Annotated in this window: 51 protein-coding genes and 1 riboswitch; of the genes, 25 read left to right on the forward strand and 26 right to left on the reverse strand. The window is 67.6% G+C overall.

Annotated elements, in window-relative coordinates:
- Positions 1-105: 105 nt before the first annotated feature.
- From gcvP to ACFXHE_RS23840, 7 genes are all read right to left on the reverse strand, one after another.
- Positions 106-2946: an aminomethyl-transferring glycine dehydrogenase gene (gene gcvP, locus ACFXHE_RS23810; protein ID WP_379386315.1), complete on the reverse strand. Its 2841-nt coding sequence runs from the start codon at positions 2944-2946 to the stop codon at positions 106-108.
- Between the two features lie 163 nt (positions 2947-3109).
- Positions 3110-3205, reverse strand: a riboswitch (glycine riboswitch).
- Positions 3206-3344: 139 nt separating this feature from the next.
- Positions 3345-3911: a MerR family transcriptional regulator gene (locus tag ACFXHE_RS23815; protein ID WP_354850586.1), complete on the reverse strand. Its 567-nt coding sequence runs from the start codon at positions 3909-3911 to the stop codon at positions 3345-3347.
- Between the two features lie 207 nt (positions 3912-4118).
- Positions 4119-4592, reverse strand: coding sequence for a bifunctional nuclease family protein (locus ACFXHE_RS23820; protein ID WP_040807814.1), 474 nt, complete (start codon positions 4590-4592; stop codon positions 4119-4121).
- A 67-nt stretch (positions 4593-4659) separates the two neighbouring features.
- Positions 4660-5445, reverse strand: a complete 786-nt coding sequence (locus ACFXHE_RS23825) for a MerR family transcriptional regulator (protein ID WP_379386317.1) — start codon at positions 5443-5445, stop codon at positions 4660-4662.
- Between the two features lie 44 nt (positions 5446-5489).
- On the reverse strand, positions 5490-5957 hold the full coding sequence (gene garA, locus ACFXHE_RS23830; protein WP_354850581.1) for a glycogen accumulation regulator GarA: 468 nt from the start codon (positions 5955-5957) through the stop codon (positions 5490-5492).
- A gap of 185 nt (positions 5958-6142) precedes the next feature.
- Positions 6143-6541: a glycine cleavage system protein GcvH gene (gene gcvH, locus ACFXHE_RS23835; RefSeq protein ID WP_364625017.1), complete on the reverse strand. Its 399-nt coding sequence runs from the start codon at positions 6539-6541 to the stop codon at positions 6143-6145.
- A gap of 62 nt (positions 6542-6603) precedes the next feature.
- Positions 6604-7221, reverse strand: a complete 618-nt coding sequence (locus ACFXHE_RS23840; RefSeq protein WP_379386321.1) for a CDP-alcohol phosphatidyltransferase family protein — start codon at positions 7219-7221, stop codon at positions 6604-6606.
- 216 nt (positions 7222-7437) lie between these two features.
- Here ACFXHE_RS23840 and ACFXHE_RS23845 point away from each other — a divergent pair, with 216 nt between their 5' ends.
- Together ACFXHE_RS23845 and ACFXHE_RS23850 are read left to right on the forward strand one after the other, a co-directional pair.
- Entirely contained in the window at positions 7438-9132 is a 1695-nt protein-coding gene (locus ACFXHE_RS23845; RefSeq protein ID WP_379386323.1) for a GMC oxidoreductase, read from the forward strand.
- An 83-nt stretch (positions 9133-9215) separates the two neighbouring features.
- A complete protein-coding gene (locus ACFXHE_RS23850) occupies positions 9216-10103 on the forward strand; it encodes a nuclease-related domain-containing protein (protein WP_379386325.1) in 888 nt (295 codons plus the stop codon).
- Here the strand turns inward: ACFXHE_RS23850 and ACFXHE_RS23855 are convergent.
- A complete protein-coding gene (locus ACFXHE_RS23855) occupies positions 10078-10746 on the reverse strand; it encodes a phosphatase PAP2 family protein (protein WP_379386327.1) in 669 nt (222 codons plus the stop codon). The genes ACFXHE_RS23850 and ACFXHE_RS23855 overlap by 26 nt on opposite strands.
- Positions 10747-10981: 235 nt before the next feature.
- A complete protein-coding gene (locus tag ACFXHE_RS23860) occupies positions 10982-12889 on the reverse strand; it encodes an acyl-CoA dehydrogenase (protein ID WP_379386329.1) in 1908 nt (635 codons plus the stop codon).
- A 131-nt stretch (positions 12890-13020) separates the two neighbouring features.
- On the opposite strand from ACFXHE_RS23860, the gene ACFXHE_RS23865 reads away from it, so the two are divergent.
- The 3 genes from ACFXHE_RS23865 to ACFXHE_RS23875 all read left to right on the forward strand — a co-directional run bounded on the left by ACFXHE_RS23865 (position 13021) and on the right by ACFXHE_RS23875 (position 17277).
- Positions 13021-14412, forward strand: coding sequence for a threonine/serine exporter ThrE family protein (locus tag ACFXHE_RS23865; RefSeq protein ID WP_379386422.1), 1392 nt, complete (start codon positions 13021-13023; stop codon positions 14410-14412).
- A 140-nt stretch (positions 14413-14552) separates the two neighbouring features.
- A complete protein-coding gene (locus ACFXHE_RS23870) occupies positions 14553-16784 on the forward strand; it encodes an MMPL family transporter (RefSeq protein ID WP_379386331.1) in 2232 nt (743 codons plus the stop codon).
- Between the two features lie 22 nt (positions 16785-16806).
- Positions 16807-17277 carry a GNAT family N-acetyltransferase gene (locus tag ACFXHE_RS23875; RefSeq protein WP_379386333.1) on the forward strand — a complete coding sequence of 157 codons (471 nt, stop codon included), beginning with the start codon at positions 16807-16809 and terminating at the stop codon, positions 17275-17277.
- Here ACFXHE_RS23875 and ACFXHE_RS23880 read toward each other — a convergent pair whose 3' ends face one another.
- From ACFXHE_RS23880 to ACFXHE_RS23890, 3 genes are all read right to left on the reverse strand, one after another.
- Positions 17278-18006, reverse strand: coding sequence for a TetR/AcrR family transcriptional regulator (locus tag ACFXHE_RS23880; RefSeq protein WP_379386335.1), 729 nt, complete (start codon positions 18004-18006; stop codon positions 17278-17280).
- A gap of 71 nt (positions 18007-18077) precedes the next feature.
- Positions 18078-19304, reverse strand: a complete 1227-nt coding sequence (locus ACFXHE_RS23885; RefSeq protein WP_354850552.1) for a cytochrome P450 — start codon at positions 19302-19304, stop codon at positions 18078-18080.
- Between the two features lie 161 nt (positions 19305-19465).
- Positions 19466-20857: a sugar transferase gene (locus ACFXHE_RS23890; RefSeq protein ID WP_379386337.1), complete on the reverse strand. Its 1392-nt coding sequence runs from the start codon at positions 20855-20857 to the stop codon at positions 19466-19468.
- A 637-nt stretch (positions 20858-21494) separates the two neighbouring features.
- On the opposite strand from ACFXHE_RS23890, the gene ACFXHE_RS23895 reads away from it, so the two are divergent.
- The 4 genes from ACFXHE_RS23895 to ACFXHE_RS23910 are packed head-to-tail and all read left to right on the forward strand — an operon-like array spanning position 21495 to position 25217.
- Positions 21495-22760, forward strand: a complete 1266-nt coding sequence (locus ACFXHE_RS23895; protein ID WP_379386339.1) for a methyltransferase domain-containing protein — start codon at positions 21495-21497, stop codon at positions 22758-22760.
- Positions 22757-23539, forward strand: a complete 783-nt coding sequence (locus ACFXHE_RS23900; protein ID WP_379386341.1) for a sugar phosphate nucleotidyltransferase — start codon at positions 22757-22759, stop codon at positions 23537-23539. Before ACFXHE_RS23895 ends, ACFXHE_RS23900 begins: the two co-directional genes overlap by 4 nt.
- Positions 23536-24186, forward strand: coding sequence for a PIG-L deacetylase family protein (locus tag ACFXHE_RS23905; RefSeq protein WP_379386343.1), 651 nt, complete (start codon positions 23536-23538; stop codon positions 24184-24186). Before ACFXHE_RS23900 ends, ACFXHE_RS23905 begins: the two co-directional genes overlap by 4 nt.
- Positions 24187-24188: 2 nt before the next feature.
- Positions 24189-25217, forward strand: a complete 1029-nt coding sequence (locus tag ACFXHE_RS23910) for an NAD-dependent epimerase/dehydratase family protein (RefSeq protein WP_379386345.1) — start codon at positions 24189-24191, stop codon at positions 25215-25217.
- On the opposite strand, the gene rfbC is transcribed toward ACFXHE_RS23910, so the two are convergent.
- The gene (gene rfbC, locus ACFXHE_RS23915; protein ID WP_379386347.1) at positions 25201-25770 is read right to left on the reverse strand and encodes a dTDP-4-dehydrorhamnose 3,5-epimerase; all 570 of its coding nucleotides are present in this window, start codon (positions 25768-25770) and stop codon (positions 25201-25203) included. The two genes, ACFXHE_RS23910 and rfbC, sit on opposite strands and share 17 nt — an antisense overlap.
- A 14-nt stretch (positions 25771-25784) precedes the next feature.
- On the opposite strand from rfbC, the gene ACFXHE_RS23920 reads away from it, so the two are divergent.
- Both ACFXHE_RS23920 and ACFXHE_RS23925 read left to right on the forward strand, forming a co-directional pair.
- Complete coding sequence (locus ACFXHE_RS23920) at positions 25785-26903, forward strand: methyltransferase domain-containing protein (RefSeq protein WP_379386349.1); 1119 nt, start codon at positions 25785-25787, stop codon at positions 26901-26903.
- 238 nt (positions 26904-27141) lie between these two features.
- The gene (locus tag ACFXHE_RS23925; RefSeq protein ID WP_379386350.1) at positions 27142-27765 is read left to right on the forward strand and encodes an MspA family porin; all 624 of its coding nucleotides are present in this window, start codon (positions 27142-27144) and stop codon (positions 27763-27765) included.
- Positions 27766-27771: 6 nt separating this feature from the next.
- Here the strand turns inward: ACFXHE_RS23925 and ACFXHE_RS23930 are convergent, their stop codons facing one another.
- The 9 genes from ACFXHE_RS23930 to ACFXHE_RS23970 form a co-directional block, all read right to left on the reverse strand.
- The gene (locus ACFXHE_RS23930) at positions 27772-28611 is read right to left on the reverse strand and encodes a glycosyltransferase family 2 protein (RefSeq protein WP_379386352.1); all 840 of its coding nucleotides are present in this window, start codon (positions 28609-28611) and stop codon (positions 27772-27774) included.
- Positions 28608-29960: a polysaccharide pyruvyl transferase family protein gene (locus ACFXHE_RS23935; RefSeq protein WP_379386354.1), complete on the reverse strand. Its 1353-nt coding sequence runs from the start codon at positions 29958-29960 to the stop codon at positions 28608-28610. The genes ACFXHE_RS23930 and ACFXHE_RS23935 overlap by 4 nt, the downstream gene beginning before the upstream one ends.
- 185 nt (positions 29961-30145) lie before the next feature.
- Entirely contained in the window at positions 30146-31843 is a 1698-nt protein-coding gene (locus tag ACFXHE_RS23940; protein WP_379386356.1) for a serine/threonine-protein kinase, read from the reverse strand.
- A gap of 71 nt (positions 31844-31914) precedes the next feature.
- Entirely contained in the window at positions 31915-32457 is a 543-nt protein-coding gene (locus ACFXHE_RS23945) for a dihydrofolate reductase family protein (protein WP_379386358.1), read from the reverse strand.
- Positions 32458-32506: 49 nt separating this feature from the next.
- Positions 32507-32941 carry a DoxX family protein gene (locus tag ACFXHE_RS23950; protein ID WP_379386360.1) on the reverse strand — a complete coding sequence of 145 codons (435 nt, stop codon included), beginning with the start codon at positions 32939-32941 and terminating at the stop codon, positions 32507-32509.
- 88 nt (positions 32942-33029) lie between these two features.
- Positions 33030-33725, reverse strand: coding sequence for a DUF2993 domain-containing protein (locus tag ACFXHE_RS23955; RefSeq protein ID WP_379386362.1), 696 nt, complete (start codon positions 33723-33725; stop codon positions 33030-33032).
- A gap of 96 nt (positions 33726-33821) precedes the next feature.
- Positions 33822-34742: an alpha/beta hydrolase gene (locus ACFXHE_RS23960; protein ID WP_379386363.1), complete on the reverse strand. Its 921-nt coding sequence runs from the start codon at positions 34740-34742 to the stop codon at positions 33822-33824.
- Between the two features lie 168 nt (positions 34743-34910).
- Positions 34911-36362, reverse strand: coding sequence for an amidase (locus tag ACFXHE_RS23965; protein ID WP_379386365.1), 1452 nt, complete (start codon positions 36360-36362; stop codon positions 34911-34913).
- 325 nt (positions 36363-36687) lie between these two features.
- Positions 36688-37149 carry a nuclear transport factor 2 family protein gene (locus ACFXHE_RS23970; RefSeq protein WP_379386367.1) on the reverse strand — a complete coding sequence of 154 codons (462 nt, stop codon included), beginning with the start codon at positions 37147-37149 and terminating at the stop codon, positions 36688-36690.
- A 342-nt stretch (positions 37150-37491) separates the two neighbouring features.
- On the opposite strand from ACFXHE_RS23970, the gene ACFXHE_RS23975 reads away from it, so the two are divergent.
- Positions 37492-37764, forward strand: coding sequence for an HIT family protein (locus tag ACFXHE_RS23975; RefSeq protein ID WP_379386424.1), 273 nt, complete (start codon positions 37492-37494; stop codon positions 37762-37764).
- A 501-nt stretch (positions 37765-38265) separates the two neighbouring features.
- Here the strand turns inward: ACFXHE_RS23975 and ACFXHE_RS23980 are convergent.
- Positions 38266-39597: a glycosyltransferase 87 family protein gene (locus tag ACFXHE_RS23980; RefSeq protein WP_379386369.1), complete on the reverse strand. Its 1332-nt coding sequence runs from the start codon at positions 39595-39597 to the stop codon at positions 38266-38268.
- Between the two features lie 323 nt (positions 39598-39920).
- Positions 39921-40325 (reverse strand): hypothetical protein, encoded by a 405-nt coding sequence (locus ACFXHE_RS23985; protein WP_379386370.1) that lies wholly within the window; start codon positions 40323-40325, stop codon positions 39921-39923.
- 347 nt (positions 40326-40672) lie between these two features.
- On the opposite strand from ACFXHE_RS23985, the gene ACFXHE_RS23990 reads away from it, so the two are divergent.
- From ACFXHE_RS23990 to ACFXHE_RS24035, 10 genes are all read left to right on the forward strand, one after another.
- Complete coding sequence (locus ACFXHE_RS23990; protein ID WP_379386372.1) at positions 40673-41713, forward strand: glycosyltransferase family 4 protein; 1041 nt, start codon at positions 40673-40675, stop codon at positions 41711-41713.
- On the forward strand, positions 41713-42900 hold the full coding sequence (locus tag ACFXHE_RS23995; RefSeq protein WP_379386374.1) for a glycosyltransferase family 4 protein: 1188 nt from the start codon (positions 41713-41715) through the stop codon (positions 42898-42900). Before ACFXHE_RS23990 ends, ACFXHE_RS23995 begins: the two co-directional genes overlap by 1 nt.
- 226 nt (positions 42901-43126) lie before the next feature.
- Entirely contained in the window at positions 43127-44641 is a 1515-nt protein-coding gene (locus ACFXHE_RS24000) for a lipopolysaccharide biosynthesis protein (protein WP_379386426.1), read from the forward strand.
- A complete protein-coding gene (locus tag ACFXHE_RS24005; RefSeq protein WP_379386376.1) occupies positions 44638-45642 on the forward strand; it encodes a glycosyltransferase in 1005 nt (334 codons plus the stop codon). The genes ACFXHE_RS24000 and ACFXHE_RS24005 overlap by 4 nt, the downstream gene beginning before the upstream one ends.
- Positions 45643-45799: 157 nt before the next feature.
- Positions 45800-47176, forward strand: coding sequence for a hypothetical protein (locus tag ACFXHE_RS24010; RefSeq protein ID WP_379386378.1), 1377 nt, complete (start codon positions 45800-45802; stop codon positions 47174-47176).
- Positions 47167-48468 carry a Wzz/FepE/Etk N-terminal domain-containing protein gene (locus ACFXHE_RS24015; RefSeq protein ID WP_379386380.1) on the forward strand — a complete coding sequence of 434 codons (1302 nt, stop codon included), beginning with the start codon at positions 47167-47169 and terminating at the stop codon, positions 48466-48468. The genes ACFXHE_RS24010 and ACFXHE_RS24015 overlap by 10 nt, the downstream gene beginning before the upstream one ends.
- On the forward strand, positions 48468-49853 hold the full coding sequence (locus ACFXHE_RS24020; RefSeq protein ID WP_379386428.1) for a glycosyl hydrolase family 28-related protein: 1386 nt from the start codon (positions 48468-48470) through the stop codon (positions 49851-49853). The genes ACFXHE_RS24015 and ACFXHE_RS24020 overlap by 1 nt, the downstream gene beginning before the upstream one ends.
- Entirely contained in the window at positions 49850-51148 is a 1299-nt protein-coding gene (locus tag ACFXHE_RS24025) for a GNAT family N-acetyltransferase (protein WP_379386382.1), read from the forward strand. Before ACFXHE_RS24020 ends, ACFXHE_RS24025 begins: the two co-directional genes overlap by 4 nt.
- Entirely contained in the window at positions 51141-52460 is a 1320-nt protein-coding gene (locus tag ACFXHE_RS24030) for a glutamate-1-semialdehyde 2,1-aminomutase (protein ID WP_379386384.1), read from the forward strand. Before ACFXHE_RS24025 ends, ACFXHE_RS24030 begins: the two co-directional genes overlap by 8 nt.
- Before the next feature lie 48 nt (positions 52461-52508).
- Positions 52509-53660, forward strand: a complete 1152-nt coding sequence (locus ACFXHE_RS24035) for a glycosyltransferase (RefSeq protein WP_379386385.1) — start codon at positions 52509-52511, stop codon at positions 53658-53660.
- A gap of 12 nt (positions 53661-53672) precedes the next feature.
- Here ACFXHE_RS24035 and ACFXHE_RS24040 read toward each other — a convergent pair whose 3' ends face one another.
- On the reverse strand, positions 53673-54368 hold the full coding sequence (locus ACFXHE_RS24040; RefSeq protein WP_379386386.1) for a transposase: 696 nt from the start codon (positions 54366-54368) through the stop codon (positions 53673-53675).
- A gap of 133 nt (positions 54369-54501) precedes the next feature.
- Here ACFXHE_RS24040 and ACFXHE_RS24045 point away from each other — a divergent pair, with 133 nt between their 5' ends.
- The 3 genes from ACFXHE_RS24045 to ACFXHE_RS24055 all read left to right on the forward strand — a co-directional run bounded on the left by ACFXHE_RS24045 (position 54502) and on the right by ACFXHE_RS24055 (position 56532).
- A complete protein-coding gene (locus tag ACFXHE_RS24045) occupies positions 54502-54774 on the forward strand; it encodes a transposase (protein WP_379386387.1) in 273 nt (90 codons plus the stop codon).
- A gap of 145 nt (positions 54775-54919) precedes the next feature.
- Positions 54920-55660, forward strand: coding sequence for an SDR family NAD(P)-dependent oxidoreductase (locus ACFXHE_RS24050; protein WP_379386389.1), 741 nt, complete (start codon positions 54920-54922; stop codon positions 55658-55660).
- Positions 55661-55671: 11 nt separating this feature from the next.
- Positions 55672-56532 carry an amidohydrolase family protein gene (locus ACFXHE_RS24055; protein ID WP_379386391.1) on the forward strand — a complete coding sequence of 287 codons (861 nt, stop codon included), beginning with the start codon at positions 55672-55674 and terminating at the stop codon, positions 56530-56532.
- Between the two features lie 9 nt (positions 56533-56541).
- Here the strand turns inward: ACFXHE_RS24055 and ACFXHE_RS24060 are convergent, their stop codons facing one another.
- Positions 56542-57546, reverse strand: coding sequence for a sigma-70 family RNA polymerase sigma factor (locus ACFXHE_RS24060; protein WP_379386393.1), 1005 nt, complete (start codon positions 57544-57546; stop codon positions 56542-56544).
- Between the last annotated feature and the right edge of the window lie 125 nt (positions 57547-57671).

The raw sequence follows: 57671 nt of genomic DNA on the forward strand, positions 1-57671 counted from the left end.
TTTTTTTATCCTTCTCTCCTGTTTTGGGCTTGCCCAACACGTGTCACCCCCCCCCGCGGTCCCCCCCCCTCGGGCCCGCTTCACTGTTCGACGGTCAGTCGCCGATCACTCGGCGTACGCGTCCAGCGGCGGGCAGGAGCACACCAGATTGCGGTCGCCGTAGGCGCCGTCGATGCGGCGCACCGAGGGCCACACCTTGGCGCGGGTGTGCTTCACGCCCATCGGGTAGACGGCGAGTTCGCGACTGTAGGGGTGATCCCATGCACCCACCAGGCATTCCGCGGTGTGCGGCGCGCCGCGCAGCGGGTTGTCCTCGACCGGCCAGACCCCGGCCTCGACCTGGTCGATCTCGCCCTTGATGGCGATCATGGCGGCGATGAAAGCGTCCAGCTCTTCGAGGTTCTCGCTCTCGGTGGGCTCCACCATGAGGGTGCCCGCGACCGGGAAGCTCATGGTCGGGGCGTGGAAGCCGTAGTCCGCCAGGCGCTTGGCCACATCGTCGACGGTGACGCCGGTGCGCTTGGTGATCTCGCGCAGATCCAGGATGCACTCGTGGGCGACCATGCCGTTGTCGCCGGTGTAGAGCACCGGGAAGTGCGGATCCAGCTTGCGCGCAATGTAATTGGCCGAGGCGATGGCGGTCAGGGTGGCGCGGCGCAGGCCGTCGGCGCCCATCATGCGGATGTAGGCCCAGGTGATCGGCAGGATCGAGGCCGAGCCGTACATGGCCGCCGACACCGCGTGTGAACCCTTTTCGAGGGGATTGCCCGGCAGGTACTGCGCCAGGTGCTCGCGCACCGCGACCGGCCCCACGCCCGGGCCGCCGCCGCCGTGCGGGATGCAGAAGGTCTTGTGCAGGTTCAGGTGGCTGACATCGCCGCCGAACTTGCCCGGACGGGCCAGTCCGACAAGGGCATTGAGGTTCGCGCCGTCCACGTACACCTGGCCGCCGGCCTCGTGCACCAGCCCGCACAGCTCGGCCACCTCGTGCTCGTACACGCCGTGGGTGGACGGGTAGGTGATCATGATGCAGGCCAGCCGCTCGGCGTGGTCGGCGATCTTGGCGCGCAGATCGTCGAGGTCGATGTCGCCGTTGGGGCGGGTCTTCACGACCTCCACCCGCATGCCCACCATGGCGGCGGAGGCGGCATTGGTGCCGTGCGCGCTGGAGGGGATCAGGCAGGTGTCCCGGTGCGAGTCACCGCGATCCAGGTGGTAGCGGCGAATGGCCAGCAGGCCCGCGTATTCGCCCTGGCTACCGGCATTGGGCTGCAAGGAAACCCGGTCGTAGCCGGTGACCGCGCACAGCCAGCCCTCCAGGTCCTCGATCAGCTTGATCAGGCCCGGGGCGTCCTCGATGGGGGCGTAGGGGTGCACCCGGTTGAAGCCCGGCCAGGTGATGGACTCCATCTCCGCGGCCGCGTTCAGCTTCATGGTGCAGGAGCCGAGCGGAATCATGCTGCGGTCCAGGGCGATGTCCTTGTCCGACAGCGCGCGCAGGTAGCGCAGCATGGCGGTCTCGGTGCGGTACCTGGTGAACGCGGGCGCGGTCAGGTACTCCGAGGTCCGGACCTCGATGTGCGGGCGCTGCTTGCCGTGGAAGAGCGCGCCCTCCGGGCCGACCGGGATCTCCGCGCCGAAGCAGTCCAGCACGTCGACCACATTGGCATCTGTGGTGACCTCGTCGCAGGCGATCGCCACATGATCGGCATCGACCAGCCGCAGGTTGATCCCGCGCCCCTTCGCCTTGGTCACAATGGATTCCGCGCCCGCGGGCACCTTCACCAGCACGGTGTCGAAGAAGGTCTGGTGCACCACCGCGTCGCCGAGTCCGGCGGCCAGCCACTGGGCGTGCCCGTGCACCCGGCGCGCGAGCGAGCGCAGCCCGTCCGCGCCGTGATACGAGGCGTACATGGCGGCCAGGATGGCCAGCAGCACCTGCGCGGTGCAGATGTTCGAGGTCGCCTTCTCGCGGCGAATGTGCTGCTCACGGGTCTGCAGGGCGAGCCGGTAGGCCAGGTTGCCGTCCGCGTCCACGGACACGCCGACCAGGCGGCCCGGCAGCTGCCGCGCGTGCGCGCTGTGCACCGCGAGGTAGCCGGCATGCGGCCCGCCGAAGCCCAGCGGCACGCCGAAGCGCTGCGTGGTGCCGAAACAGGCGTCCGCGCCCTGCTCCCCCGGCGGCGTAATCAGCGTCAGCGCAAGCAGATCCGCGCCGACCGCCACCAGCGCGCCCCGCGCGTGCGCGGCCTCGATGACCGGCGCCCAGTCGACGATGCGGCCGGACGCGCCCGGCTGCTGCACGATCACGCCGAAGAAGTCGCCCCCGGGCAGCTGCCCGTCCGCCAGATCGGCCTCGACGATCTCGATGCCCAGCGGCTCGGCCCGGGTGTAGAGCAGCGTCCGGGTCTGCGGGAACAGATCGATGTCGATGAGCAGCCGCTCGGACTTGCTCTTGCGGTTGGCCCGCTGCAGCAGCGTCATGGCCTCGGCCGCCGCGGTGGCCTCGTCCAGCATGGAGGCGTTGGCGACCTCCATGGCGGTCAGGTCGGCGACCATGGTCTGGAAGTTCAGCAGCGCCTCGAGGCGGCCCTGGCTGATCTCCGGCTGGTACGGCGTGTACGCCGTGTACCAGGCCGGGTTCTCGACGAGATTGCGCAGCAGCACCGGCGGGGTGAGGGTGTCGTAGTAGCCCAGCCCGATCATGGAGGTGGCCACGGTGTTCGAATTCGCCAGCGCCGCAAGCTCGGCGAGCGCCTCGTGCTCGGAGAGCGCGGCGGGCAGCGCGTTCAGCCCATTGCCCTCGGGCGCGTCCAGGATGCCGGCGGGCACGGCCCGGGTGGCGAGTTCGTCCAGCGACTCGACGCCCACGGTCTCCAGGATGCGGCCGGTCTCGCCGCTGTCGGGGCCGATGTGGCGGTCGGCGAAGGATCGAGTCCAGATCACGGCTGCTCTCCAAAGGGGTGGGCGGGGGTCGGCCCGGCGGCCGACGTGTCGTCTGCCCTCCCCCTCTGTCCTCGATGCCTGAGAGATTCGGACCCCGGCCTTGCGGCCGTTGACCTTTCACCATGGGCGGGTGACGCGAGGTCACCACTTTCCAGAGGCGTCGAAACTCCGCACGGTCCCTGGTGCCTGAGAGATTGACGGGGAGGTGCTGCTCCTTCGGCGTCCGAGACTATCCCCGGAACTCTCCCGCACGGCTGCGACGCACTGTCAGTCTAAGCGGCGCCAGGTTACAAGAATGTTGCCTGGGCAGGTTTCAGACTGTGGCGCAGTTCGAACGGCCCGCCCCGGATACCCGAAACGCGCGCCGCAAGATGCGACGCGCGTCCGGAAAAGGGTGCCTAGCCGGTCTTGCTCATGCGGGCCTTGCGGCGGAAGGACAGCTCGTCCTCGGGACGGTCCGAGGTGGTCGCGGTCTCGGCGCGCTCGGCCGGGAAGTTGGCGATCGCTCCGGTGAGTTCGCGCATGGCGCCGCTGACGGCGATGCCGAACACGCCCTGGCCACCCTGCAGTAAATCGACCACCTCTTCGGCGGAGGAGCACTCGTAGACGGTGGTGCCGTCCGAGAAGAGGGTGATCCCGGCGAGGTCTTCGACGCCCCGGCTGCGCAGGTGATCCACGGCGATGCGGATGTTCTGCAGCGAGATGCCGGCGTCGAGGAGCCGCTTGACGATCTTCAGGACCAGGATGTCCTTGAACGAGTACAGGCGCTGGCTGCCGGATCCGGTGGCACTGCGGATGGACGGGACGACCAGTCCGGTGCGGGCCCAGTAATCGAGCTGGCGGTAGGTGATGCCGGCCACCTGGCAAGCGCTGGGCACGCGGTAGCCGACGAGTTCGTCGGGCACCGTGTCATCGGGGAACAGCCCTGGCTGCACCACATCCTGAGGTTGCGGTTGATCTCCCACTGACTACTCCCTTACTGCTTACCTATCAGGGCTCGGGCTCTGTCAATCGACTCTGGAGCGTTGGCCTAACAATCGAGGCTACTCCCCTGATTGTCGCGGCAGAATCGGCACCGGCAAAGCTTGATCAGCCGCGTGTTTTTAACCCTAAACCTGAGGTAGAGACCCTGTTTTGTCCCGTTCGGAGATCATTACCAGGTCAGGAACTGGTCAGCTGTCCGTGGCCTTGAAATCATCGGGAGATACCGATTCGAGAAACTCCTTGAACTTCTCGACCTCGTCCTCGCGCTCGTCCGGCATGACCAGTCCGGCCTCTTCCAGCACCGGCTCCTCGGCATAGATCGGGCAGCCCACCCGCAGCGCGATGGCCACCGAATCCGAGGGCCGCGCGGAGATGCGCAGATCGTTCTCGAAGACCAGGTCGGCGTAGAAGGTGCCCTCCTGCAGATCCACGATCCGCACCTCTTTGAGGGTGTGCCCGAGCTCCTTGATCAGAATCTTGATCAGATCGTGGGTCAGCGGGCGGATGGGCGTGACGCCCTCCTGCTCCAGCACGATCGCGGTGGCCTCGGCCTGGCCGATCCAAATCGGTAGATAGCGGTCGCCGGAGACCTCTCGGAGCAACAGCACGGGCTGATTCTGTGGTTGTTCGACACGGATGCCGATCACACGCATTTCGCTCATCGCACTGCCTCCCAAGATCCTCACCGGCCGCCCAACCCGGCTGTAATACCGAGTCTAGGCGAAGAATTCAGCCCCCGAGGGAAGCGCGCACAGAGGTCTTCACCAGGCAGGTGTGCAAAGTCAGCGACAATGCCGCCAACTCGCGGACCGTCTCCTCGGCCCGGGCGCGGGCATCCGCGTCGCGGCTCTTGGCGATCGGCGCCGCGATCTGCGCGACCATGGCGGCCTCGCGATCGGCGGCCAGTTTGAAGGCGCGCAGATGCCTTGCCTCCAAACCGAATTCGCTCAGAGCCTTGGCGGTGCGGGCCAGCGTGACGGCGTCGCCGTCGAAATAGCCTGCGGCACCGGGGGTAATGAGGTTGGCGCGAATCAGCTCGGTCAGGAACTTCTCGTCGATGCCCGCCTGCTCGAGCAGATCCGCCCGGGTGATCCGGATTTCGTGGTCGAACCGGAGCTCCTCGGGCGATACCTCACCGGGCACGGCGTTCAGCCGCCGCAGGCGGCCGCCTCCATTGGGCGACAGACCATCTCTCGCGTCCGGCCCAGGTCTGGAATCGGGCACGGCCCCTCCCACGGCGTTCGCCCGGGCCCGGGCCTCCCGGACCCCGAGCGTCGCCGCCCCACTGTCGATCGCTTCGAGCTGTTCCTTGATCACCTTCAACGGCAGGTACTGATCCCGCTGCGCGGTCAGCACGAAGCGCAGGCGCTCGACGTCCGCCACATGAAAGCGGCGGTACCCCGAGGGCGTGCGCTCCGGGCTGATCAGGCCCTCCGACTCCAGGAATCGGATCTTGGAGATGGTGATGTCCGGAAAATCCGGACGCAGGAGATCCAGCACGGAGCCGATCGACATGCCTCCGCGCGTCCACTGCGCTGCGCCAGTCATTCCGCTCGGTCCTATAGACCCGAGTCGCTCGTCGCCGGTCGCGGTCCTGTCAGGAAGACGAGACGGAACTTGCCGATCTGGACCTCGTCACCGTTCTGCAGCTCCGAGGAATCCACCGGCTCCCGGTTGACGTAGGTGCCGTTGAGGCTGCCCACATCGACGACCTGGAAGGTGTCGTCGTCCTGACGGAATTCCGCGTGACGCCGGCTGACGGTGACATCGTCCAGGAAGATGTCACTGTCGGGATGGCGTCCCGCCGAGGTGGTCGGCTGGTCGAGCAGGAAGCGCGAGCCGGCGTTCGGACCACGCTTGACCACCAGCAGGGCCGCGCCCGCGGGCAGGCCCTCCACTCCCTGCACCGGCTGCTCGCCGGTCTGCTCGGTGCGCGACGTGTCGACCTCGTTCAGGAAGTCGGCACGGAACACCGAAGTGGTCTCTGCTGCCGTTTCCTGGTAACCCGGGTCCTTGTTCTCGCTCACCCTTGCTCTCCTCCTCGAACCGAATAATCCATGCAAGCAGTTGATGCCCTCAGCGATGCGGCACTCCGGCCGCTCCCCGCTTCGGGTAGGTCCGGATAATCCGGACACCGGCTGCGCGCACTTCTGTTGGCATTGACCGTACCCTGCCAGGGCGTACCCGTGCAGGTAGAACTGTGAAGGCTCCTTCAGCCTCCGATAACTCCTTGATAACCTGCGGCATCAAGGAGCTTTCCGAGCGCCGCTTCGAGCGCCTCGGCGGACTCCGCCTCGACCTCGAAGAGCCACCCGTCGCCGTAGGCGTCGGAGTTGACCGTCTCGGGTTCGGCATCCAGAAGATCGTTCACCGCAACGACTTTCCCGGCCAGCGGGGCGTAGATGTCGGACACACTCTTGGTGGATTCGATCTCGGCGATGCTGTCACCGCTCGCCACGTCGGAGTCCACCGCCGGCAGCTGCACGAACACGACGTCACCCAGCTGCGACTGCGCGTAATCGGTGATACCCACCCGCACCCGGGTCGGACCCACTTTGCTCACCCACTCGTGCTCTTCGGAGTAGCGCAAATCCTCGGGTACTGCGGTCACTGGCAGTGTCCTTTCAACGGGCGTTCCTCTCGGGATCGTCGTCGATCCGTCCGCCGCACACCCTATCGGGAGTGATCATGGTGTGGCACGGGCGGTATCGCTCGGGCCACGGCGACGGCTTTGCGGAGATAGAGGATTCCGGTCCAGACGTAGACCGCCGTGCCCCAGATCAAGAATGCCCCACCGAACGCGCGGCCGAAACCTGCCGCCGCCCAGTCCATCTGCCCCGCCAGCAGCCAGGGCAGCGCGGACATCAGCGCGAAGGTGGCGGCCTTGCCCAGGTAGATGACCTCGGGCGGGGGGAGGTTGCGGCGCCGGTAGATGCCGAGGGTGAGGGTCAGGATCGCGTCGCGGCCGACCAGGATCAGCACCACCCACCAGGGCAGGATGCCGCGAATCAGGAAGCCGCCCAGGGTCGCCAGCAGGTAGAGGCGATCCACCAGCGGGTCGAGGATTGCGCCCAGTTTGGACGACTGATCCAGCAGCCGGGCCAGCTTGCCGTCCAGGAAATCGGTGATGCCGCTGACGACCAGCAGCGTGAAGGCCCAGCCGTCGGCTTTCTCGGCGAGCAGCAGCCACAGGAAAACCGGGACGCCGATCAACCGGATCACGCTGAGCACGTTGGGCACGGTGAGGATGCGGTCGCTGTAGACCGGTTCGGCGTTCCGTTCGGTTGTCACAACCCGGTCATACCCCAATCGCCGCGCCATCTCCATCCGGGCACGCCGCCGCGCCGCCGCCGGAGCCAACCGATATGTTCGCTGTCATACTCACCCGGTGAGAGAATGATATCAGTATTTTCTCATCGTATTGGAGGGTGCGAATTCGCGGGGCGTGCTGCGGTTCGGGCCCGAGTGGTGAAGGCTGATCGGTACAGCCCAGGGAGAGGAAAGACCATGCCCGACTTCGACTATGACGTCGTCGTTATCGGCTCCGGGTTCGGGGGGAGTGTGAGCGCGCTGCGCCTGAGCGAGAAGGGCTACCGGGTGGCCGTGCTGGAATCCGGCCGCCGCTGGAACGCCGAGGACATCCCCAAGACGAACTGGAATGTGCGCAAGTCGATCTGGGCCCCGCGGCTGGGGCTGACCGGCACCCAGCGCATCAGCATTCTGGGCAGGTGCGCGGTGTTCTCGGCGGCGGGCGTGGGCGGCGGGTCGCTGATCTACGGCAACACCCTCTACGAGCCACTGCCGGCCTTCTACACCGACCGGCAGTGGGCCCACATCACCGACTGGCGCTCGGAGCTCGCGCCGTACTACGACCAGGCGCAGCGCATGCTGGGCGTGGCCCCGAATCCGCGCATGACCCCGGCCGACGACGTGATCCGTTCGGTGGCACAGGATCTGGGCGTGGCCGACACCTTCCACGCCACCAATGTGGGCGTGTTCTTCAACGAGGCCGCGCCGGGCGAGGATGTGGACGACCCGTACTTCGGCGGGGCGGGACCGAGGCGGGCCGGCTGCATCCACTGCGCGCGCTGCTTCACCGGGTGCCCGCACAACGCCAAGAACACCACGCCCAAGAACTACCTGTACCTGGCCGAGCAGGCCGGCGCGCACGTGTTCGAGCTGACCACGGCCACCAAGGTGCGGCCCATGACCGGCGGCGGCTACGCCATCGAGACACAGCGCTCGGATCGCTGGATCCGCAAGGGGCGCAAGGTGTTCACCGCCGAGCAGGTGGTGTTCGCGGCGGCCGCGCTGGGCACTCAGAAGCTGCTGCACAAGATGCGGGACGAGGGTGTGCTGCCGAACCTGTCGCCGCGGCTGGGCGAGCTGACCCGGTCCAACTCCGAGGCCATTTTGAACGTGGCGAGCAAGGCCCGCGACGACTTCGCCGAGGGCATCGCCATCACCTCCTCGATCCATCCCGAGCCCGACACCCATGTCGAGGTGTGTCACTACGGCAAGGGCCAGAACGGCCTATTCCCGCTGTCGGTGCCGCTGGTGGACGGCGGTGCGTTCCGGTTCCTGCGCTTCCTGCTGGCCATGCTGCTGCACCCGGTGGTTTTCGCGCGCAGTCTCAATGCCCGGCGCGCGTCGGAGAAGTCGGTCATCCTGCTGGTCATGCAGTCGCTGGACAATTCGCTGACCTCGTTCCGGCGCTGGGGGCAGCTGAAGACCAAACAGGGTATGGGCAAGCCGAATCCGACCTGGATCCCGCTCGCGCACGATGTCGGCCGCCGCTTCGGGGCGAAGGTCGACGGCGACGTGCAGATGCTGGCCATGGACGTGTTCAACATCCCGGCCACCGCCCACTACATCGGCGGCTGCGTCATCGGCGAGGGCCCGGAAAGCGGTGTGGTGGACCCGTATCAGCGCGTGTACGGCCATCCGGGCCTGCATGTCGCCGACGGCTCGGCGGTGACGGCGAACCTGGGCGTGAACCCGTCGCTGACCATCACCGCCCAGGCCGAGCGCGCAATGGCGTTCTGGCCCAACCGAAACGAGGCCGATCCGCGGCCCGAGCTGGGCGCCGCGTATCGTCGGATTCGCCCCGTCGCGCCCAAGCACGCGGTAGTGCCGGACTTCGCGCCCGGCGCGTTGCGACTGCCCCTGTTCCCGAACGATCACGAGCTCTCCGCGAACTGAGCGCGGCGGCGTGCCCGGCGGTAATTTGGGGTGTTGTGCCCGTACCATTCCCGGTATCGATTCGACGAGGAAGGTGAGAGCCGATGCTCGTCCGAGTGCAGAACGCCGCCGGCAGCCACGCCGAGAAGGTGCTCATCGATTGGCTGCGAACCTGGAAGGGCAGCACCGATCCCAAGGGCGTCGCCACCGTCAATTGCAGTCTGTTCCACGGCGATAAGCTGCATCCGTTCGACGCGGTGGTGTGGACGCCGACCAGCTGTGTGGTGATCGAGGCCGAGGCGCTGTCGGAGCGCATGGACGGTGAGCTCGAGATTCCGGTCAACGGCCCCTGGCGGGTCGGCGACCGGATCATCACCTTCGAGGGCGGCGACAAGCGCAGTCCGCTGGACAAGTCCCGCGATCACACCTTCGCGCTGCAGAACTGGCTGGCCGAGCGGGGACTCGGGCAGCGCGTCATCCACGGCATCGTGCTGGTGGTGCCGGCGCCCGGCTCGAATCTACGGGTCACCCAGCTGTGGAACGATCCCAGTTTCCAGGTGCTGCTGGGCGACGAGCGGCGGCTGCGCGACCACTTCACCAGCCTGCTCTCGCGCGGGCGGCCGCAGTGGTCGGCCAATGACGTGGCCTGGGCGTTCCGCGGTCTGGGCATCCTGCCGTATCTGCCCGCACCGCAGGATCTGCTGAACGAGGGCTTCCTGGGCCCGGTGGATCCGACGCTGTGGCACGGCGGTCCGCAGCAGGCCCAGGCCGAGGCCTTCGCCGAGGAGCAGGCGCGGCTGGAGCGCGAGCACGCGTCGGCACGCGGTCTGAACATCCCGGAGCCGTGGTTCAGCCCGCGCAAGCTCTACCCGCGCCGCAGCGACCGGATCGAGGTGACCCGCGGGCTCATGCGGGTGATGCTGACGCTCGGTTTCGTGGTGGCCGCGCTGTGGGTGGTGTGGTTCATCATCGCGGTTGCGGCGTCGTACTAGACGGCGCGATACCCGGTGTAGCCGTGAAGTAGCGGAACGGTAGGTAAAGGGCGGTCACGAGCGCGACCGCGGCCGCCGTCCCGCCCAGCACGTCGGTCGGATGGTGGTATCCGAAGCCGACCATGCCGATCATGACGGCCGGCAGCACCACCGCCATCACGATCACCGTGCCGGTCCGCACGCGGGCGGATTCAGCGACGAGGGCGAAGGCGGTGACGACCGCGACCAGCTGGACGGTGTGCCCGCTGGGGTAGGCGAGATAGTGGTCGAGCCTGCGGTCCCAGAACGGTTTGAGCGCAAAGGTATTGACGGCCACCACCAGCTCGGGGGCCACCAGGGCGAATCCGGCCTGCCACCATTGGCGGCGGTAGGCGAACCACGCCGCGGAGGCGCACAGCAGCGGCAGGGCCACATAACTGTTACTGGGGAACACCAGGACTCGGTACACCCACGTGTGCGCGTCCAGCCCCGAGTGGATATCGCGCTCCAGCACCAGATCCGCGCTCGTCGGCCCGCCGCCCGCCGGAAACGACAGCGGCACAAGCACAGTGACGATGACCCCCGCCAGCACGATGGCGGGCAGGGCGGCACGGCGTATCCGGTGATCCGGCGGGGTGGGGGCGGGCGCGGTCGATCGAGTCACGGCTGCACGATACCGACGGCCCGCCCGCGCCTCAGGATCGGCGCTCGAGCAGCATGCGCCGCAGCAGCCCGTCGCGCAGCCCGATCGCATGCCACAACAGCGCGGCCAGGTGGGCGGTGAACAGGGCCATCAGCCAGTGCTGCGCCCGCGTGGTCAGGTCGAAATGGCCCGCCCCGTGTGCAATCTCTCAACGATGCACGGAGGCAATAGGATTCGGCTGCGACGGCGACCGGGGTCAGCCGAGCATGGCGGCGCGCAGCATGCCCTCCGGGACGCCGAGTCCGTCGATCAGGGTGAGCGCCTGCGGCCGCAGCCGATCGACGAGTTCGTTGACGCCGCGGCGCACCGCCTTGGCCCGCTCCACGGACATGAACCGGTGCATGATGTACCAGGCCTGGTTCTGCTCGATGGTCCAGTAGACGTACAGGTCGCAGACGGAATCGGCGAGGGCGCGCGCGTCCGGGTCCTCGATCTCCGCGATGCCGTCGATGAAGGCCTCCAGCACCAACCGCTCGATGTGCGCGCTGCCGGCGGCGAGGATGTGGTCCTGGGCATTGTTGAACGCTTCGAAGGGCCCGGTCTCCTTGGCACGGGCCTGGAGCCGGTGCGCGGCGGTGCGGACCATGTAGTCCTCGCGATCGGCGAACAGTTGCAACTGGACCGACCGCCGGGACAGGTCGGCCTCGTCGACGGATTCGTCGCCGCGGTCGCGCAGACGCTGGATCATCTGCCGCACACCGGATCGCTCGCGCACCACATCGCGCGCCATGGTGGCCGCGAAGCGCACCCAGCCGAGGGCGTCGAGGTCGCGCACCTCATCGGCGTAGGCGGTCAGTAAGTCCTTGGCTACCAGCTGGGTCAGGACCACGTTGTCCCCTTCGAAGGTCGTGAACACATCGGTGTCGGCCTTGAGGGTGACCAGCCGGTTCTCGGTGAGATAGCCTGCGCCGCCGCAGGCTTCGCGGCATTCCTGGATCGCCTGGGTGGCGTGGCGGGTCTGGGCGACCTTGAGTCCGGCGGCGCGGTTCTCCAGGGCGCGCTGCGCGCGCGGGTCGGTGGTCTGGCCGGTCTGCACCAGGTGCATGCGGTGCACGAGATCGTTCTGTGCGAAAGCCAGTGCGTAGGAACGCGCTACGAGCGGCAGCAGACGGCGCTGATGGCTGCGGTAGTCCAGCAGCACCGTCTCCTCGCCGGTGTCGGGGTCGGCGAACTGGCGGCGCTGCTCGGCGTAGCGGACGGCGATGCTGAGCGCGACCCGCGTGGCCGCCGAGGCCGCGCCGCCGACACTGATCCGGCCGCGCACGAGAGTGCCGAGGGTGGTGAAGAAGCGGCGGCTGGGGTTCTCGATCTCGGAGCTGTAGGTGCCGTCCGGTGCGACGTCGGCGTAGCGGTTGAGCAGGTTCTCCCGCGGAATCCGCACCTGGTCGAACAGGATTCGGCCGTTGTCGACGCCCGGCAGGCCGCCCTTGAGACCACAGTCGGAGGTGGTCACCCCGGGCAGGTCGCTGCCCGCCTCGTCACGGATGGGCACCAGGAAGCAGTGCACGCCCTTGCTCTCGCCGCCGGTGATCAGCTGCGCGAAAACCGCTGCCATGCGGGCGTGTTCGGCCGCGCCGCCGATGTAGTCCTTGCGGGCCGAGGGGGTCGGGCTGTGGACCACGAACTCCCGGGCCGCCGGATCGTAGGTGGCGGTGGTCTCCAGGTTGGCGACATCGCTGCCGTGCCCGGTCTCGGTCATGGCGAAGCAGCCGAGCAAGCGCAGCGGAATCAGTTCGTCGATGTACTCGCGGTGGCGCTCGGTGCCCAGGTTTTCGACCGCGCCGCCGAAAAGACCCCACTGCACACCGCTTTTCACCCACAGCGACAGGTCGGTGTAGGCCAGCATCTCCAGCGCGGTGACCACCGCGCCCGGGTCACCCGGGCTGCCGTCCGGGTGCCGGAAGCCGCCCTCGACCCAGCCGAAGGAGGCGACCAGCTGCATCTGGTCCAGCACGCGCGCCCGCGCCGCCTTGATATCGAGGGCGGGGTCGCCGTACAGGCGATCGTCGTCGAGGACGCCCCGCGCTCGTTCGCGCACGTCACGCCAGGGGCCGTCGAGTGCCGCGCGTAGCTCTTCCGAAATCGAAACGCCGCTCGTCGCCATACTCGAAAACACTACTGCCATCGAACTGCTCAACCTGGTGATCTCCCGCACCCGTGTACGTTCTGTATGTGAGCACCGATGTGGCTATCGAGGCGGAGGCGCCTTCCGGGCTGCGTGCCCGGTGGCGTCGGATGCTGACCGGCGCGGTGGACCGCTTGGTCGCGGACCGCCGCGCGACCGTCGACGCGGTGGTCGAGGCGCCCGCTCCGGTCCAGCCGATCGACGTCACCGACGACGCGACGGTCACCGAGGTGATGGATCTGGCCGAGCGGGTGGGCGAGGTGGTGCTGGCGTCCGGGACCGCGGTCATGGACACCACGACGCAGATCGAATTCATCGCCTCCACCTACGGGTTGTCCAAGTGCGATATCGATGTCACCTACAACTCGATTCGTATCTCCGCCGACCGGGGACCGCGGCTGCCGCCGTACAGCACCATGCGCGTCGTGCATTACCGGTCACTCGACTTCACCCGCCTCGCGGCGGCCGATCGGCTGACCCGCCGCATCCGCCGGGAACTGGTGCCGCCGCAGGAGGCGCTGGCGGCGCTGGACGAGATCACTTCCGCGCCGCACCCCTACCCGCGGTGGCTCGCGACGGTCGGCTGGGCGGTCATGGCCGCGGCGGTGGCGCTGCTGCTCAATGGCGGCCTGCTGATCGCCCTGCTGAGCTTCGCCGCCACCACCATGATCGATCGCACCAACCGGATCCTGAATCGGCGTGGTCTGCCGTTCTTCTTCCAGCACATGGTGGGCGGCATCATCGCCGCTGTGCCCGCGGTCCTGGTCTCCACCTTCGCCGAGAGCCTGCATCTGGACCCCGCGCTCATCATCGCCGCCGGAATCACGGTGCTGCTGGCCGGTTTACAGCTGGTCGGCGCGGTCGAGGACGCCATCACCGGCGCGCCGATCACGGCGTCGGCGCGCATGCTGGAAGTGATCATGATGACCGGCGGCATCATCGCCGGTATCGCGTTCACGCTGCGGGTGGCGGAGGTGTTCGGGGCGACGGTTCCGATCGCCGATATGACCTCGACCCGCGATCTGACCAATCTGCCCCTGAAGCTGTTCGCGGGCGCGCTCACCTCGGCGGCCTTCGCCCTCGCCTGTTATGCGGAGCGGCGCGCCGTCGCGGCGGCGGCGGTCAGCGGTGCGGCGGCCACGATCGTCTATCTGCTGGTCCAGCGCTTCGGATTCGGCCCGATCGTGTCGTCGGGTGTGGCGGCCACGGTGGTGGGTCTGGCCGGTGGTCTGGTGGCGCGGCGCGCCCTGACTCCCCCGTTGGTGGTGGCGGTCGCGGGCATCACTCCCCTGCTTCCCGGTCTGCGCGTCTATCGCGGTCTCTACGCGCTGCTCAATGACGAATTGATCGTCGGGCTCAACCAATTGTTCGGTGCGTTCGCCGTCGGCCTGGCCCTGGCGGCCGGTGTGACCCTGGGCGAGTGGATGGCCCGCGATCTGCGCCGGCCCCGGATCGTGAAGCGTATGGGCTCGCTGCGCCGGCCACGGCTCAGCTCCGGGTGATCACAGCCCGGCGATCCGACATGGCCTTTTCACCACGATCCATACTTGTTTTCTATCGCTAAATCACGTTCCGGAATTCACTTATTGTATTCTGATACAACGATTTTCACTCCTCGTGATCTTGACTGCTACCGTGCAGTATGACCACGAGAGGCCCGCGTGACCGCGATGTCTTCGCGCTATGGGGAAAACTCGTAGCCAACCACCGTTTTCTCGTTCTGGGCATCGTGGCGGCCGCCCTGCTCGGTCTCGGCGGCTACGCCTGGGGCTTCGAGAGCCGGCTCAGCGCGGGCGGTCTGGACGATCCGAACTCGGAGTCCGCGCAGGCGGCGGTGCTGGCCGCCAATGCGTTCGGGCCGAACCACGCCGCCGATGTGATCGTGCTCTATCAGGCGCCCGACGGGAAGACCGTCGACGATCCGGACGTGAGTCAGTCGATCGTGGACAGCCTCAACGGGCTCACCCAGCGTTTTCCGAACGACATCGCCGGCGTGTACGCCACGTATTGGCCCGAGGTTTCCGCCATCCGGGGTTCCTCCGCGGCCTTCGCCACCAAGGACCGGACCCGCGCGGTCGCCTCCGTCGCGCTGAAGGACAATGCCGCCACGACCGTGAAGGACGCGTTCTCGATTCCGGGTATCAAGGTGTACGTCGGTGGCCTGCAGCCGGTCTCGACCGCCCTGACCGACACCATTTCGGCCGATACCCATCGCATGGAACTGCTGGCCATTCCGGCGGTCGCGGTGTTGTTGTTCTTCATCTTCGGCGGCGTGGTCGCCGCGGCGCTGCCGCTCCTGATGGGCGTGCTGACGATTCTGGGTGCGAACGGCATCGTCCGGGCGATCACCAATGTGACCGAGGTGAATTCCTTCGTGGCGCCGGTCGTTTCGATGATCGGCCTGGGCCTGGCCATCGACTACGCATTGTTCATCGTGAGCCGGTTCCGCGAGGAGGTGGCCGCCGGATACGACACGCCCGCCGCAGTGCGGCGCGCGGTGATGACCGCGGGCCGCACGGTGTTGTTCTCGGCCACCATGATCGTCGCCAGCCTGGGCGGCATGCTGTTGTTCCCGCAGGGTTTCCTCAAGTCCATCGCGTACGGCGCGATCGCCACCGTCACCCTGGCGGCGCTGACGGCCGTCACGATTCTGCCCGCCATGCTGGCGATCCTCGGGCCCTGGGTGAATGCCCTGGGCATCAAGCGATTCCGCCGTACCGATTCGGCGCAAGAGGTGGAGGAGGGCTTCTGGGGCCGGTCCACCAGCTGGGTGATGCGGCATCCCCGCGAGATCACCGCGGTCCTGATCCTCGGATTGCTGGTGCTGATCGTGCCGGTCCGCAATATCGCCTTCGGCGGCTTCAGTGAGAAATATCTGCCGCCGGACAATACGACTCGTGTCGCCCAGCAGCAGATCGACACCTATTTCCCGCTCCGCAAGCCCGACCCGATCGAGTTGCTCATCACCGCCAGTGACAGCACCGAGGTGGGCCCCTTCATCGAACAGGCGAGCCGCGCTCCCGGGCTGGTCACCACCGGGCTCTCGACCGGTTTCGAGATTCCGACCCGCTCCCAGACGCAGCCGAATGTCTATCGCACCCAGGCCTATCTGATCGATTCCACCAAGTACGACAAGACCATCGACTATCTGCGGGCACTGCCGGTCCCCGACGATATGACCGTGCTGGTCGGCGGCGTGCCGACGGTGCAGCACGACGCGATCGCCGCGCTGCTGAAACGGCTGCCGCTGATGATCCTGCTGGTCCTGGCGTTCACCACGCTCCTGATGTTCCTCACCTTCGGATCCCTGGTGCTCCCGCTGAAAGCCGCCTTCATGAGCGCGCTCGGCCTGGGGTCCACACTCGGCATCCTGACCTGGATCTTCACCGAGGGCCACGGCGCGACCCTGCTGAACTTCACCCCCCAGCCGATTCAGGCGAACATCCTGTTCCTGATCATCGCCATCATCTACGGCCTCTCCACCGACTACGAGGTTTTCCTGGTGTCCCGCATGGTCGAAGCCCGCGCGCGCGGCGCGACCACCGAGGAGGCCATCCGCTCCGGCACCGCCCAGACCGGCCGCATCATCACCGCTGCCGCCCTGATCCTGCTGGTGGTCACCGGCGCCTTCGCCTTCTCCGACCTGGTCCTCATGCAGTACATCGCCTACGGCATGATCGCCGCCCTGATCATCGACGCCACTGTCCTGCGTATGCTCCTGGTTCCCGCTGCCATGAAGCTCCTGGGTGACCGTGTCTGGTGGGCGCCGGCCTGGATGAAGCGCATCCAGCAACGCATCGGCCTGAGCGAACCCGTGCTGCGCGACGAACCCGCGCACCTACGCCGCACCGAATTGGCCGACGCCCGAAGCTGATTCATCTCAGGACCCGATACCGATGATCGAGATCCAGGCACTCCGCCCCGACGATTGGCCTCTGTGGCGCGAACTCCGGCTGCGGGCCCTCACCGAATCGGCGGCGGCCTTCGGTTCGACCCTCGCGGAGTGGAGCGGACCCGGCGACACCGAACAGCGCTGGCGCGCCCGCCTGACCGACGTCCCCCTCAACTTCATCGTGCGCCTGGACGGCATGCCCGCGGGGATGGCGGGCGCCTACATCCGAAACGACGAAGCGGCAGAACTGATCTCGCTGTGGGTCGCCGAGTCGGCTCGCGGCCGCGGCGTGGGTGATGCGGCCGTGCGCGCGGTAGTGGACTGGGCGGGCCGGCGCGACGTCGTGCTCTCGGTCAAGTCCGGCAACGACAGTGCGATCGCGCTGTATCTCCGCCACGGATTCGTCGACGCCGGACCATCACCCGATGACGACTGCGAACGCTTCATGCGCCGCGTCCAGCAGAAAGTGGGCTGATCAGTCGGCGACGAGTCCGATGCCTCGGCCGATGTCGGCGAGGGTGGAGTCGAAGAGGACGTCGGGGTGGGAGATCTGGATGGGGTAGTTGCCGAAGACCTCGAGGGTGACGTGGCCGTAGAGGCGGGCCCAGAACTGGATCATGACGTAGCTGACGCCGAGGTCCAGTTTTTCGGCGGGGAACTTCTGGCCGGAATCGGCGAGGACGCTGAGGAGTTCAGTTTGGAACTTGATGAGGTCGTCGCGGAGTTCCGGGGGGATGAGTTCCAGCGGTGGGGTCACGACGGCGTAGTCGGTGAGGAGGCGGCCGGCGGCGCCGAGGAAGATGCGGCCGACGGGTTCGCCGAATTGCTGCATGGCGCTGGTGATTCCGGCGGTCACCGGGGAGGCGAAGACCAGGGTGAATTCGCGGGAGTGGGTGAGCGCCCAGCGTCGGAAGCCGCGGCAGATGGCGAAGAAGCGGACGCCCGCGTCGTCGGGGAGGCCCTCGACGGCGGCTTCCAGATCCTTTGCCAGATCGGCACATACGTCGGTACGGACGGCGGCGACGAGGTCGTCGCGGGATTCGTAGTACCGGTAGAGCGCGGGAGCGGTGATGCCCAGCTCCCGCGCGATGGCCCGCAGCGTGATCGCGTCGGGCCCTTGGTCGACCAGCAGTGACCGCGCGACGCGCCGGATGTCGGCGTCGCTGACCGCCGGCATCCGGCCACGTCGGCGAGGTTCACTCATGCTGACTCCACAGGTCGAAAGAACGGGGCCCCTACCGGGTTACGCACACTACCTCCTCGGGGCCCGGACGCTCATTCGTACGCGACTTCCCAGCTCTTGATGCCGTTGAGCCAGCCCGAGCGCAGGCGCACCGGCTCGGAGATCTGGTGCAGGTTCGGCATCACGTCGGCGATCGCGTTGAAGATCAGATCCAGCTGCAGGCGAGCCAGATTCGCGCCCACGCAGTAGTGGGTGCCGGTGCCGCCGAAGCCGACGTGCGGGTTGGGGTTGCGCAGCACGTTGAACTTGTACGGGTCTTCGAAGTAGTTCTCGTCGAAGTTGGCCGCGCTGTAGAACATGCCGACGCGCTGGCCCTTCTGGATCAGCTGGCCGCTGAGCTCGACGTCCTCGATGGCGGTGCGCTGGAAGGCGATGACCGGGGTGGCCCAGCGCACGATCTCGTCCGGAGCGGTACGCGGACGCTGTTCCTTGTAGAGCTCCCACTGGTCCGGATTGTCCACGAACGCTTTCATACCGTGCGTGGTGGCGTTGCGGGTGGTCTCGTTGCCGGCGACCGACAGCAGGATCACGAACCAGGCGAACTCGTCCGACGCCAGCGACTCGCCGTCGATGTCGGCCTGCAGCAGGGTGGAGGCGATGTCGTCCATCGGGCAGGCGCGGCGCTGCTCGGCCAGGTTCCAGGAGTAGCCCATGACCTCGGCGGTGGCGACCTTGTGGTCACCGTTGAACTCCGGATCGTCGTAGCCGATCATCTGGTTGGACCAGTCGAAGATCTTGCCGCGGTCTTCCTGCGGGATGCCGATGAGCTCGGCGATGGCCTGCAGCGGCAGCTCGCACGCGACCTGCTCGACGAAGTTGCCGGAGCCGTTCTTCTTGGCCTCGTGCACGATTCGCTCGGCGCGCTCGCGCAGCGCGTTGCGCAGCGACTCGATGGCGCGCGGGGTGAAGCCCTTGGAGATGATCCGGCGCAGCTTGGTGTGGCGCGGCGGGTCCATGTTCAGCAGCAGGTAGCGCTGCACCTCGATCTCTTCGCGGGCGATGTCGCCGTAGAAGCGGATGACCGCGGTGTTCTCCTCGTTGGAGAAGGTCTCCGGGCTCTTGGAGATCTCCTTGATGTCATCCATCTGGGAGATGGCCCAGTAGCCGCCATCGTCGAAGCCGGTGAGGCCATTGGCCTGCGGCACCCAGAAGGGCTTGGCCTGCTTGCGGAGTGCGGCGAACTCTTCGACCGGCAGACGCTGCGCGAGCAGGTCGGGGTCGGTGAAGTCGAAACCGGTGGGGATGGACGGCGCGGACACGGAACCTCCTTTGGAACACGTTCGCCACCGAGTGAACCACACCACAGCAGGGTTTGTGAACACCTTTTACTAAAACCCGTTCACTAGATTCCGCCGCCTCCGGAAACCAGACGCGCCCGCTGCGAGGAACGCAGCGGGCGCGACGGTTTCGGAATTGACGGTCAGTATGCGCCCTCGCCCCTGGTCACCGCGCCGATGGTCTTGGCGATCAGGAGCAGATCCAGGACCATGGACCAGTTCTCCACGTAGGACAGATCGAGACGCATGGCGTCTTCGGGGGTCAGATCCGAGCGGCCGCTGACCTGCCAGAGACCGGTGACGCCGGGTTTCACCAGCAGGCGGCGGCGCATGACGCCGTCGTAGGAATCGACCTCGCGCTGGACCTGCGGACGCGGGCCGACGATGCTCATCTCGCCGCGCAGCACGTTGAAGAACTGCGGGAGCTCGTCGAGCGAGTATTTGCGGATGACCTTGCCGACCGCGGTCACCCGAGGATCGTCGCGAACCTTGAAGAACAGCGGGTTGCCGCCGTTGCTCTCGATGAGCACGTTGATGTGCGCCTCGGCGTCGGCGTACATGCTGCGGAACTTGATCATCCGGAAGGGCCGCCCGTCCCGGCCGATCCGCTCGGAGAGATAGAAGACCGGACCGCGACTGGTGACCTTCACCGCGACCGCGATGACGGCCAGTGCCGGAGCGATGGCCAGCACGGCGGCGCAGGCGAAGCAGAAGTCGAACACGCCCTTGCGAATCGACTTCGCGCGGTCGTACTGCGGCTTCTCCACGTGCAGCATGGGCATGGAGGCGACCACCCGGTGGGTGAGCCGGGTGCCGGCGATGTCCACCAGGCCCGGTGTCACGATCAGTTCGGCGCCCAATTCGTCCAGCTCCCAGGCCATCCGGCGGAAGTCGGCCGGGCCGAGGTTGTCGGTGGCGGTGACCGCGACGGTGTCGGCACCCGTCCGCCGGACCGCCTCGATCACGGCGTGATCGCTTGCGACAACCGGGATCTCCCGTCCGCCCACCTCCAGCGCGGCGTCCGCGAGCGCTCCCTCGTCCCGGGTGCACACCCCGATCACCTGGTATCCGGAGTCACGGTCGCGGGAGAAGGCCGCGAGCATGGCCCGCGCCGCCTCCGGGCTGCCGACCACCAACATGGCGGTGCGGTAGTGGCCGCGGGCGCGGCGCCCGGCCACCCAGCGCCGCCAGATCCGCCGCTCCACCATGAGCCCGATCATGCCGAGCGGCAGGGCGATGGCGAGATAGCCGCGAGCGATGTCGACCCGAAGCAGCAGCGACACAATGGCTATCCCGCCGAACAGCTTCAGGGAAGCGGCCACCACACGCCGGTATTCCTCTGTGCCACTGCCGATTACGCGCGGTGACCGGGTGGCGCTGAGAGTCAGCGTGATCGACCACGCCAGTGCCAGCACGACCGACACCATGGTGTAGCGAACTTCCAGCGGTAGCTGGGAGGCCAGCGGCGGCTCGGCCCCCGCGCCGCCGAAGCGAATCCATTGGGCAAATCCGATGGATAGTACTAAAACGATCAAGTCACTAATAAACAGCCGACGCGCGTAATCCGCTTGCCAGCGTTCACGATCCGAGCGCGGCTCGGGACGTGGAGGCCGAGGCGCGCGCACAGCGCGACCGGCAGAAATTTCGTAACTCATGAAACGAACGCACCTCCCCCACGGGAGAACTCGGTTCCGATCCCCGCTGATCAGTTCCACGACCGGCCGACGCCGGTTTCCCAGGGCTTTCAGGACCATGACAACCGATGTGGCCGCCGAGTCTTTCGGTGGCCAGATGCCGAATGTTACACAACCACGGTAGCGCGCAGGATGTAACCCATAGGGCCCCAACGTTTCCGAAAAGTAACGGGATTCGTGACGACCGGTTTCCCGCCCCCCTCCCCCTAATTTCCCCTATTCGCAAAATCGCAGGTTGAACTACGCAAGATCCACCGTGTGAGCTGGTCGAAACCCTTGCACTGCAAGGCTCGAGCGTTTGCCGACCGGACGCCTGGTTCTGCGGGTCGCAGAAATCCAGTTGCTTTGGCACCGTCGGCCACTCGCCGGGCGCCCGAACATCACGCAATCCTGTTGTAACGTAAGGCCGGACCGAGCCGACCACAGATCATCCGGCGCTGCGCGGGCAGCCCGAACTCGGTGAAAGGTGGGGAACTTCGTGCAATGCCGTCTTTGCCATTCCGATCGACTGCGCAGCGTTCTTGATCTGGGCGCCACACCACCGTGTGAAAAATTCCTCACCGCCGACGAACTGGACCTGTGCGAACCGACATATCCGCTGCACCTGAGGCTGTGCGAAAACTGCCTGCTGCTGCAGATTCCGGCGCTCATCACTCCGGAGGAAACATTCACGGAATATGCCTACTATTCGTCATTTTCGGACAGCTGGGTTCGGCATGCAAAATTATTCGTCGATCAGGCAATCACACAGCTAAATCTGACCGATAACAGTTTCATAATTGAGGTGGCGAGTAACGACGGTTATCTCCTGCAGCACGCCGTGGCCGCCGGTATCCCGTGCCTGGGAATCGAGCCGTCGGTGAATGTCGGTGCGGCAGCACGCGACAAGGGCGTACCCACCGAGACCGCCTTCCTCGACGAGGAGCTGGCCGCCCGGGTGCGCGCCGAACGCGGACCGGCAAATCTGGTGGTGGCCAACAATGTCTACGCTCATATCCCCGACCTGCTGGGTTTCACCAGGTCACTGCGTGCGCTCATGGCCGACGACGGCTGGCTGTCCATCGAGGTGCACCACGCGCTCAACCTGGTGGCGCTGGCCCAGTTCGACACCATCTATCACGAGCACTTCCAGTACTACACGCTGCTGTCGGCCCAGCGGGCCCTGGCCACCGCCGGCCTGGCCGTGGTCGACTGCGAACTGATTGGCACACATGGCGGTTCGCTGCGCGTGTGGGCCCGTCCCGAGGGCGTCGGCACCCCCACCGCACGGGTTGCCGAGGTGTTGCGACTGGAGGCCGATGCCGACCTGCACGAGGTCGCCGGCTACCTCGAACTGCGACCCGACACCGAGCGGGTGCGCCAGGATCTCCTGCGATTCCTGCTCGACGCCAAGGCATCCGGCAAGCGCGTGGTGGGCTACGGCGCTCCCGGCAAGGGCAACACCCTGCTCAACTACTGCGGCATCCGCACCGACCTGCTCGAGTACACCGTCGACCGCAACCCCTACAAACACGGACGGTTCACACCCGGCACCCGCATCCCGATACACGAACCGGAGCGGATCGACGCCGACCGCCCCGATGTGGTGCTGGTGCTGCCCTGGAACCTGGAACGGGAGATCACCGCGCAGCTGCGCCACATCACCGATTGGGGTGGCGAGATCGTCTACCCGCTCCCCCACATTCATCATGCGACGCTCGACGACGCCGCCGCATCCACTCATGCAGAAAGGCAAGCGAAGTGAAGGTCGTACTGTTCTGCGGCGGTTACGGCATGCGGATGCGCAACGGCACCGAGGACGTGATCCCCAAACCGATGCAGATGGTGGGCCCGCGCCCGCTGATCTGGCATGTCATGCGCTACTACGCGCACTTCGGGCACAAGGACTTCGTACTGTGCCTGGGCTACGGCGCCGCGCACATCAAGAACTTCTTCCTCACCTACCAGGAGTCGGTGTCCAACGACTTCGTCATCCGCGGCGGCAAAGTGGAGCTGCTGCAGTCCGATATCAGCGACTGGACCATCACCTTCGTCGACACCGGAGTGGAGTCGCCCATCGGTGAGCGGCTGCGCCGGGTGCGTGATCATCTCTCGGGCGAGCGGTACTTCCTGGCCAACTACGCCGACGTGCTCACCGACGCCCCACTGGACGAGATGATCACCCAGTTCCAGCATTCCGGGGCCGCGGCCTCCATGATGATCGTGCCGCCGCAGTCCTCCTTCCACTGCGTGGACGTGAACTCGGCCGGGGAGGTCAAGAACATCACCCCGGTTTCGCAGCTGCCGATCTGGGAGAACGGCGGCTATTTCGTGCTGACGCAGGAGATCTTCGAGCATCTGCCGCCCGGCGGGGATCTGGTGGAGGACGCCTGCGGCGCACTGGCCGCGCAGGGCCGGATGTTCGGCTATCAGCATCACGGGTTCTGGAAGCCCGCCGACACCTTCAAGGAGCGCGCCGAGCTGGACACCGGCTATCTGCAGGGTGACCGCCCGTGGATGGTGTGGGAGCAGCGCAGCGCATGATCCGACTCGACACCGGCGCGATCACCGAGATCGCGCTGCTGGCGGCGCATTGCGACGATCTCGCCATCGGGCTGGGCGGGACGCTGCTGACACTGGCCGAGGCCGTGCCGGGCCTGCGGGTGCGGGCGCTGGTGCTCACCGGTGCCGGCACCGAGCGCGCCGAGGAGGAGCGGGCCGCGCTCGAATCCTTCTGTCCCGGCGCGGATCTGGAGCTGCGAATCCTGGACGTGCCGGACGGTTACGCACCCGCGCACTGGGCGCGGGTCAAGGACGCGGTGGGCGCGCTGCGCCGCGACAGCGCGGCCCAGGTGGTGTTCGCGCCGCAGCGGGGGGACGCCCATCAGGACCACCGGCTGCTGGCCGAGCTGGCGCCCACCGAGTTCCGCGACCACCTGATCCTGGGCTACGAGATCCTCAAGTGGGAGAACGACACCCCGCAGCCGGCGGTGTTCCATCCGCTGCCCGCGGGCTGCGCGGAGCGCAAAGCCACGCTGTTGATGAAACACTATCCCTCACAGCGCAATCGGGACTGGTTCGATGAGCAGTCCTTCCTGGCCCTGTCCCGGCTGCGCGGGGTGCAGTGCCGCACCCAGCACGCCGAGGCGTTTCTGCTCGAGAAGGCCACCATCACTTTCGGAGGTGCATAGTCATGCGCGTGCTCGTCACCGGGCATCAGGGGTATCTGGGTACCGTCATGGTGCCGTTGCTACAGCAGGCCGGCCATGAGGTGACAGGGCTGGACAGCGGGCTTTTCGCGGAGTGTGTCCTGGGCGAGGCACCGCCCGCGCCGCCCGCCCTCGCGGTGGATCTGCGCGATGTGACCGCCGATCAGCTCGCCGGTTTCGACGCCGTGGTGCATCTGGCGGCGCTGTCGAACGATCCGCTGGGCGCGCTGGCGCCCCGGATCACCTACGACATCAACCATCACGCGTCGGTCCGGCTGGCGCGGCTGGCCAAGGACGCCGGGGTGCGCCGATTCCTCTACGCGTCCACGTGTTCGGTGTACGGGGCGGCCGGGGACGGCCTGGTGACCGAGGACGCGCCGCTGCGCCCGCTCACCCCCTACGCCGAGTCCAAGGTCCGGGTCGAGGACGATGTGGCCGCCATCGCCGACTCCGGCTTCTCCCCCGTATTCCTGCGCAATGCCACGGCATTCGGGTTCTCGCCGCGGCTGCGCGCCGATATCGTGCTCAACAATCTGGTCGGGTACGCGGTGCTGACCGGTGAGGTGAAGGTGCTCTCGGACGGCACGCCGTGGCGGCCGCTGGTGCACGCGCAGGACATCGCGCGTGCCTTCGCCGCCTGCCTGGCGGCGCCCGACGAGGCCGTGCACTGCCGCGCCTACAACGTCGGCACCGAGGCCAATAATCTGACGGTCGCGCAGATCGCGCAGGCGGTGGTCGACGTGGTCCCGGAATCCACGCTGGTCATCACCGGCGAGAGCGGCGCGGACCCGCGCTCGTACCGGGTCGACTTCGGTTATGCCCGCAAGGAACTGGGCTTCGAAGCGGAGTGGAGCATTCCGGACGGCGCGGCCGAGCTGTACCGGGAGTACCGCGCGCGCGAGCTCACCGCCGGGGCCTTCTTCCAGCGTTTCACCCGCCTGGCGTGGCTGAAGTCGCTGAAGGAGACCGGGGTGCTGGACGACGAGCTGCGCCGGATCAGGACCGAGGTATGAGATGAAGGGCGGCGAGCAGCTCGCGCCACGAGCCCGCGCCCGCGTCCCGCTCCGACACCACGGTCACCGGCTGCGGCCAGGTGATGGCCAGGTCCGGATCGTCATAGGCGACACCCACGTCCTCGGCCGGGTCGTGCGGGCGGTCGATGCGGTAGCAGACATCGGCCACCTCGGTGAGCGCCTGGAAGCCGTGCAGGAAGCCGGGCGGGACGTAGAGGTGCCGGAAGTCGGTGTCGTCCAGCAGGAATGCCTGCCGGCGGCCGAAGGTCGGCGAATCCGGGCGGATGTCGACGAGCACGTCGTGCACCGCGCCGTGCGCGCAGCGCACCAGCTTGGCCTCGCCGCGCCCGGAGCGGCCGTGCATACCGCGCACGACACCCCGGTGCGAGCGCGACTGCGAGTCCTGTACGAACGTCGCCGACACCCCGGGCGTGCCCAGGTGGGCGTCGAATTCCTCAGCGTCGAAGGTTCTGGTGAACAGGCCGCGATCGTCGCGGAACGGCTGCGGGATCAGGATCAGGACGTCGGCGAGGTCGGTCGATTCGATACGCACCTGGTCATCGTGCCATGAGCAACGAACCCCGGTACGGGTGTCGCGGCTGCGGCCTGGGACCGCTGGCCCGGGTGCTGGATCTCGGGAAAATGCCTGCGGCAGACGACTTTCCGAGTCTCGCCTCGGCGGGCCCGCATTGCGAAGGAAGTGGCCTGGCGGCCGAGGCGGCGCATCCGCTGGCCATGGACCTGTGCACCAGGTGCGGGCTGGCACAGCTGGCCGAGGACGACACCGTCACCGCCGAGCCGCGTGGCGTGGAGCCGCAGGCGCTGCGGGATCAGGCGGCGGACGCGGTGGACCGGGTGGCCGCGGCGGGCCGGCTGCCCGGCGGCGGGACGGTGCGGGAGTTCGGCAGCCCGCACGGCGGCAGCTGGCTGCCGCTGCTGACCGAGCGCGGGTACCGGGTCACCGATCGGCCCGCCGATGTGGTGATCGACTGCTTCGGCATCATGCACGAGCCCGATCAGCGGGTCGCCTTCGCGCAGCGCGCGGCGGCCACCGCGCCGGGCGGGGTGCTGCTGCTGCAGTTCCACTCCTTGCACGCCATCGTGCGCCAGGGACAGTGGAATGCGTTGCGGCACGGGCATTTCGCCTACTACACGATGGCTTCGCTACAGGGCCTGCTGCACCCGGCCGGGCTGGTGGCGGTGACCGCGTGGGAGTTCCCGCTCTACGGCGGCACGGTGCTGGTGGCGGCGGTGCACGCGCCCGCCGTCCCCGACCCCGCCATTGCGCGGATCCGCGCCGCGGAGGCGGCGGTGGCGGACCCGGTGGTGGTGCGCGGGCTCCAGCGCGCCGCCGACCGGCAGGCGCGGGCCCTGCGCGCCTGGCTGGAGGCCGAAACCGCCTCCGGAAGAACCATTTATGCGTACGGGGCGGCCTCGCGCGCGGTCGCGCTGCTGCATCTGGCGGGCGCGCATCGCGGACTGCTGGCCGGGGTGGCCGACGCCTCCCCGGGCAAGCAGGGCCGCCGCATGCCGGGTACCGACATCCCGATCCTGTGTCCGGCGGAACTCGTTGCGGCGCAACCGGATCGGGTTCTCCTGACGCTGCCCGATCTGTTGCCGGAGGTTTCGTCCCGGTGGCCTGAACTTCAGGGGAAGTGGGTGACCGACGTGACCGAATCACGATGAAAGCCAGCAAATCTCGTCCGGCACGCGCATGACCGCCGGGCACGTACCACGTCGGCCTGTAATACCGATCATCGGATTGCGGCCACATGCAGGGTAATCGAGTGGGTTAGTCTCAGCGTGGGGGTCGATCATCGACCGAAGGGACGGGGGACGTCGTCACACGCCCCGTAGTACTGGGGAATCATCAATCACGCGTAGGCAATACGCAGCAACACCTGATGAGGGAATGGGATTCATCATGCGCAACAACACGACTGCGCTCTCTCGCACCGCGACCGTCGCGGTAGCGGGCACCATCAGCCTGGTTCTGAGCGGCGGCGCCTCGTCGGCCGCCGTCGACGCCGCCAATTCGATCGTCGACCAGCATGGTCGGACGGTCCAGGCCATCTCCGCCGATACCAAGATCGATTTCGTGCCGCCGCTGGACGGCAACCCGCTCACCCGGGAGTGGTTCCACAGCGGCAAGGCCTGCTTCAAGGTCGACCTCCCGGCCGGCGACCCGTGGACCGGCCACATCGCCCTCGGCTACCAGGTCGGCTATCCGGCCACGCTGTCGGGCAAGCTCGAATTCCAGTACCAGACTCCCGGCCTCGAGCTGGAGATCGGCAATGACCCCAAAGCCGATGTCTTCAACCTGATTCCGACGCTGGGTGTGACCCTCGACGTCGGCTTCGGCCCGGGCATCCAGTCGGTGGACGCCGCCGGCGGCGATGTGTCCGGCACCGAGGGCTGCATCACCATGTCCGGCTTCCACGGCACCGTGTCCGGGGTGCTGGGCACCACCACCATCCGGCCGTTCGTGCGGCTGGTGAGCAGCAGCGGCGATACCGTTGTCGCCTACGGGCCGCTGTCGAGCATCTAGCGGCGGTCAGTGCAGCAGGTCCGGGCGGCGCAGTGCGGTCGCGACCGTCCGGACCCGCACCCGCTCGGCGGCGGCGCGCGCCAGCCGCCAGTCGCCGCCGAGGACCGCGCCGCGGCCGACGTACTGCGGATACTCCGCGCCCAGGCGGTGATGGAAGCGCAGCATCTCGGTCAGCTTGCTGACCGTCGAGGTCCGGCTGCACAGGTTGAAACTCGAATTGCGCCAGGCGGCCAGGATTTCCGGCATGCCGTAGAAGTCGCCGAAGGCGCACACGCGAGCGAAGAGATCCACGTCCATCGGGAAGACCAGATCGCCGCGGAAGCCGCCCACCCGGTCGAAGTCCTGACGGCGGAAGATCGCCGCCGCGGTGGGGCCGAAGTCGGCGGGGCCGCGGTGCACGATGGTCCGCATGAGGGCGCGGGCGTTGCGGCGACCCAGCAGGTTCGGCAGGCCCAGGTCGGTTTCCTCGACCGCGCCGTGCTCGTCGATGACCTGGAATTTGGACGAGCAGATGGCGATCCCGTTGTCGCCCATGATCTCCAGCTGCTTGTCGAGAGAGCCGGGCAGCAGGATGTCGTCGGCGCAGACCACCTTCACGAAACGGCCCGAGGCCAGCGAGACGGCCTTGTTCCAGTTCTCGCCGATGGGCAGGGTGTCCTCGTTGCGGTGCACGTGCACCCGCGGGTCGTCGAAGGATTTCGCGATGGCGCCGGTGTCGTCGGAACTGGCATTGTCCAGGACGAGCACCTCGATATCGGTGTCCTGGTCCAGAATCGAGCGCAGCGTCGTCTCCAGGGTGCGGCCGGAGTTGTAGGCCGGGACGCACACCGAAAGGTTCTTCATCATTCCCCCTGAACTGGTTCGGCTGGTTCGCCGGGTGCGCCCTCACCTCCTGCCACGAGCCCGTACACCCGATCCAGACCCGCGCGGCCGGCGTCGATCTGTTCAACTGCCCTCTGCTGCAACGTATCCCGCAGTTCCGGTGCGGATTCCCACAACTGGCGAATCGCACGTGACAGTTCGGCGTCGAGGTTGTCCACGTCCAGGTGCACGATCCGCAGACCGGCCCCGGCCGCGCCCGCGCCGAACATGTCGGCCAACCCATAGAATTTGTCGTCGTAGTACTGCGACGCCGTTACAGCCACGGCCGGAATGCCCTGGGAAAGTGCGAAAACCGCGAGGTGGTAGGCGCTGGTCACCAGCACCCGGCAGCGCGAGACCTGACGCGCCACGTCCTGCGCGGTGCCCGCGCGCCCGATGACGGGCCGGGTGCTCGCCGCGCCCGTGAGCAGCGGCAGGGTGTGACGACGGTCCTCGTCGTCGTATTCGGAGATGATGAGCGGGGCCAGCGCGGTGTTCAGCTCGGCGGCCTCGCGGCGCACCACCACGCCGAGGGTGTCGCGGGCCGAGTCGCTCACCTTGGAATAATCCGAAATGCGCAGGCACAGACCGAGATCGGTGCCGATGCCGGGCCGCCGCAGACGGTAGGCGAACTCCACCGCGTCGTCGCCGGTGACCACGATCTTCTCGGCGGCGACGCCGAGTTCGGCCAGCAGCTTGGGGCCGCGCCGGCCCTCACGCAGCGCGATGAGGTCGGCGCCCGGCAGCACCTCGGCCGCGCGGCGCAGCAGGTGCGCATCGCGCATGGGGCCCAGGCCCTGGCCGATCATGACGTTCGGAATGCCTTGGCGCTGTGCGGCTTCCAGCAGGTTGAGGGTGCGATGGGCCTGGTAGAGGTCGACATCGGTCATGTAGCCGCCGCCCTGGGCGATGACCAGGTCCGCGTCGGCGAGGGCGGCGGGCACCGGCGGCAGGTCGGGCGGGCCGGCGGGTTCGGGTTCCCGGTCACCCGTGGTGAGGGCGTGGACCTCCTTGCGCGCCCAGTTCTTGGCGCCCCGCAGATAGTGTTTGGGCACCTCGGTGGCGGAGCGCCAGCGCATGGCGGCGGGGCCGAGCAGGTGGACCCCGGCGGCCTCCTCCAGCCGGCCCGCGATACCGTCTCGGCCCCAGTGCCCGCCGGTGTGGGCCGGCACGGGTTCGGCCTGCGGCAGCACGCCGCGCAGAATGTGGGGTTCGTCGGTGAGCATGCCGATGCGGGCGTGCGGCCAGTGTTCCCGTAGGCGTTCGACGGTCATCACCATCATGGCGATGTCGCCGCGATTGCGTAACCAGTACTCGCCATTGTCGACGAGCACCCTTATTTTCCCGGCACCATCCCCCGCGCCAGAGTTCCCCACGCTCGATTCCTTCCGACGCCCGGTCCGAGCACGAATCCGCAGCGAATCTATCGCACGTCCAGTGCTTCGCGCCATACGGTGCGGGGTCCCGGAACGCGAAATCGTTTCAGTGACAGGATCATCGGCGCGGCAGCACCGTCCGGTCAGCTGGGGAACAGGGGGCTCACCAGATTGCTGCACAGCCACTTGCCGTCCACGTAGTCCATGGACAGGGTGATCTTCTGGCGATTGGTGGTGTCGGCCTTGCCCTGGGTGGAGTTGATCTGGGTGACGTCCACGGCCAGATCGTAATGAGTATTGCTGCCCGAGGTCACCGTGCAGGCCGCGTCGGCGGCGCGGGTGTGCTCGGAATCCGACTCCAGCAGCACGCGGATGGTCGGCAGTAGCGTCTGGGCCTCGGATTTCCAGGTGCCGGTCGCGCCCGCGATCACCTTCGACTGCCAGTCGTCGCCATTGCTGTAGTCGTAGGTGGTCATGAGTTCGGCGTAGTCGCAGGCGGCCTTGGTGGCCGCGGCCTGGGAGGCGTCACCGGCTACCGGCGGCTGGGAGATGGAGCGGCCGCCTCCGCCACCGAAATGGATTGCGCCCGTTCCGAATCCGACGCCCAGCCCGCCGGCGAGCAGGAGGGCGGCCAGGAACGCGCCGAGGAGAACCATGCGGACGTGGCGGCGCGGCGCGGCGGGTGGGGCAGGGGTGGCGTCGGCGGGATGCGGGCCGCTGCCGGCCGGGACGTACTGCGGTGGCGGTGCGGTGAGCAGGACCTGCTGAGGATTGATCTGGGTCTGCGGCGCCGCGAACCGGAGGCGTTGCGCATTGAGCTGGGGCGGCAGCTCACCGTACGGGACCGGCGCGGGCTGGGTGGGCATGCTGGGTTCGGTGGTCGCGCCGGTGAACTTGCTCGGATCGAAGCCCATCCGGGACTGCGCCACAGCGGGATTCGGCGGCAGGGCGCCTTGCTCAGCGGACCCATCCTGGCGGAAGCCCGGCCCCCAGGGGCCGTTTGTGGCCGCGAGCGCCTGCTCGGCGGCCGCGGCCAGTTCCCCGCAGCTGCCGAAGCGCTGGTCCCGGTTCTTGGCCAGCGCCCGGTCGATGACCGCGTCGAACGCGGCGGGAACGCCGGAGTGCACCAGGCTCGGCCGGGGAATCTCGGCGCCGAGGTGGGCCGCCACCAGCTGTGCCGTGCTCTCGCCCGGATACGGCAACCGGCCCGTGAGCATGTGGAACAGCGTGCAGCCCAGGGCGTAGACGTCCGCCCGATGGTCGGTGTCGCTGCGCAGTTCGAACTGTTCGGGGGCGGCGTACTGGAAGCTGGCGTACATTTCGCCGGTCCGGGTCAGCGCGCCGGTCTGGTCGACGGCCTTCGCAATGCCGAAGTCCGCCAGGTACACCCGTTGATCCGGGCCCCAGGCCAGCAGGATATTGGCCGGTTTCACATCCCGGTGCAGCACGCCGCCGCGGTGCGCGTGGTCCAGTGCCCGCGCGGTCTCCCCGATGATGCGCACCGCGTGGTCGGGCCGGACCGGGCCCTCCCGCAGGATCGCCGACACATCGGTGCCCTCGACGTACTGCATGGCCATCCAGAGGCGGTGGTCGTCATTGCCGCGCGCGTACACCGCGACGATGTTCGGATGCGACAGCCGCGCAGCGGTATCGGCCTCCCGCAGGAAGCGCGCCCGCACCTCGGGGTCGTCGGCCTTGCCGGAAGCCAAGAGCTTCAAGGCCACCGAGCGTGGCAGATCCTTGTCCTTCGCGAGATAGACCTCCCCCATTCCGCCCACCCCGAGCAGCCGTTCAACGGTGTACCCCGCGAAAACCTGCCCCTGCGCGAGTGTCCGCCCCACAGCCTGCCTACCTCCGACCACGTCGTGCCCGCCGATCACCGTAACTCAGATCCGGCAGCGCGGCGTCGGCGTTAATCGGCGGGCTCGACCTGGAATCGGAGATCGGTGATCTGGCCGGAGTCGTCGCAGTGCAGCTTGCGCAGCCGAACCGGCGCTGCGCCTTGGAACAGTCGCACTCCGCTACCGAGCAGGATCGGCACGACGTGCATGACGATCTCGTCCACGAGCCCGGCTGCGAGGCATTGCCGGGCCAGATTCGCGCCGAAAATCCCGAGGTCGCCCTCCCCCGCTGCGGCTTTCGCCGTGGCGACCGCCTCCGCGATTCCGCAGGACAGGAAGGTGACATCGGGATCGTGCGGCACCTCCCCGGGCCGATGGGTGAGCACGAATATCGGCCCGGACCACATGCCGCCGTACAGTTTCCGATCGCCGGTCCCGGGCTTGTTGCCCAGGTCGTATCCGCGTCGCCCGGACAAGACGGCCCCGGTCCGCCGCATCGCCTCCACCCCGAGCGGGCCCGCCGCGCCGTGCCCGAACATCCACCCGGTGGAGTCGTCCTCCGGTGCGATGAACCCGTCCACCGACATCGTGATGTGCCACAGAACTTGCGTCATACGAGTGGAGACGGGTCGGGAGGCGCAAACTCATCGGCGGCGGCCGGTCCTATCGACGCGGGAGTATGCGGTCCGCGGGCCGCAACGCCCAGGACGCGAGGACAAGCGCCACGATGCCGGCGGTGACGGTCAGATGCATGCCGGCGGCGCCGTAATCGCGCTCGACCAGGTGCGAGATGAAGGCTCCGGTCATGTTGAAGAACATTCCGGCGTAGGCCCATTCCTTCAATCGCGGGAAGCCGGGAACCAGAATCGCGGCGCTGCCCAGCAGTTTCCACGTTGCGATGAGGGTGAGGAAGTAGGTGGGATACCCCAGAATCGTGTGGGTTTCCTGGGTCCCGTACTGCTGGGTGTACTCGCCGTAGGCGCCGCTGACCATCATGAACGCCAGACTCACCGTGCACGCCCAGTAGGCGTACGTGCGAATCCGGCCCCGCGCGGCCGGGGCGGTCCGGGTCGGGATCTGCTGCGTGATGATGGCCATGGTCTTCTCCTGTCGGGATGCACTCTTCGGTGTCATCTCCTCGACCATCGGCAGACGGGAAATGTGACAGCACCCGGCGGGAGTGTTCTTACGGCAGGTCGGAGAAGCGCACGGTGTGGGCGACGGCGGTTACCTGCAATCCGTCGGCGCTCGGTTGTATGGACGTGAGCTGCGCGCCGAGCGGCAGCCGCTGCAAAGGCACGGTGAAGGTGAGGTTTTGCTGCAGCAGGGCCAGCGGAATCGTCGGGCCGCCGGCCGCGGCCTGGACCGAGACCGGAGTGACCACGATGCCGTCCTCGGTCGGCGCGACGGTGACGACGACCGTCGCGGGCACCGACAGACCCTGCACCGAAAACGTTCCCTGCACGCGCAGGCCGTCCGGAGCATAGGAGATCGACTGCACACCCTCCGGGGCAAAAGTCTGCACGGTGTCGTACGGAACCAGAGCCGTCGCAGTCGCCGTCGCGGCAACCAGATTCGAGGTGCGGCCGTGCACCACGTCGCTCAGCGGCGCAGATACATCGGTCAGGCTGACATCGAGATTGTGAACAGAAATCTGCTGTCCACTCCAGTCGCCGACCTTGATATCGATGTCATGGAAATTGCCGTCGACAGCCTGCGTCAGAAACGGGAAGCCGCCGATCTCCACGCGCGGCTGCTGCGGAAGGTTGTACTCGGTAGCAATCTGGCGCCCGATCTCGTTCTGTGCCACCACAACCCCGACCCGGTCGCCCACGACCAGCGCAATCGCCAGCACAACCACCAACATCAACAACGCACGCATGCACTCACCCGCTCAGCCATCCCACCATCATGCTGTCGATCGCGACCATCCGCCGCCTCCGACTCGCCACCGGGTCCGGTGTAGGGCGACGACCGGTTATTTCCTCGTGAGGCGTTGGGCAAGCCATGACTCGGCGTCGCGGAGGGCGGCGGTGGCCATGCCGGTCGGGCGGGAGGTGAAGGCGTGAGTGGACTCGGGGTAGACGCGGATGTCCACGTCGTTTCCCGCTGCGGAAAGACGGGCTGCCATGGCCAGGTTGTCTTCGAGGAGGAGATCCAGGGAGCCAACCATCAGTAGCGTCGGGGGCAGGTCGGCGACGTTGCCGTAGAGGGGCGATATATCCGGGTTGGTGCGGTCGGCGATATGGCCGGCATAGGCCTGGATGAAGTACTCGTCGGCGTAGAGCTTGCCGCCGGGAGATTGCCCGCTGAGGTCGTAGGCGCCGAACTGCAGGACCGCACCGGCGAACCGATCCGCCAGGCCTCGGTCGCGCAGTCGTAGCAGGGTGGTCATGACCAGGGTGGATCCCGCGGATGCTCCGCCGATCGCCAGATCCGTTGTCCCGAACAATGATTCCGCCTGTTCCAGGACCCAGAGCGCGGCGGTTTCGCAGTCGTCGGGGGCGGCGGGCCAGGGATGCTCCGGTGCCAGGCGGTAGTCGACGCTGACCACGGCTACCCCGAGGGCGTCGGCAAGGCGAGCATTGCGTGCATCCTCGCCGGCCGCCGAGCCGAGATAGAAGCCTCCGGCGTGGATGTCGAGATAGGCGGCTCGGATCTCGGTGTCCCGGGGGACCGTGATCCGCACCGGGACTCGACGGCCGCCCGTCTCGGCGATGTGCCCGGTAGCCCTGGTGCTCGCGCGAGGGAGGGACCTGGCATGTCTGTCCCGCACCTCGAGGAGCTCCTCGAAGGTGGCCGGGCCAACAACAGGTTTCGAGGCTGCGTTGAGCCGCCGGCATTCCGCGACATGAATGCCGAGTTCCTCATCGATCAACCGCGTGAGTCCGATCTCCACGTTCCTCCTGTTCACAGCCCGGTACCGCGTGAATGTCAGCGGCGCATCGCCGCATCAGAACACCCTCGCATCGATCATGAGCATGCAATCAGGCGAGGCACCGGACATCAAACAACCAATCCACCTGCCGCCCACAACGTTTGGTTGTGTGACGCCATGACGCACGTCCTAGCGCGGCGGCTGGAAGCCGCCGATCTTCTCTTCCAGCAGTTCGGCCAGCCGCAGTGGGGTGCGGTCCTCGAACATCGGCCCGATGAGCTGGACGCCCACCGGCAACCCCTCGGGTGAGAGCCCCGTCGGAATGGCGGTGGCGGGCAGGCCGGGCATGGTTGCCACGCCGGCCCAGACGAGCTGATCGCCGAATGGGTGTGCGACGCCGTCGATGTCGATCCGCCGGTCCTGCATGTCGGCATTGTGGTCGTGCGGGAACGCGGGAGTCGGCGTGATCGGACACACCACGACATCGAACTCGCCGAAGAGTTGCCGCCAGGTCTGGCGGTGGAATTCGCGTCGGGTGTTCGCCTCGATCCATTCGCGGTGACTGAACACCGCGCCGCGCACCCAGGCCACCTCGGGACCCTCTGCGTCCGCGGGCAGTCCGGCGGCGACCGTTCGTACCTGCTCGTACTGCTCCGCCGGCATACGTGCCGCGAGGTTCGAAACCAGCAGCTGCGTATAGAGGGTCGCGGCTTCGGTGAGATCGGGCAGCAGCGGACTGTGCCGTTCGACGCGAGCACCCTCCGCGGTGAGCGCGTCCGCGACTCGGTTCAGCCCGGCCCGCACGGCCGAGCCCGTAGGAATCAGCGGGTGCTCGTCGATGATCAGGACGCGGAAGTCCGACAGCTTCTCGTGGCGGGCGGGCGGCAGAGCCACTTCGTATGCGACACCGAGGGTCAGCGGGTCCGGTCCGGCCATGACGTCCAGCAGCAGCGAGAGGTCGCGGGCGGTACGCGCCATCGGACCGACGACGGCGAGATCGATCTCGGCCGGCAGTGCCGGTGCGGGCGGCGGCACCATACCGCGCGTCGCCGCCAACCCGAGGGTCGGCTTGTGCGCGTACACGCCGCAGAAATGCGCCGGAGTGCGTAGTGAACCACCGATATCGGACCCGATTGACAGCGCGCCGAACCCGGCCGCCAGGGCCGAAGCCGATCCACCGGAAGAACCACCCGGCGAACGCCCGTGATCCCATGGATTGTTGGTGGTGCCATAGATCTCGTTGAAGCTCTGCAGGTCCTGCAACATGAACGGCACATTGGTCTTACCGAGCATCACCGCACCGGCGGCCTCGAGCCGCGACACCTGCACCGCGTCCTCGGCCGGCACATAGTCCCGGAACGCAGGCATGCCCCAGGTCGTGGGCAGCCCAGCCATGTTGTAGGACTCTTTGACCGTCACCGGAATCCCGAGCAGCGGCTTGTCCTCGCCCCGCCCGCGCGCCTCATCAGCCCGACGCGCCGCAGCCCGCGCCCGCTCGAAGTCCGGCACACAAATCGCATTGATCGCCTTGTCGTCCCGCTCGATCCGCGCAATCGCCTCCTCGGTCAGCTCCACCGAGGTCACCTCACCAGCGCGCATTGCCGCCGAAAGCTCTTCCGCCGCACGAAAACTCCACTCCATGAACCCGACCCTACCGCCGTACGCCGATCCCTCGAACCGACTTTCGCCGCACACAATCCGCGGAAGAGTCCGCCCCTACAACCCCGTCCGGTCGTCAATCGCGACCCACACCAGGTCACGGTGTCTGCAATGGACTGTTCCCCCTGGTGCGGGGCACGGAATACCGCGTCACACAACCAGATAGATGTCTCGATCCCGGCCCTGCGCCGCGACCGATGCCGTTCCGTGTAGTCCTGGTCGTGCTGGGGGCGCCGCCCCCAGCACCAGGCCCCGCCTCTCGCACTACCGGCGCCAGGACCGACTCACCTGAATCCAAGTGGAGATATCAGCTGGCGACTGCCGACGGAGTTGTGCCGTTGGCAGCGGCTTCCGAATCGCCGAAGACATCCCGATGACCGCGTGCGGTATCCATGTACTCCCGAACCCGGTGAATCAGACCGTCGCGCAACTGGAACACGAAACAGTAGTCGTTGCTGTATCGATTCCCGTTCCCCAGCGTGGCACTCATCGTCTCCTCCACGATCACGCGGTCACCATCGGAATAGAAGCCATGGAATTCCACCACGACATCGCCGACGAACAATCGAGGGAAATCGTTCGCGATGAACTGCGTGATGGCCTCACGTCCGACCATGTGACTGGGGGCGTTCAGCGCGACCGCGGTCGCGTTGCCGGACGGCGCCAGCCACTCCGCGTCGGTGGTGAAGAACGCCGCGATCTGCTCGGCATCATGGCTGGCGAACGCTCGCCAGGCGGCCTGAACGACGTTCCTGCTGTCGAGTGTCATGAACCGCACCATATAGCCGCACCTCGGGGCGAGCTGGCGGAAAAACGACAGCATCATCCGGCCGCCGGTCGAAGTGGATACCGGAGGCGGATGGATTGAGCGGCAATGTATCTGGTGTGAATCATGCGGTAGGGTCGGATGACCGTGCACAATCACGAACCTTCCGGCTACGACTGCCCATTCTGTTTCCTTCTCACCGGTGGCGAGACCCCACTCGACAGTCCGCGAGACATCGTGCTGCGCACCGGCCGTGCCACCGCTTTCACCGCAGCCCGGTGGTGGCCGAACAACCGCGGACACGTCCTGGTCATACCGAACGCTCATCACTAGAATCTGTACGACCTGCCACCGGAATACGGGCACGCCGTGCATGATGTTGTCCGCGAGGTCGCCATCGCGATGCGCGCCACCTACGGTTGCGACGGAGTATCCACTCGCCAGCACAATGAACCCGGCGGCCAGGACGTGTGGCACTACCACGTCCATGTCTTCCCCCGATACGACGCCGACAACCTCTATGGGTCACACCCACTGCCGGGGTACGCGACCAGCGAACAGCGATGGATCTACGCCGATCAGCTGCGCAACTACTTCGACTCAGCACCCAGAACCTGACTCGCCGGATCGGTGTGGTCGCCAGGTCGCCGACTGTTCGCTCCGTGCAGTCGGTTTCGTTGAACTCGATGATGAAAACGTCGCCGGGGGTTGGGGTGCGTTGTCACTGTCCGTCGGCCTTGCCGCCGTACCCATAGGTGAACGAGCCGACATCCGCTCGCTTGGTATGACCCACCACCACGGAGGCACCCGTCTTCACACCCGCGATGCGGTGTCTAGCCCAACCACGGAGTTTGCCGCTGCTCCCGGTGATGCTGAAGCCTCAGACGCACGGTCGGGTGAACCGGCAGACCCTCCAACTCCTCCAGGGAAAGAAACCGAACCTCGGTGGACTCGCGCGAGACCTGGATCTCTCCACCCGCCACGCGACCGTGGTAGACAATCGCAAACTCTTGCCGGACTTCACCGTCCGAGTACCGAATCTAGCTGCGAGCCTTCGTATCTCGGTCTGGTCCCACAACTGACCGAACCTGGACGTGAAGGCCTTTCGCACGCCTCCGTCTACCGCGAGGCATTCTTGACATCGGAATTGGCTGCCGGAAGCGGTAACGGTGAGTTCTGTCCATCTCGCTTCTTGTACATCAGGATTGTGCTGACCACCGCGAGGTAGATCATCGGTGGTATCCCGCACACGATGGCTCGGACCCAGTTCGGCATCTGGTCGACGGCAGATGTCATCGCGGGGATGTAACCCGGCGCGGTTGTCAGTCCCAGGTGCTTGATCTCGGCATAGATCCACGAGATGCACCACATCGATCCGGCCGCGAACATTACCGCGGTCGCTACAGCCCAGGCCGCACGATGTTCGTGCGCCTGAATCGTGTTGTGCAGAAGGATGATCAGTAGCGGGGCGATCCACACCCAGTGATGCCCCCATGCGAGTGGGGGGACCACGCAGGCGATCAGGCCCACGATGACGATGCCGAGCAGGCTTTGGCCGGCGCGATGTGCTTTCCAGGCGGCGGCGTATCCGAGTGCGGCGGCCGCGGCGACCGACAGCAGCCACACCGTGGTGGGCGGTGCCGACGGGGCCCACAGATTCGCGAGGACTCCGTTGATGGATTGGTTGAACGGATGAGTGAGCGGTCCGATCCGGTCGACATCGTGCACCGCGTGCAGCCAGTATTCACGAGAGTCGGTAGGGATTATCACCGATGCTGCGATCACCGTTGCGGCCGCGGTGATCGTGGCCGACCCTGCCGCTCGCCACTGTCGGGTCAGGACCAGGTAGGGAAGGAAGACGACGGCTGTGAGTTTCACCCCAGCTGCCAGACCGATCGTCCATCCGCGCAACCGTGCTGTGGGTGGACGGGTCAGGTCCCAGACGATGATCGCCATGAGGATCAGGTTGATCTGGTCCTGCCACAACGTCCCTCGTACCGATTCCAAATCCACAGCCACCAAAGCGAACCCGATGGACGCAACCGCCAAGTTGAGATCTCCGCGATAACCCAGCGCGCGGCAGCTTCGCCACAGAGTCGCCCACAACGCCACACCGGACACGATGAACACTCCAAGCTTCGCCACGTCCACCGGTATCAGCGCCAACGGCACGAAGACAATCGCGGCAAAGGGCGGATACGTGAACCAGCCTCCCGGCGGGACCGGCGCAGCATAGAGCGGTGCGTTGTGCAGCACCTGCAATGCGCCACTGCGATAGATCTCCAGATCGCTCTGGTTGGCCAGCAGCCCGAACTGCGGCGCCGCTCGCAGCGGAATCAGCAGTGCCTGGATGACCAGCGCTGCAACACCAGCGAGCAAAGCACCCGCCGCCCACCGCGCCGGTATACCTGACGCGCCGCTATCTCGACCATGCATGAACAACCCCCACATGCGCGAACTCGAAAGGAACGCTGACGAACCCACCGTAGCGGTCGGTACACAATGGGTCGTGTGTATGCATTGGCGCGCACGTCACCTGGGTGTACGAAATATTGTGCGGCTACGCAAGATCCAGCCAGTCCGGGCTGGTGAGGCATGGGGCGGGAATTCAGCACAGGCTTCGGGTGGGGCGCGTTGTCAGGTTTCGACGGGCTTTCGACCAGGGCGGGACGCAGCGATGAAGCCCGGACAGAGCATTTGTCCTGTCCGGGCTTCGGGTCCCTGGCTGGGGTTGCGGATCGGTGCTGGTGAGGGTGGCCCCTGGGGGCATTTGGTCAGGCGGCGTCGAGGGCTGCGGTGATCTTGCGGGTCATGTCGGTGACGGTAGGGGTGGATCCGGCCTTGTGGGTGGCGGCTTCGATGGCGACGAGGACGGTGGTGCGGAAGTTGGCGGCCTCGGCCGGGGAGTGGTTGGCCAGCAGGGTCATTGCTGCGGTGAGGGCGGGGAGGACCTGGTCGGCCAGGGCGGCTACGGATTTGGACTCGAGGCGTACGCCGGTGGACTTCTCGGCGAGGATGTGGCCGACCAGGCCGGTTGCGGAGCCGAGGGCGATGCTGCCGGCGGTGGCGGCCTTGTGGGGCGAGCCGCCGGCGGCGTCGGCGGCCGAGATCAGGGAGACGGCGCCGTAGGCGGCGGTGCGGAGGGTCTGCTTGTCCTGGGCGGTCAGGGTGGCGGTCATGGTGGGCTCCTCGGTTCGAGTTGCGGTGTTGTTGACGTGAATTACCTTCGCGGGGGCGGCTGACGTCGAGCTGATACCGGCCTGACACCTGCGCTGACACAGCGTCCGGCCGATTCCGCGCGGGGATGGTCCGTCCGTTTCGCGCCTCGATGGTCCGGCCGATTCGGCGCCTGGAAATCGGCCTCCCGGAAAATACTGGTCGGTGGGTTGATTGCGGGCCGATAGCCCGCCTAGCAGCGCGGATTGGCATACACTTGCGCTGCAAGGGCGTTCGGACCGTTATCGCGGTCCGAATGTGGGTGACGGACCCGGGGGTGAGGGTTTTGACACGGCCCATTCGGGTGTTGATGACAGGGTCGGAGTGGTTCACGGCCGCTCATGGGGGTCTCAACCGGTACTTCACAGATCTATACGGTGCACTGACGCGCGATACTCGAATCAGTGTCGGCGCAAGGGCTTTCGGAGACGGGCCGATCGGCGCGGGGTCATGGGGACCCACCGGCGGATCGACGCTCCAGCGCGCACGGACCGCGTTTCTGGACCGGGACGGGCTCACCCGCGACACCGTGATCGATCGGCATTTCTGCTTGTACGGGCCTGCGGCGGTTCGAAATCCGCTGGTAGTGCACTTTCACGGGCCGTGGGCGGCGGAGAGCCGGATGGCCGGAGAGGGCGCGCGGGCGGTGCGCGCCAAGTATCTGGTCGAGCGGCTGCGGTATGCCAGGGCGGACCGGTTCGTCGTGCTGTCGCAACATTTCGAAAGGTTGCTGGTCGGCGACTACGGCGTGCGGCCCGATCGGGTTCGGGTGATTCCGCCGGGTGTGGATCTGGAGCGTTTCACGACTTCGGAGCCCGAGGCCGACACCGGAATCGTGTTGTGCGTGCGGCGATTGGAGAAGCGGATGGGTATCGACGTGCTCATTCGCGCCTGGTCCGACGTGTCGGCCCGGCATCCGGACGCCCGACTGGTCATCGTCGGAACCGGGACTGCCGAGGCCGAATTGCGGGCGCTCGCCGCTGACCAGCCGTCGATCCGATTCACCGGATCGGTGTCCGACGCGGAGCTCACCGACCTGTACACCCGATCCGATCTGACCGTCGTCCCCTCACTCGCACTCGAGGGATTCGGGCTCATCGCCCTGGAATCCCTCGCCGCCGGACGCCCCCCGATCGTGTCCGATTGCGGCGGATTGACCGATTCTGTCCGGGATTTGGACACCACGCTCCTCGTCCCGCCGGGCAATGCCGAGGCGCTCGCCGCCCGCATCGCCGCGGCCCTCGACGGCTCCCGGCCCGCCGCGAAACAGTGCCGCGCCCACGCGGAGTCATTCTCCTGGGCCGTCGCGGCGCATCGGCACCGGGATCTCTACGCGGAACTCGTCGGCTGATGGCGCCGCTGAAGGCCGTATTCCTGGCGCACACCGCGGCCCCCTCCGGAGCCGAACTGGCTACGCTCCGCCTGGTCTCGGCCATGCCCGCCGGGCAGACCGCCGTGCTCTACACCGAGGACGGCCCGATGCTGCGCCTGATGGCCGCACGCGGGATCGAAACCCGCATCGTCACCAATAGTTTCGACTCCCGCGCCATGACCATCGACAAGGCCGGGATCCGCAGCCTGCTCGTGGGCGCGACGGGCCTGCTGCGTCTGGGCTGGACACTGGGCGCGACCGTCCGCGACCTGGAGGCCACGGTCCTGGTCGCGGGCAGCACCAAAGCCATGCTCATGGGCGCGGTCGCCGCCCGCCGGGCCCGGGTCCCGCTGGTCTGGCATGTGCACGACCGGGTTTCGCGCGACTACTTCGGCCGCGTGCTCGCCCTCGTCATCCGAGCACTGGGCTGGGTGGTGGCCCGCGCCGTGATCGCCAACAGCCGTGGCACCCTGACCTCGCTGTACACCTGGCGCCGAACGGCCGTCGTCGCCTATCCGGGCGTCGAGTTCCCACCCGACAACGACACCGCGGCAGACGAATCCGCGCTCCCCCGCGAACGAAGACCCCAGGAACAACGCCCCGCCGGCGAGACCATCATCGCCGTCGTCGGCCGCGTCGCCCCCTGGAAGGGCCAGGACGTGTTCCTGCGCGCCCTGGCCGATGTGAAAACCCTCCCCCGCGAGGTCTTCCTGGTCGGCGGCACCTTCTTCGACGAGGAGCCCTACCGCGCCGAACTCGAGGTGCACGCCACCGCCCTCGACCTCCCGGTCACCTTCACCGGCCACGTGGACGACCCGGAATCCTATCTGCGCCACGCCGATATCCTCGTGCACTGCTCGGTGCTACCCGAGCCCTTCGGCCAGGTCGTCGTGGAGGGCATGCGAGCGGGCTGCGCGGTCATCGCGACCCGCCCCGGCGGACCGGAGGAGATCGTGGAGCCGGGGGTGAACGGCCTGCTGGTGACGGCCGGCGATCGCACCGAGCTCACCCGCGCCCTGGACACTCTCATCGCCGATCAGGAACTGCGCGTCAAGCTCGCCGATGCCGCACGGGTGCGATCCCGCGATTTCGACGTCGCCGAATCGGGCCGGATCGTGACCGACCTCCTGACCGGTCTGCCCGGAAAGCGGTGGCGGCGTGGATGATCCGACCGATCCACTGCCGGCCTACGACCCACCTACCGTGCGGATGGAGGCTCTCGGCACGCTGGGCCGGTTGCGACAGCGCCGCCACATGCGGCACGGGATTCCGGAGGTCGACCAGCAAGCCTCCGCCTTCGAGCACGACGCCCGCGGTGATTCCGGTCCGGCCGGCCCGCGGCAGGGTCGCGCCGGACCGAACGGCCACGAGAACGGCACCGGCCGTGGCACGATGTCGTTCGACGAGACCCGGGCCGCCCGCTATGCCGCGCCCTCCCGTGGTCCGGTGCTCCCCACCTTCTACGGCGATCCGGTCGACCCACCCACCGTGCGGCTCCCGGTCACCCGCCCGGCGCGCGATGCCACCGGCGCCTACCGACAGTCCGCAACGGACGGCGAATCCCCCACCGCCACAGATCATTCCCAGGCAGACGGTAAGCATCGCAAGGATTCGTCCTCCGGCCTGGGCAGTATCGGCAGCATCATCCGCGATATCGGACTGGTGACCTTCGGCAAGTACGGCCAGTACGTCATCACCCTGGTCACCGTCCCGCTGCTGGCCCGCATGCTGGGCCCGCACGGCACCGGCCTGCTGGCCATCGGCATGTCGTCCTACTTCATCGGCTCGCTGGTCGTGGATCTGGGCGTCACCTCGTTCCTGGCCGCCAAAGTGCCCGAGCACGATCCGGGCCACCTCGAGGTGAACCGCCTGCGCGGCACCTACCTCGCCATTCGCGCGACCACCCTGACCCTCATCGGCGTGGCGCTGCTGGCCAGCCTCGCGATCGGGGTGTCCCCCAAACTGCACATGGTGCTGTTGGGTCTGTTCGCCGGTGGCTTCTGGTCGATCTCGGAGGACTGGCTGCTCATCGGCCAGGGCAGATTCGGCAGCTCCACCATGTATCAGGGCGTGGGCCGCATCGGATATCTCGGCCTGCTCGTCGGACTGCTACCCCGATTCCCCAGCGCCTCCATGGCCGTCCTGTGCCTGCTGGTCTCCTCCATCGCCACGGTCGCGCTGACCTGGTGGGACTCCTTCCGTAAGTTCGGACCGCCCGCCCGGCCCTACGGCGTGCGGGCCGTCCTGCGCATGGCCGCACCGATTTTCACCTCCCGGCTGCTGGTCACCGGCTATGGCCAGGGCTCGGCGGCGGTGTACGGCGCGGTGCTGGAGGCGGCCTCGCTGGGCCTGTACTCCGCGGGCGACCGGCTGGTCCGCGCGATCCAGTCCACCCTGGACCCGATCGGCTTCGCCCTGCTCCCCCGTATGGCCCGCCGCAGCGCCCATGATCAGTTCTGGCGCAATCAGATCCAGATGCTCATCGGCTGTGTGACCCTGGCCTGCCTGGCCATGGTGAGCGTCTGGGTGCTGGCCCCCATCCTCATCCACCTCATCTACACCCACGATTTCGACGGCGCGATACCCCTGCTGCGGGTCGAGATCCTCATCCTGCCCGCCACCACCATCACCTCGTACGTGACCACCGCCGTGCTGCCGGTCAAGCAGGACACCATCGGCGTGCTGATCGGCGCGATCATCGGCACCTGCGTCGCCGCGGTGGCGCTGGTGGTCGCTGCCCGGACCGGATCGGTCTGGACCCTGGTCTATGGCACAGTTTCCGCGGAAATCAGCGTCGCGCTGTGGTACATCGTCCGGGTGCGGTGGCTCATGGTCCGGGAACGGGCCGGCCACGGCGGGCCGGTCGAACCTGCCACCGCGCTGCTGACCAAGGGGGATTTGGCGTGAAAGTACTTTTCGTCGGGGATGACTGGGTGGGCAGCAACGCGCGCTCACTCGCCGACGGATTCCAGCAGGCGGGGCACGACGTGGTGGTGATCGACACGACCCCGGTCACGCTGCCCGCGCGACTGTCGCCACCGTGGGTGTATTCGAAGGTCGCCCATCGGCGGGCGCCCTGGGACATCGAGGCACTGCATCGCGAGATCGAGAGCGCCGCTACCGTATTCGCGCCCGATGTGCTGTTCGCCTTCAAATCGGTGCACCTGGACCAGCAGCGGCTACTGAGCGCCCCGGCTGGTCTGCATGTGCACTACAGCCCGGATGACGTATCCAATCCGTACAACACCAGCCCGGAATACTTGGCACACGAAGCCGAATGGGATCTCATCGTCACCACCAAGTGGCACAACGTTCCCGAGCTGGCCGCCCGCGGCGCCAGGCACGTGAAATTCGTTCGCAGCGCATTCGATCCGGCCCTGCACCACCTCACCGCCCGCCGCACCGTCCGCAACTATCTGGTCGGCTTCATCGGTGCGGTGCGCCCCGACCGTCAAGACCTCTTGATTTCGCTGGCCCGGGAACACCACGGGGACATGCTGTTACGCGGTCCCGGCTGGCGGCGCGTGCGCGCGCTGTGGCAGACCGGCGCCGATGTCGGCGGCGCGGTGTACGGCGAGAACTTCTCCACGGCGGTCGCCGCGGTCACCGCGAACCTGGTGCTGCTCAATTCCGACAATCGCGACACCCACACCTGCCGCACCTTCGAAGTCCCGGCCGCCGGCGGCCTTTTCGTCGGCGAACGCACCGACGAACACGCCGAACTGCTCCAGGACGAGGCCGAGTGCTACCTGTTCTCCAGCCCGACCGAGCTGCGCGAAATCCTGCGCCGCTGCGCCAAGTATCCCGATCAGGTCGCCAAGGTCGCCGAGGCCGGTCATCGCCGCATCGTGAACGGCGACCACCGGTACGTGGACCGCGCCCGCGAGATCATCGACGCACTGGCATGAGCGGCCGCGCGCACCAGGCCGCACAGTGTAGCCGCGCGCAGCGCCGCCCATGCCAGGAACGGCGCAACGAATCTGCCGCGCCGACAGCGAAAAGAACGGCCACACAAAGGGGTAACGCCCCGGCCCGCGGCGCGGACATACGGGTGATGGGAGAGTGATGGCCTCCGCACAATTCGCTGTATTCCTCGTCGCCGCCGCGCTGGTGACGATCGTCGTGGCCGCGATGTTCCTGCCCGGTGTTGCCCGGGTGTTCCTGATCGCGCAGACCGCGCACTGGTCGCTGTCGTATATCGCGCGGCCGGTGGTGCTGCTGTGGGTGCAGCCCGTCCCCAGTTACGGCGACAACGTGCCCGATCCGCGGCTCTACGAATACGGCTACGACGGCGGCATCGCCGCGGTGCTGCAACCGGTCATCTTCGGACTCTGGGTCTACGCCGCGCTGATCATCGGCTACGTGCTGTGGGTGCGGCTGCGCCCGCGCGAGACCACACCGCGCGTAGCGCCTTTCGCGGGCGAGCCCATCTTCACCCAGACCCTGTTCCTGCTCTACGGCGTCGGCACCCTGGGCCGGCTGGCGGCCTACGCCACCGGCACCACCGGCAAGGCGGGCGAACTGGAGAGCCCGAACCCGCTCATCAACCTGGTCACCATTCTCGCCACGCTCGGCGCGGTCGGCCTGATCGTGTTCTACCGCAACGAGTCCGGCCGCACCACCGCGCTGGTGGTCGGCGCGCTCACCTGCGGCGAACTGGTGTGGACCGCCACCGTGCAGTCCAAGACCCCGATCATGGGCGCGGCGCTGGCCATCGCCGTGCGCTTCGCCATGACCGGCTGGACACGCGTCAAGGTGGTCGGCGTGCTGAGCATCACCGGCCTCGCCATCGGCGGCTTCGGCTGGCTGCAGTCGCTCAAGACCGATGCCGCCGCCAAAGCCGAAGCGGCACAGGTGGATGCGCAGTATCCGACGGTGGTGCACCCCTTCCTGAGCATGCTGCGCCGTTTCGACCTGCTCGAGGCCGCCACCGACTCCTGGTTCGCCGGACCGAGTTCCTGGCTGACGCCGAGTCAGGTGGCGCAGCATGCCATCCAGAGCCTGATTCCCACCCAGCTGCTGGGCGCGGAGAAGTTCCGGTCCGGCGCCGCCTGGGCCGAGCAGGTGCGCGGGCGCTCGGTGGACATGTCGACGGTGGAAGTGTCCCTGGCCGAGGGCAATATCAACGAGGGCTATGTGCTGGGCGGCTACATCGGTGTCGCGGTGGGGGTCGCGATCACGTTCGTGCTGCTGCTGATCTGGATCCGGGCTCTCTACAGCAGGTACCTGGCCATGGCGATCCTGGGCCTGTCGGTGATCGAGGTCCCGGTCCTGTTCGAGCGCGGCATCCTCGGCACCGTCGAGATGCTCGGCAAGTATCTGCAGGCCGTGGTGCTGGCATGGCTGGCGTATCTGGTTGTTGGTGAATTCCGAAGACGGATGGAACAGCTGCAGGGGGCACCTATTCCATCCGGGAAAACGAGGACAGCGCAATGGGTTTGATCGACTACTGGCGGCTGCTGCGGCGGCGCTGGCCGATAATCGTGGTCGCGGTGGTGATCTGCACGGGGGCGGCGTACGGATACGCGAGCACGTTGCCGACCGAGTACACCGCGTCCAGTTCGGTGTACGTGTCCATGGCCACCGGGACCTCGGTCAACGACTCCTATCAGGGCGGGCTGGCCGCACAACAGCGCGTGCGTTCGTATGTGGATCTGGCCTCCAGCGTCACCGTCGCCACCTACGTGCACGATCAGCTGGGCCTGAAGAGCTCGGTGAACGACCTGCGCGGCCGCATCACCGCGGTCTCGCCGCCGGCCACCACGATCATCATCATCACGGTGAAGGACTCCACCGCCGGCGGGGCGCGCGCCCTGGCCGACGAGGTGGTCTCCCAGTTCCGGGCGCTGGTCTCCCGGCTCGAGGTCACCCAGAGCGACGCCGCGCCCGCCGCCCGCGCGGAGGTCATCGACAAGGCCCAGACGCCCAGCCAGCCCAGCGGACCGCAGAAGAAGCGCTACTACATGCTCGGCGTGCTGGCCGGACTGATGGTCGGCCTGGGCGCGGCGATCCTGCGCGACAAACTCGACAAGCGAGTCCGTACCTCCACCGAGCTGGAAGCCTTTCTGCCCGTGCCGATTCTGGGCATCGTCGACGACGGGCGGCCCGGAGCGGCGGGTGAGCTGCGCCGGCTGCGCGCCCGGCTCACCGAGGATCCCGCGCTGGTCAGCCTGCTGCTGACCTCGCTGTCGCCGCACTCCGAACCGGATGTGGCGATCGGGCTGGCCCGCACCTTCGCCGATACCGGCGCGCGGGTGGTGCTGGTGGACGCCGACACCACCGGGCACGGCTCGTCCCGGCGCAGTCCGGCGGCCGCGGCGGCGGGACTCTCGGAACTGTTGCGCAACAACGCGACTCCCGCGGGGTTCGTGATGGCCTGGCCGGAGGTGGGGATCACCGTGCTGGCGCTGGGCGGCATGGATTTCCGCACCCCCGACCTGCTGGACTCCGAGCGGTTCAGTGAGATCATGTCCAAGCTGCGCAGCGAATTCGACCACATCGTGGTGGAGGCCGCACCCGTCACCGCGGCCGCCGAAGCCATCGCGCTGGCGCGGCGCGTCGACGCCACCATCGGCGTGATCGAGCTCGGGCAGACCACCTCCAACCAGGTGCGCGGGGCGCTGGCCACCTTCGGCCACGACAACAAGCGAATGATCGGCACGGTCGTCTTCGCGCGGCCGCATCGCAGCGTCGGCGAACTCGTCAAGCATCCGCTCGATCTGGTGAAACGGTGATCGAGGAGGATGGGGGGACAACGGACAACCGGTCGGACGCCGCCGTGCGCCGGCGGCGGCTGCTGGCCGCCGGACTCGGGGCGGCGGCCATCCTGCCGGTCGCGGCGGCGTGCGCGAAAACCGATTCCGGCGCAACGGAATTCCGTTCGCCGCATGTGACCGATCAGCCGTCGGCCCGGAATGTGAAGGACTTCGGCGCGGTCGGGGACGGGAAGGCCGACGACACCGACGCCTTCGCCAAGGCCGCCGCGGTCAGTGACAAGCCGCTGGTGCTCTACATCCCGGCCGGGCAGTACACGCTGAAGAAGTTCCCGGCGCTTGCCGACTACGCGACGGTGCTGGGCGACGGGGCCGATGTCACCACCATCAACTACGAGGGCGATGACACCTTCATCGCACTGCAGCGCAAGCAGCGGGTTCGCTTCTCCCGCCTGGGTTTCTACTTCTCCGGCCCCAAGGCCACCGCGGTGCGGCTGTCGGAGTGCTTCCGCTGCACCTTCGATTCGGTGGTGCTGCGCGGCAACCATCTCAGCGACAACGCGCCCCGATTCCAGGACCAGCGGGGGCTGGTGCTGGATCAGAACACCGGGGGCACGACCGTCATCAATTCCGATATCAACAATTTCGGGTACGGGATCGTCACCTCGTGCATCCAGAACTACGTGACGTCCTCGAAACTCACCAACAATCACATCGGGGTGCTCGGCACCGGCGGCGACCACAATGCCGGATTGGCTTTGGCCAACGTCGAATTCGTGTCCGACAACGATCCCAGGACCACCGACAAGCACCTGGTGGTGGACGGCCCCGCGAACGACTGGTGGCTGACCAACGTGTGGTTCGAAGGCGCCGATACCGCGCTGTCCATCGGCGGACCGGCCGGCGGGCCCGCCCAGTTCGGTCTGGTCAACTGCAAGGTGGCCGCGCGCAAGGTGTGCCTGGACCTGATCCACTGCCGCCAGCCGTATCTGGCCAACGTGCAGTTCGATCCGGATCTGGACGCGCCGCCCATCGAGGTGCGGGTGGATCCCAAGGGCGTGGCGGAGGGCACGGCCGTCAACCTCATCTCCGGGTCCTACCAGGACGTGGATCCCAGGTCGTTCCCGGACGGCTGGCACGTCATCGGGCGCGGGGCCATCCACGGCGCGCGCTTCGCCGGGACCACGGTGGCGCAAGCGAGTCAGCCCGATACCGACATTTTTCAGGTCCAAGACCGGGACGGGACCGTTTTGTCGGCCGTATTGAACAGTGGGGCTTATATTTCCGATCGCAGCGAAGGGGGAATCGTGTTGAAGGACTCGGCGGGCACGTACTGGCGGCTGTCGGTGGGCACGGACGGCGCGATCAAGACCTCGTCGCTGGGCAAGCAGCGACCGCACTCGTGAGCGGCGCGGGGGCACGACTGCGGCTGGGCCCAGCGCGGCTGCACAGCAGCACCCTGCTGCTGCGGCTGCCGCGCTTCGCCGACTACCACGAGTGGCGGCGGCTGCGGCTGCGCAATCGCGAACTCCTGGAACCGTTCTGGCACACCTCGCCGCTGGACTGGGACACCCGGCACAGCGAGAAGGCCTGGGTGCGTGAATGTCTGGAGGCGGCGACCAGTGCCCGCACCGGGCGGCGGATCGCCACCGTCATCGAGATCGACGGGCGCTTCGCGGGGCAGGTGGAGATCGGCAATATCGATCCGCAGGCCCGGCAGGGCGAAATGGGAATCTGGATCGACGCGCGAATGGGGCGGCACGGATTCGGCGGGATCGCGGCGGGATTGATCCTCGATTTCAGCTTCGAGGTGCTGGGGCTGGAGCGCATCAACGCGCCCATCTCGCCGGGGAACGCGGCGGCCACCAGTGGTGCGGTGCAGATCGGGTTCGTGCGCGAGGGGCGCATGCGGCTGCACTTCGATGTGGGCGGGGCGCGGGCCGATCACGATCTGTGGTCGATGACTCGGGCCGAGATTCCGCCCAAGGGATTCACCGAGATGTGGACCGAGCGCACGCTCGAGCATCGAACCCCGCCCCCGGACGAACCCACCGGAGCACCGGAGGTGAACGGAATACCTGATACAGCAACAATTTTCGGGGTCCTGGCCCGGTATCGCGCGGGCCAGCTGTGGCGGGCTGCCCGGCAGGCGCTGCCCACCCGGCCCGTCACGCTCCGGCTGACCGGGTTCGACCGGGTGGCGCTGCGCAGCCTCCGGCCCTCCGACGGCCAGGCCCGCGCGACCGCCCGGCGTAACGGAGCGCCCCCGGCGACCGACGGAACCGATAGCACCGGTCCGTCCTGGTGGCGCGAAGTCGCCCGCAGCACAGCGGGAGCGCGCTCCCCCGCCGGTCTGCTGCTCGTCCTCGACGTCGCGGGCGCCTATGCCGGGGAGGCCCGGCTGTTCGACCTCGACATGTTCGATCGCAATGCCCGGATGCACATCTGGGCCGATCCCGCCCACGCCGACGACGGAGTCCGCCTGGCGGCAACCCGGGCCCTGCTGGCACACGCCTTCGACCGGCTCGGGCTGTTCCGCGTATACACGGCCATCGCGGCCGGGGATACCGCATCGGCCGCGGTCGCCGCCTCGGCGGGACTGCACAAGGAGGGAACCATGCGCAGCTACACCGGACTCGACGGGCACCGCGGCGACCACGAACTGTGGGCCATCACCGCCGGGGGTGCCGATCATGCGTGACTACCGGCGCAGCGCCGCCCTGCAGGCGCGCCTGCACGATCTGGTCCCGGGCGGCGCGCACACCTACGCGCGCGGCGCGGACCAGTATCCGGAGGCCATGGCCCCGATCCTGGTGCGTGGCAAGGGTGCCCGGGTATGGGACGCGGACGGCAACGAGTATGTCGAGTACGGCATGGGGCTGCGCTCGGTGACCCTCGGCCACGGGTTCGCGCCGGTGGTCGAGGCGGTGGCGCGGACCATCGCCGACGGGGTCAACTTCTCCCGTCCGACCGAGCTGGAACTGGTGGCGGCCCAGGACTTCCTGAGCCTGGTGCCGGGCGCGGACATGGTGAAGTTCGCCAAGAACGGCTCCGACACCACGACGGCCGCCGTGCGGCTGGCGCGCGCGGTGACCGGGCGGGAGGCGGTGGCGATCTGCGAGCAGCCGTTCTTCTCGGTCGACGACTGGTTCATCGGCACCACCGAGATGAACGCGGGGATACCGGCGGTTCCGACGGTGCGATTCCGCTACAACGACCTGGCGTCGCTGGAAACGGCCCTGCGCCGCACCGCGATCGCGTGCGTGATCCTCGAACAGGCCACGGCCCTGGCCGAACCCGCGCCGGGCTTCCTGGAAGGCGTACGCGCGCTGTGTGACCGGTACGGCACGCTGCTGGTCTTCGACGAGATGATCACCGGGTTCCGCTGGTCCGCCGGCGGGGCGCAGCGGATCTACGGCGTAACGCCCGACCTGTCGTGCTGGGGCAAGGCCATGGCCAACGGGTTCCCGCTCTCGGCGCTGGCCGGCAAACGCGAGTACATGGAGCTGGGCGGGCTGCGCACCGACGCGGACCGAGTCTTCCTGCTGTCGACCACCCACGGGCCGGAAACCGCGTCCCTGGCCGCCTTCCGGGCCGTCGTGCAGACCTACCGCGACACCGATCCGGTGGCGCGCATGGAGGAATCCGGCCGCCGGCTCGCCGCCGGGGTCAATGCCATTGCCGCGGACCTCGGTATCGATGATCATCTCGAGGTGGCGGGCCGACCGTCGTGCCTGGTGTTCCTCACCCGGGATGCGGAAGGTGTTCCCTCCCAGCCCTATCGGACGCTGTTCCTGCAGGAACTGCTGGACCGGGGTGTGCTGGGGCAGTCGTTCGTGAACTCGGCCGCGCACACCGACGCCGATATCGACCACACCATCGACGCCTGCCAGTCGGCGGCAAAGACCTACCGCAAGGCCCTCGAACAGGGCACGGTGGACGGCCTGCTCGCCGGACGGCCGGTGGCTCCGGCGCTGCGGCGCACGGCGGCACCGCGCCGTCTCGCACCGTAACCCAGTCTCGCGCCGTAACCAGTCTCGCGCAGTAACCCAGGAGCTGTGATGTCCGCACCCCGGATCGCCCTCGTCCACGAGCGATTCACCGAATACGGCGGCTCCGAGGCCGTGGTCGCCGAGTTCATGAAAACCTGGCCCGGCGCACCGGTTTTCGCGCCCATCGCCGACGCGGAGTGCACGCGCGCACTCTTGGCGGCGGCAGGCCCCTCGATCGAAACGGGCTCGGCGGCCACCGGACTCGTGTACGACACCTGGCTGTCGCGCGCCTACTCGGCGAGCGGGCGGCGGTCGCATGCGCCGCTGCTGCCCTTCGTGCCGGGAACGCTGCGCAGTCTTCCACTCGACGGCGAGTACGACGCGGTGGTGGTGAGCCACCACGCCTTCGCGACCCAGGCGGTCTTCGCCACCACCGCACCGGTGATCGCCTATGTGCACAGCCCGGCCCGGTGGGCCTGGGACAGCGCGTTCCGGGCCCGGGAGGCCGGAGGACGGGCGGGGCAGGCCATTCTGATGGCGCTGGGCGCGCTGGCCCGGCGCAACGAACTGCGGGCCGCGCCGCGGCTCGCGCACGTGGTGGCGAACTCGCAGGCGGTGGCCGATCGGGTGCGGGACTGGTGGGGATTGCCCGCGTCGGTGGTGAATCCGCCTGTGCGCGTGGACCGTTTCTCCCCCGATCCGCGCATCGACCGGGAGGATTTCTTCCTGTTCGCGGGCCGGCTGGTGCCCTACAAGCGCCCCGATCTCGCCATTCGCGCCGCCCGCGCGGCCGGGGTGCGCCTGGTGATCCTCGGCGACGGCCGCTATCGCCGTCAACTGGAGGCGCTGGCGGGCCCGGAGACCACCTTCCTGGGTGCGGCCTCCGACGAGGTGCTGCAGGACATGTACCGCCGCTGCCGGGCGCTGCTCATGCCCGGCGTGGAGGATTTCGGCATCGTCCCGGTGGAGGCCATGGCCTGTGGCGCACCGGTGCTCGCGGTCGGTGAGGGCGGGGCGCTCGACACCGTCGTGCCCGGCATCTCCGGCGAACATATTCCGACCGGTTCCGATGATTCGGTGGTGGCCGGATTCGCCCGGGTGATGCGTGATTTCGACCCGGCCGACTATCACCCCGAAACCATCCGCAAGCACGCCGTCACCTTCTCCCCCGAGGCCTTCCGCGGCCGAATCGCGGACATTGTGTCGCGCAATTCCCGCTGACCGACTATTCAGTCAGCTACCTGGCCGATAGGCCAGGTTTGTAACTCCGCTGCTCGACTGGCTGCCGGGTAGCAGGCTACGTCCAACGCTAGGAAAGCGTAGGGGCTGCTGACTGAGCCCCGCGTTCCCGCGCCTGTGCCGCGCGGGCGGCGATGTGGTCGAGTCGGGTAGGGGGATTTCGCAGCTGGCGTGCAGGAACCACATTCCGTCGCGGTGGACGAGATCGGTTTCGCCTTCCCGGTACTGTGCGAGGGTCTTTAGCTGCTCGTCGGATCCGGTGTAGCGGAGGTTCTTCATCCCCCCGTGGACGGTCCAGATGGACACGGTCTGGGCGTCGAGCTGCCATGACAGGCAGCGGTCGTCGAAGGGTTGTGCCGCATCGGCGCGGAACCGGACTGGGGTGGACTCGATCCGTTCGCGACGGCGGTCACCGGACGGACCGTAGTTCCCCGCTTTCAGATTCGCTGCGAGGGTCTTGTAGGCGTCGGCGACCTTCCGGATGACGTGGAGCGCGGGCTGCGCGGACAGCCCTGCCGCCTTCACGGAAAAGTAATGGTCGCGTTGCAGCGCTGCGCGACTGCGGGACTTTTGGCTGTGGGCGTGAGCCGCCAGTTCTGTCGCGGCAGCGTTCGCGGTCTGCAGCGTGGCGGTGAGCATGACTGCCTGCTCCGGGGTGGGCAGCAGCTTCACCGGCACGACCAGCTTCACCGGCACACGATAGCATGCATCGATGTCACCGGGGTCGCTTCAAATCCGAACGTACGCAAGGGAAGACATGTCGAATACCATCTGCACGCGCATTTGGTCTCGGTCCCGAGACACCGGCAGAGCCGGTTCACCGATGAGAGATCCTTGCCCGCTGTTAGGAGGTGATGCGCAGTGTGTGCGGGACTTCGGTGCCGAGCTACGTGAGTTCAACGGTCAAACTGTCCACCCTCGCCGGCAGCCTGAAGGCGTGCCGGCGCGGCGGTTGCAGCAGGAGCTTCCCCGACCACATCCGAAAGCACTCGTGGGGGACCATTTCTGGTCGCCGTTGTACTTCGCGGGATCGTGTAGCGGACCGCCGCTGGCGATCGTCAACGAGTACATCAAGCGCCAGAACCGGCCGGGATGACGAGATTCATTCGGAGCCCTGAACGACCGTGATTCCTCGCCAAATGCCATTGAATCCGACAGGGTGAGGCCGTTCACTGCTATACAAAACTACGCATTCTGTGGACGGATTCATGGGCAGCGGAACAGATAGAACAGGTGAGGCAGTGGGTGGTGTCGGAGCGGTATCCGGCGCGCTGGTGACCGGTGGGGCAGGAGATGTCGGGCGCGCGGTGGCGCGGCGACTGGTGGACGCTGGACGGCCCGTGTGGGTCGCGGATGTCGATGCCGAGGGTGCGCGTGCGTGTGCGGCGGAGCTGGGGGCGGAGGCCACTGCGCTGGAACTGGATCTGACGAGCGCGGAGAGCATCGAAGCGGCCGCCCGGGCGGTCGGTGGGCAGGTCTCGGCGGTGGTGCACTGCGCCGGCGTCGCCGTCGTGGAACCGTTCCTGGACAGCGGAACCCTCGCCTGGGACCTCATGTTCCAGGTGAATCTGCGCGGGCCCATGCGACTGACCCAGCTGCTGCTGCCCGGCATGCAAGACGCCGAGGCCGCCCGGATCGTGTTCGTCGCCTCCGACGGCGCGCGAGCCGGCGCCTTCGGTGAAACCGTCTACGCCGCATCCAAATCCGGCCTGTTCGGTTTCGCCAAATCCCTCGCCCGGGAGGTGGCCCGCGACGGCGTCACCGTCAACGTGGTCTGCCCCGGACCGCTGGAGGGCCAGATGGTCGCCCACACCATGGCCGATCACCCCGAAACCCTCACCGCCCTCGAAAAATCCATCCCCCTCAAGCGCCTGGGCCGGCCGGACGAAGTAGCCTCCCTCATCGCATGGCTGGCAAGCCCGGAAGCCAGCTACGTCACCGGCCAGCTGATCAGCGTCAGCGGCGGCATCACCATGCAGTAGGAGTTGCCCACATGCCCTCTCTCCCCCTCGTCGACGCCCACATGCACCTGTGGGACACCGGTGCCCATGCCTGGTATCCGGGCCTGGCGAGATTCGCCGCCGCCGGACGACCCGACATCGCGCAGAACTTTCTACCGGCCGACTTCGATCGGGGGCTGGGATCGATCGAGGTGGCCGGGCTGGTGCACGTGTCGGCCACCACCGCGCCGCATGCCTATCTGGACGAAACCCGTTGGGTGGACGGCATTGCCGCGGCCGGGTCGCGACCGTTCGCGATCGTCGGGGCGGTCGATCCCACACTGCCGACGACCGAGCTGATCGCGCATCTCGACGAGCAGGCCCGCACCGAGCGGTTCCGCGGGGTACGGGTTTTCGAAGGGCTGTCGCCGAATACGCTTGCGGCGGATGCCCTCGCGAGCTGGCTGCAGGAGCACGACGCGGTCTTCGATCTGGTGACCGAGCCCGGCGAGATTCTCGACTGGATCGACTTCCTGGCCGGGTACCCGGAGCTGCGGGTGGTGCTCGAGCACCTGGGGTTCCCGCAGGGGCATTCCTCCGAGGCCCGCTCCGCCTGGCACAATGCGATCTCCTTGGCGGCCAAGGAGACTCAGTGGCTGTGCAAGCTGTCGGGGTTCGGGCTCATCTGCCGGGATCTGGCGTGGCCATCGCTCGAGTACTGGCTGGAATCGAGTGTGGCGCTGTGGGGGTGGCGGCGGCTGATGTTCGCCTCCAACATGCCGGTGGATTCGCTGGCCGGGACCTACACCGAGCTGGTCTCGGCGATCGACCACATCGTCACCACCGACGCCACCGATCAGGAGGCGGAGTTCTTCTACCGGGCCAACGCGCTCGACACCTACCGCCTGAAATAGGCGACCCGGCTAGCGGTTCGGCAGTGATCGCGGCAGCCCGAAGCGTGGGAGCACGGCAGTGTCGAACCTGGTCAGCCCGCTGATCCGGTCGCCGGCGAGGGTCAGGACGTAGAGGCCGGTGCCGTGGGCGGTGCCGTCGGGGCCGCGCAGATAGGCCCCGAACGCGGGCTGGCCATTGGCGCTGGTCGCCACCAGGTCGAAGCGGCGGCCTGCGGCGAATATCGCTGCGCAGAAACGGGTTACGGTCTCGAGGCCGGCGTATTCGAAGGGCATCGGCGGCATCGACATGAACACGTCGTCGGTCAGCAGGGCCACCAGCGCGTCCAGATCGGCGGACTCCCACGCCGTGGCGAACTTCGCCGCGACCGCGTCCTGCGCGGCCGAACGCGGGGCCGATTCCCCCTCGGCGGTCGCGGGCAGCCGGTGCCGCAGGCCGGTACGGGCCCGCTTGAGTGCGCTGTTGACCGAGTCGACGGTGGTGTCGAGCATGCCCGCCACCTCCGCCGCGGGGAACCCCAGGGCGTCACGCAGGATGAGGACGGCCACCTGACGCGGCGGCAGCAGCTGCAGGGCCGTCACGAACGCCAGTGAAATGGACTCGGTCTGCTCGAGGCGGGCTTCCGGGCCCAGCGGCATCGCGATCGCACCCGCCACCAGATCCTCCGGGAGCGGTTCGATCCAGACGATCTCGCCGAGCCGGGTCGGCTCCGGAGGCTGTACATGGGGCACGTTCCACTCCTCGGCCGGTCGGCGGCTCGCCGAGCGGCGCGCGTTGAGGCAGCAATTGGTGGCTATCCGGTAGAGCCAGGTCCGCAGCGAGGCACGCTCCTCGAAGCCGTCCAGGCCGCGCCACGCACTCAGCAGCGTCTCCTGCAGGGCGTCCTCGGCGTCCTGCGGGGACCCCAGCATCCGGTAACAGTGCACCAGCAGCTCACGCCGGTACGGCTCGGTCAGCTCCGCGAACGCCGCGCTGCTCCCGGCCCGCGCGGCCACCATGGGATCGTCGACTGCCACTCTCGCCACCTCTTCCGTCTCGAATGCTCGTGCATATCGACACCGGCCCGGGCGCGAACTGGGCGGTGGGCGCGCGCCCAGTTTCGGCGGGCTCCGGTTTCTACCTCACCAGCAACCGAACACAC

This window comes from Nocardia sp. NPDC059229, assembly GCF_042754165.1.
Classification (GTDB): Bacteria; Actinomycetota; Actinomycetes; order Mycobacteriales; family Mycobacteriaceae; genus Nocardia.

Excerpts from the sequence above, each read along its gene's own strand:
- ACFXHE_RS23820 (WP_040807814.1), bottom strand. The coding sequence starts at position 4,592 with ATGAGCGAAATGCGTGTGATCGGCATCCGTGTCGAACAACCACAGAAT.
- ACFXHE_RS23825 (WP_379386317.1), bottom strand. The coding sequence starts at position 5,445 with ATGTCGATCGGCTCCGTGCTGGATCTCCTGCGTCCGGATTTTCCGGAC.
- ACFXHE_RS23845 (WP_379386323.1), top strand. The coding sequence starts at position 7,438 with ATGCCCGACTTCGACTATGACGTCGTCGTTATCGGCTCCGGGTTCGGG.
- ACFXHE_RS23850 (WP_379386325.1), top strand. The coding sequence starts at position 9,216 with ATGCTCGTCCGAGTGCAGAACGCCGCCGGCAGCCACGCCGAGAAGGTG.
- ACFXHE_RS23860 (WP_379386329.1), bottom strand. The coding sequence starts at position 12,889 with ATGGCGACGAGCGGCGTTTCGATTTCGGAAGAGCTACGCGCGGCACTC.
- ACFXHE_RS23865 (WP_379386422.1), top strand. The coding sequence starts at position 13,021 with ATGCTGACCGGCGCGGTGGACCGCTTGGTCGCGGACCGCCGCGCGACC.
- ACFXHE_RS23870 (WP_379386331.1), top strand. The coding sequence starts at position 14,553 with ATGACCACGAGAGGCCCGCGTGACCGCGATGTCTTCGCGCTATGGGGA.
- ACFXHE_RS23875 (WP_379386333.1), top strand. The coding sequence starts at position 16,807 with ATGATCGAGATCCAGGCACTCCGCCCCGACGATTGGCCTCTGTGGCGC.
- ACFXHE_RS23880 (WP_379386335.1), bottom strand. The coding sequence starts at position 18,006 with ATGAGTGAACCTCGCCGACGTGGCCGGATGCCGGCGGTCAGCGACGCC.
- ACFXHE_RS23905 (WP_379386343.1), top strand. The coding sequence starts at position 23,536 with ATGATCCGACTCGACACCGGCGCGATCACCGAGATCGCGCTGCTGGCG.
- ACFXHE_RS23910 (WP_379386345.1), top strand. The coding sequence starts at position 24,189 with ATGCGCGTGCTCGTCACCGGGCATCAGGGGTATCTGGGTACCGTCATG.
- ACFXHE_RS23920 (WP_379386349.1), top strand. The coding sequence starts at position 25,785 with ATGAGCAACGAACCCCGGTACGGGTGTCGCGGCTGCGGCCTGGGACCG.
- ACFXHE_RS23925 (WP_379386350.1), top strand. The coding sequence starts at position 27,142 with ATGCGCAACAACACGACTGCGCTCTCTCGCACCGCGACCGTCGCGGTA.
- ACFXHE_RS23930 (WP_379386352.1), bottom strand. The coding sequence starts at position 28,611 with ATGATGAAGAACCTTTCGGTGTGCGTCCCGGCCTACAACTCCGGCCGC.
- ACFXHE_RS23945 (WP_379386358.1), bottom strand. The coding sequence starts at position 32,457 with ATGACGCAAGTTCTGTGGCACATCACGATGTCGGTGGACGGGTTCATC.
- ACFXHE_RS23950 (WP_379386360.1), bottom strand. The coding sequence starts at position 32,941 with ATGGCCATCATCACGCAGCAGATCCCGACCCGGACCGCCCCGGCCGCG.
- ACFXHE_RS23955 (WP_379386362.1), bottom strand. The coding sequence starts at position 33,725 with ATGCGTGCGTTGTTGATGTTGGTGGTTGTGCTGGCGATTGCGCTGGTC.
- ACFXHE_RS23965 (WP_379386365.1), bottom strand. The coding sequence starts at position 36,362 with ATGGAGTGGAGTTTTCGTGCGGCGGAAGAGCTTTCGGCGGCAATGCGC.
- ACFXHE_RS23970 (WP_379386367.1), bottom strand. The coding sequence starts at position 37,149 with ATGACACTCGACAGCAGGAACGTCGTTCAGGCCGCCTGGCGAGCGTTC.
- ACFXHE_RS23980 (WP_379386369.1), bottom strand. The coding sequence starts at position 39,597 with ATGTGGGGGTTGTTCATGCATGGTCGAGATAGCGGCGCGTCAGGTATA.
- ACFXHE_RS23985 (WP_379386370.1), bottom strand. The coding sequence starts at position 40,325 with ATGACCGCCACCCTGACCGCCCAGGACAAGCAGACCCTCCGCACCGCC.
- ACFXHE_RS23990 (WP_379386372.1), top strand. The coding sequence starts at position 40,673 with ATGACAGGGTCGGAGTGGTTCACGGCCGCTCATGGGGGTCTCAACCGG.
- ACFXHE_RS23995 (WP_379386374.1), top strand. The coding sequence starts at position 41,713 with ATGGCGCCGCTGAAGGCCGTATTCCTGGCGCACACCGCGGCCCCCTCC.
- ACFXHE_RS24000 (WP_379386426.1), top strand. The coding sequence starts at position 43,127 with ATGTCGTTCGACGAGACCCGGGCCGCCCGCTATGCCGCGCCCTCCCGT.
- ACFXHE_RS24010 (WP_379386378.1), top strand. The coding sequence starts at position 45,800 with ATGGCCTCCGCACAATTCGCTGTATTCCTCGTCGCCGCCGCGCTGGTG.
- ACFXHE_RS24015 (WP_379386380.1), top strand. The coding sequence starts at position 47,167 with ATGGGTTTGATCGACTACTGGCGGCTGCTGCGGCGGCGCTGGCCGATA.
- ACFXHE_RS24030 (WP_379386384.1), top strand. The coding sequence starts at position 51,141 with ATGCGTGACTACCGGCGCAGCGCCGCCCTGCAGGCGCGCCTGCACGAT.
- ACFXHE_RS24035 (WP_379386385.1), top strand. The coding sequence starts at position 52,509 with ATGTCCGCACCCCGGATCGCCCTCGTCCACGAGCGATTCACCGAATAC.
- ACFXHE_RS24045 (WP_379386387.1), top strand. The coding sequence starts at position 54,502 with ATGAGAGATCCTTGCCCGCTGTTAGGAGGTGATGCGCAGTGTGTGCGG.
- ACFXHE_RS24055 (WP_379386391.1), top strand. The coding sequence starts at position 55,672 with ATGCCCTCTCTCCCCCTCGTCGACGCCCACATGCACCTGTGGGACACC.